The organism is Metapseudomonas otitidis (assembly GCF_900111835.1).
GTDB lineage: Bacteria > Pseudomonadota > Gammaproteobacteria > Pseudomonadales > Pseudomonadaceae > Metapseudomonas > Metapseudomonas otitidis.
Window position 1 is genome coordinate 165370 of the sequence record NZ_FOJP01000008.1, and the last position, 55826, is coordinate 221195.

The window sequence follows — 55826 nt, forward strand, 5'->3', positions numbered from 1 at the left end:
GTGCAGAAGCTGATCGACGACTCCCTGTCCCAGCCCAACCTCACGCCGCTGGGGTTGGCCAATCGCCTGAACATTTCCGTGCGCCACCTCTACCGGCTGTTCGAGGAGCAGGGCGACAGCGTCTGCCGCTACATCCAGCGTTCGCGCCTGCAGCGCAGTGCCGCCGACCTGGCCAACCCGACCCTGCGCAGCGAGTCCATCACCGCCATCGCCTACAAATGGGGCTTCACCGACTCGGCGCATTTCAGCCGCTCGTTCAAGAAGCACTTCGAGCGCTCGCCGAAGGACTACCGCGCCAGCGCCTTGATGGTGGCCGGCGGTCGCTGAGCCGCCGCCCCCTGAACGCACAGCGCCGGACGGCCACGAGGACCGCCCGGCGCTTTCGTTTGCAAGCGGTGATCAGGCCAGGCGCGTGGCCAGTGCCTCCACCTGTTGCTCAAGGAACGCGGCGAAGGCCGCGCCCGGCTGCTGCAGGCCGATGAACTCCAGCAGCGGGTCCTCCACCGCCGTCCTCACCCCCGCCAGCGTCTCGATGGCCGCCAGCCCGCAGAAGGGCACGTAGGCTTCCGCATACCCCCCTTCGTGGACCAGCACCAGGCGCCCGTCGCAGAGCTGGTCCGCCGCCTCCAGCAGCAGGGTGGTCATCTGCCGGAAGGAGTCGCTGTGCAGCTGCATGCGCGCCAGCGGGTCCACCGCGTTGGCGTCGTAGCCGCAGGCCACCACGATCAGCTGCGGGCGGAAGCGCGTCAGCGCCGGCACCACGATGCGGCGCATGGCGTGTAGGTAAGCGTCGTGCCCGCTGCCGGCCGGCAGCGGGATGTTCAGGTTGAAACCCAGCCCGTCGCCGATGCCTCGGTCCTCCACGCCGCCGTAGCCGGGTGGGAAGCAGTTCTCCTGGTGCAGGGACAGGGTCAGTACATCGTTGCGGGCCTCGTAGATGGACTGGGTGCCGTTGCCGTGGTGCACGTCCCAGTCCACCACCGCCACCCGCTCGATGCCGTGGCGCGCCCGCGCCGCCTCGATGGCGATGGGGATGTTGGCCAGCAGGCAGAAGCCCATGGCCTGGTCCGCCAGGCAGTGGTGGCCCGGTGGGCGGGAGAGGGCGTAGGCGTTGTCCGCCTCGCCCCGCAGCACCCGGTCCACCGCCTCGATGGCCAGCCCCGCCGAGCGCAGGGCGATGCCGTAGCTGCCCGGGCCCACCGGGGCTTCCGGGCCCAGCTCGCCGCCACCGGCATCGCTCAACTGGCGGAAGCGCTCCAGGTAGTGCGCCGGGTGGATGCGCAACAGGTCCGCCTCGGTGGCGGGCGCGGCGCTGCCCATCTGCAGGTGCTCGGCAAGCCCGGACACCTCCACCAGGTTCTTCAGCCGGCGTTTGGTCTCGGGGGATTCGGCGAACCCGGCGGCGGCCGGCGGCTGCACCCAGCCGCCTACCGGCAGGGTCAGCGCGCGCATGCCGGCGCTGTGCCAGAAACAGTGTTCATCGGAAAGAAAGGCGGTACGGCGACTCATGAGGTGGCTCCAGTGGGATCGAGAGGGGTGAGCGCGGCGCCGGTGGGGCGACGTGCCAGGTGCAGGGCGAGGAACGACAGCAGCAGGCAGCCGGCGCTGACCGCCAGCATGCCGCTGTAGCCCAGTGGGCTTTCCAGCAGCGGCCCGGCGACGGCGGGGCCCAGGGCCAGGCCGCCGCCGATGACCAGGTTGACGCTGTTCATCAGCCGGCCGCTGCGGTCCAGGTCGGCCAGGCAGGCCAGGATCAGCGGCAGGACGAAGGTCCAGGTGTACTTGAACAGCAGCGCCGCCACCGCGAAGCGCAGGGTGCCGGGCAACCCCAGCAGGAGCAGCACCGACGCCGCCATGGCGGCGTAGCCCAGCACCAGCGGCAGCCCCCGGGGCCAGCGCCCGCCGATCAGGGTGACGGTGGTGGAGCCGGCGATGCCCAGCAGCGAGGCCACTGCCAGCAGGGTGCGGGTGGTGTCCGGGTCGACGCCGGCCCGTTCGGCCAGGGCGCCGATGAAGGTCCACACCCCGCTCAGGCCGATGTAGAAGGCCAGCACCGCGAACAGCCCGCACCAGGCGCGCAGGCGCGAGGGACTGGCAGCGGCTTCCATGCGGGCCTCCGGCGCCTTCATCCCGGCCGGGAAGGCGCGGGTCAGCGGCAGGCACAGCAGCATCATCCCGGCCCGCCCGAGGTACAGCGCGGCCAGGCCAAAGTGCGCGAACAACACTGGCAGCACCCACAACCCCACTGCGCCCAGCACCAGCTGGCCGATCAGCCAGAAGCCATAGACCCGGTCACGCTGGTCGCTGGCCACCGCGCTGGCGATGCACAGCACCATCAGCGTGCCGCCGGCCAGGGCGCTGGTGAAGCGCAGGCCCATCAGCAGGGGCAGGTAGGCCTTGTCGGTGATGAAGGCCGAGGCCAGGTTGACGGCGATGAACAGCAGGGCCGCGACCCGTGCCACCCAGCGCCAGTCCAGGCGCGCCTGCCAGAGGTAGGCGGGCAGGGTGGCCAGGCTCATGGCCGCCAGCTCGATGGAGAACAGCTGGCCGATGGTGGCGGCCCCCAGGCCGAGCTGGTGGGCCAGCTGGGTGGCGATGGCGGGCGCAGCCATCAGCACCAGGGGCACCACGGCGGCGAACAGCACGATGGCGCAGAGACGCTCGCGGGGCAGTCCCGCCGATTCCTGTGTGGTCATGGCGGGGCCCTCAGAAGACGTGGACATAGCGCAGCAGGACGTTGCTCTGCTCGAAGGCGTTGGTGGTGGCGACGTTGCGGGTCACCCCCAGCAGCACCTGGTTCTGCCGGTCCAGCCAGTGGCCCACCTCGAAGCCCACCTGGCTGTAGCGCTGGTGGGTGTCGTCCAGGGTCCGGCCGTTGAGCTCCAGTTCGCCGCCGTCGGCGTGGATCAGGCGCAGGGCGCCGTAGGTGCTGGGGGTGAAGTCGTAGGAGGCGAAGGCCTGCAGGCGGTAGAGCGGCTTCTGCTCCAGGTCCTGGCCGAAGTAGTCGTCGTTCTTGCCGTAGAGCTGGGTCTCCAGGTTGGCTTCGAGCATCCAGCGTTCGCCGATGCCCTGGGTGTAGTTGTAGTTGAGGTGCAGGGCCCAGCGGTTGGCCCCGGGGGAGGCGTCGGGGTTGCGTCCGTGGTACTCGCCCAGGGGCACGCTGAGCATGGTCAGCAGGCCGCTGTAGGTGCGGTGCTGCGGGTCGTTGATGAAGAACAGCGTGCCGCCCACCTGGGGATCGCCCAGGCCGCGTTCCGAGCTGCGGCTGGCGCTGCCCGGCGTGCGGATGTCGATGTCGGCGTAGGAAACGATGAACTGCGGCGTGCACAGCGTGCCGCAGAGGTCGGTGAATATCAGTTGGCGCCAGGCGAAGGCGTTCACCGCCAGGTCGGCCTTGCCGCTGGAGCCGGGGCCGTGGAATTCGCTGGCACGGGTCATGGGCAGGTAGCCGACGCCGAGCACGGTGCCGACCGGGGCGGAGACGAAGTCCCGCGCGTTGAGGTCGGCGGCGTGGGCCGGGGTGGCCAGCGCCAGGGGCGCGAGGGCGAGCAGGAGCGGAGTAAGGCGGGCAAGCATGGGGCGGTCCTCGGATTGTGGTGGGCAAAGGGGCTCCGTCCCGCCGGGCGGGCCGGCAGGTGGAGCAGACAGGGGGAGGGGCGGGCGTCAGCCCGGGGCGCGGTGCAGCAGCTGGCTGATGCCGGCCTTGCCGTTCACGCCGAGCTTGTCGTAGATGCTGCGGATGTGATGGCGCACGGTGTTGGGCGCCACGCCCAGTTCACGGGCGATTTCCTTGTAGGTGCGGCCGCTGCCGAAGCGCTGGGCGATCTCCGCTTCGCGGGCACTGAGGCGGGCCATCGCCGGTGTGCGGCGGGCGCTGAGCAGGAACAGGTCGCCGACCTGCTTGGACTGCAGGCACAGGTTGCGCCCGCTGAAGCCCTCGGGCCTGACCGCGTCCGGCAGCTGCGGCCCGTTCCACTGCGGCCACTCCCCCAGCAGCAGGTCGACGAAACCGGGCTCGGCGTAGTGCAGCAGGCCGTGCCGGTCGCCCACCGCCAGCGCCGTGGCGGTGGGGCCTTCGAGGCTTTCCCGGTGGGTGACCAGGCTGCGCAGCTGGTTCAGCCCTTCGGCGGCCACCAGGTGCGGCATGCACAGGTCGAAGAGGAAGCGCTCCTGGGCGTTGAACGGCGCAGCCCCCTCGCGGCGGTAGAGCGCCAGGTGCACGCTGAGGCGGCTCTGCGGGTCCATGTGCACCCCGCAGAGCAGCTCGCGGAAGCCGTGGCGCTGGCCCAGCCAGCGCAGGCCGGGGGAGCTGGCGTCGGACTGGGTGTCGATGATCACCGAATGGCCCGGGTCGGCGTGGGTGCGCTGCACGGTCGGGTCCTGGTCGCGGATGGTTTGCCAGTCCGCCAGGTAATGGCTGGGCAGGTTGTAGAGCTGGGTGCTGTGCTCGCAGGGCAGGCCGTCGATCAGGGCGGCACGGCCCCACCAGGCCTTGTCGAAGTCGATCAGCTGGCGCAGGCGCGACAGCACGCCGGCGTGGAAGCGCTGCATGGCGCGTTCCTGGGCCAGGCGGGTGAGGTCCAGCAGCAGGGCGTTGTAGGCGCCGATCTGCCGGGGCGTGATCTGGATATCGGTGAGTGCGGACATGCAAAGCACCTCGCTGCGACTTTGTTGTTCTTGTAGTCATCAGTGGGCGGCCGGTGTCGGGACGACGGGGCAGGGCCATGGCGCCAGTATCCCCAGCGCCGGCAGGCCCCACCATCCTGCAAATGCAGGATGGTGGGGGTGTTCAGACGAACGCGCCGGGGGCTTCCGGCAGGGTGGCGCCGCCGTCCACCACCAGGGTCTGGCCGGTGATGTAGGCGGCCTGCTCGGAGGCCAGGAACAGCATGGCGCCGGCGATGTCGGCGGGCTCCCCCAGGCGCCCGAGCGGCACGCTGCGGGCGATGGCGGCGGCATGGCCGGCGTCCCCCAGGTTGGCCATCGCCGGGGTGCGGATCATCCCCGGCTCCACGCCGTTTACCCGCACCCGGTCGCCCGCCAGTTCCAGGGCCGCGTTGCGGATGAAACCGTTGACCCCGGCCTTGGACGCGGCGTAGTGGGTCAGCCCCGGGTAGGCGACGCGCGGGCCGGTGACCGAGGAAGTCACCAGCAGGCTGCCGCCTCCGGCCCGGCGCAGCAGCGGGAGGGCGCCCTGGGCGAGCCAGAACAGCGCGCCGAGGTTGACTGCCAGGGTGCGCGCCAGCCGGGCTTCGTCGAGCTGCTCCAGGGGCGTGAGGGGGAAGTAGGCGGCGTTGTGCACCACCACGTCCAGGCGCTCCAGCCCGGCCATCAGCGCCTCGATGGCGCGGCGCTCGGCCAGGTCCACCGCGTAGGCGCGGGCTACCCGGCCCTGGTCACGCAACCGGGCGGCCACTGCCTCGGCCGGTGCGGCCTGGAGGTCGACGATCAGCACCTCCGCCCCGGCTGCCGAAAAGGCCTCGACGATGGCCAGGCCGATGCCCTGTGCGCCGCCGGTGACCAGCACCGTCTTGCCGCCGAAGGCGCCGCTCATGGCGCACCGCCCAGGCGCTCGAAGGCCAGGGTAGGGACGTCCACCACCGTCGCACCGCCATCGGCCACCAGGGTCGCGCCGGTGATGATCGAGGCCTCGTCGCTGACCAGGAAGCGGCACAGCGCGGCGATCTCTTCCGGCCAGGCCGGCCGGCGCAGCGGCACGTCCGCCGTGACGCGGGCGTAGGCGCTGTCCAGGTCCTCGCCGTAATGGGCCATCAGCGGCTGCATCTCGGCATCGGCCATGGGCGTGCGCACCCAGCCCGGGCACACGCAGTTCACCCGCACGCCGTGGGGGCCGTAGTCCCGCGCGAGCGAGCGGTTCAGGCCCAGCAGGGCGTGCTTGGCGGTGGTGTAGCCGCACACCTCAGGGCCGGCGGCGAGGGAGGCGATGGAGCCGAGCAGGACGATGCTGCCGCGCCGCTCCAGCAGCAGCGGCAGGCAGGCGCGGGCGCTCTGGAAGGCACTGCCGAGGTTGCTGTGCAGGGCGCTGTTCCAGGCCTCGTCGTCGGTCTGGGTCGCGCTGCCCAGGCCGTGGCCACCGGCGCAGGCGATCAGCGCATCGAGCCCGCCGAAGCGCGCCCTCACGCGCTCGACGAAGCCTGCCCAGTCCGCACTGCTGGCGGCATCGCCCACCAGCACCAGGCCGCCGGTGGCAGCGGCGACCCGCTCCAGCGGCTCACGGCGGCGCCCCACCAGCACCAGCTGGGCGCCGTCCTCGGCCAGGCGCCGGGCACAGGCCTCGCCGATCCCGGTGCCGGCCCCGGTGATGAGGACGGTGCGCTCACGCATCGCCGTACACCGTGCGGTTGAGCACGTCGCAGTGGGAGCTCACCGGGAAGTTGGAGAGGGCGGCGAAGTCGGCATCGGCATAGCCGAAGATCTTGCCGTCGCTGCGGTGGGCCTTCAGGTCGATCATCACCAGCCCCAGGGTGGGGACGATCTTCTCCCGCCAGACGAACAGGTAGAGCTCGTCGGCGATGCGGTAGTAGTGGCAGCGGTCGGTGTCGCACAGGCCCTGCTCGACGCCGGCCAGGCATTGCCAGGTGTAGAACTGATCGTTGAGGTAGATGTGCTCGTAGACCTCGGTGGGGCTGTAGCGGTAGCGGTTGCGCAGGCCCACCAGCTCGGCGGTCGGCGCGTGGGGGCAGGCGCCCGGCTCCCAGGGGCGGTCCAGGGTGCCGTGGAGGAACTGCACGGACACGTCGGTGAGGTCGCGCCCTTCCAGCGCCCGGCGGTACAGGCCCTGCTCGGTGGCCTCGCGCTGGGGCAACTGGCCGAGCACCGTAGTGAAGGACTGGCTGAGGGTGTCCAGCACCAGGCTCACCGACCAGGCCTGGCCGTTCTCGTGCTTGATGAAGTCCACCAGGTACAGCCCCGGTCGCACCGACGTGGCGCGGTAGGGCGAGCGCCCGCTGGCGCTGCCGTCGGCCAGCGCCCAGTCCAGCTGGCCCTCGGCGAAGACGTGGGCGATGCGCCAGCCGTTCTCGAACACCAGTTCGAAGCGGCGGCCATCCAGGTCCGCCAGGTTGGGCAGGATGAACGCCCCCGGGGCAAAGCCCTCGGCCAGCGCGCCTACGGTGATCCAGTCGGTTGATGCGGTCATGGGAAGCTCCTTGTTCAATGGAGCCTCCATGGTCCGCGCTGGCGGGCGGGGCGGGTATCAACCGGATGGTTGAGGTTTTCTGTCGGAGGCTTTGATTGGGGACTGGTTAAGAAACAACATCCCCACCAGCTCCGTCCGGTTGCGCGCGCCCACCTTGCGGAACAGGTTGAGCAGGTGCGTCTTGACCGTGGGCAGGCCGAGGTCGAGGTGGCGGGCGAGGGCCTTGTTGCCGAGGCCGTCGCGCAGGAGCAGGGCGATCTCCCGTTCGCGGGGGGTGAGTTCGGGCAGGGTGGGGGGGAGGGGGGCGAGGTGTTCGGCGCCGGCCTGCATCAGGCCGTGGAGGGCGCCGAGGCTGGCCAGTTCGGTCGGCTCGAAGGCGGGGAGGCCTTCATGGCGCAGCAGGGAGAGGCCGGCGATGGGGCGGCTGCCGGCGCGGGCGATCACTTCCACCACGTCGATCACCCGGTGCTGGCGCAGGAAGCCGAGGTACTGGCGGTTGTCCGCGTCGCTGCGGTGGGCCTGGCCGGTGCGCAGTGGCACCACGGGCAGGCCGATGGCCTGGCAGGTCTGCGGCTGCAGCGGGTCGAGGTGGCGGTAGTGGTTGAGGTAGTCGGTGTGCATGCCCGGCTGCATGTGCAGCAGGTGGAAGTCGTGGGCCTGCAACTGGTCGTCGATGCGGTAGAAGGCGGCGACAGACGCGGGGACGAAGTGGGTGAAGGTGTTCAGGCAGTGCCGGGCGAAGCCGGCGGGGTCGCGGGGGGCGGTCATGGCGGGTTCCTCGCGCTGGGCGGCCGCTCGCGGGTGAGGGCCGCAGGCCTGCCCCGTGGGGCAGGCCGGGTGGTTCAGGCCACGGCGTAGTAGTGCTTGACGAAGCCGTCGCCGGGCACTTCCCAGAGCACCGGGGTGCCCTTGGCGACGAACCAGCTGTCGCCGGCCTTGAAGCGGGTGGTCTGGCCGGTGGATTCGTCGGTGAGGATCACCTCGCCGCTGACCACGGTAGCCTGCTCGTTGAAGGGGTAGGTCATGCGGAACTTGCCGGCGGTGGTGCCGAAGTAGGCGGCGCTGACCGGGTCGGTGGGGGCACCAGCGGTCATTTTGCCGAAGGCCTTGACCTCGCCTTCGAGGATTTCCGAACCCAGGTCGGCCACGGTGCCCCAGGCATCCAGTTCAGCCAGGGTGATTCCGTTCTTGATGGGGGTGAGGGACATGGCAGTTGCTCCTGCGAGTGATGAAAAAGTGTGTTTGCTTGATGGATTCCCGCTTCGCGGGAGTTACGGTGTTCTCAACGCTTCCGGCGCGAGCGAGCTGGAGCGGTACAAGGCGGGAGCGGCTGCGGAAGCGGAGTTCACATCTGTGAATGAGCATTCCAAGGCCGATCCCAACGCCGTACCGCCGACGCTCAGCCGCGTCGATCACTGTTAGCGGCGGCCGGTCCAGAAGCCGGACACCTGGTGCCAGGACTTGCCGGCGGTGAGCAGCAGCGGGCGCAGCTGGTCCTTGCCGACGATGTTGATGCGCCGCACTGAGCTGATCAGGTCGTAGCGCGCCGAGCCTTCGCTCATGCCCTCGGCCAGCACCTTGCAGATGATGTGGCTGGGGGTGACGCCGAAGCCGGAGTAGCCCTGAACGAAGAAGGCGTTGGGCCGGCCGGGCAGGGTGCCGATCTGCGGGAACAGGTTGGCGCTGCAGGCCATGGGGCCGCCCCAGGCGAGGTCGATCTTCACGTCCTTGAGGTAGGGGAAGATCTTCAGCATCAGGTTGCGGTTCCAGGCCTTCAGGTCGCGCGGGATGTGCTCGACGAAGGGGGTGGCCGCGCCGAACAGCAGGCGGTTCTCGTTGGTCACGCGGTAGTAGTCGATGACCGGGCGGATGTCGCTGTACGCCCCGCGGATCGGGCTGATGCGCTGGATGAGCTCGTCGGACAGCGGCTCGGTCATCATCTGGAAGGCGTAGGTGTTGATGGTGGTGCGATGCAGCTCGGGCTCCAGCTTGTTGAGGAAGCTGTCGCAGGCCCACAGCAGCTTGCTGGCCTTCACCGAGCCCTGGCCGGTGCGCACGGTGATGCGCTCGCCGTAGGTCACCTCCAGTGCCGGGCTGTATTCGAAGATCTTCACGCCGTGGCTGGCCAGCGCCTTGGCCTCGCCCAGCAGCAGGTTGAGCGAATGCACGTGGCCGCCGCCCATGTGCAGCAGCGCGCTGCTGTAGGCATCGGAGCCGATGATCTGCTTCACCTCCGAGCCGCCGAGGAAGCGGATCTCGTGGGGCGAACCGAGGGATTTGAACTCCTTCTCCCAGGCCCGCAGGGTCTTTTCCTGGCGGGCGTTGAAGCCCATGTAGCCGTAGCCGTGGCAGAAGTCGGCGTCGATGCCGTACTTGGCGATGCGGCCCTTGATGATGTCGGCGCCCATGTCGCTGATCTCGAAGATCTGCCGCAGGCCGTCCTCGCCCACGTCGTGGCGGATCTTCTCCAGGTCGTGGCCGATGCCGGCCATGATCTGCCCGCCGTTGCGGCCGGTTCCGCCGAAGCCCAGGTAGCGGGCCTCCAGCACCACGATGTTGGTGATGCCCTTTTCCGCCAGCTCCAGGGCGGTGTTGATGCCGGAGAAACCTCCGCCGATCACGACGACGTCCGCTTCCAGGTCCTGCTGGAGGGTGGGGAAGCTGAGGTCGTACTTCTTGGTGGCCGTGTAGTAGGTGGGTGTCTCGATGTTGATCATGACTGCAGCCTGGACAGTGGGGGGACGGCTGGCGCCGAAGCGCACCTCTAAAAACTACCTGCGTTGTCATCGCGGCGTTAAAAACAGCCTCGTGCGCGAGTCCGATCAAAGTGCTCATTTACCGCACTTAAACTGCGCTTTTTCGCCTGTTTGACGCGCTGGTGCGCGCCCTTCGGGCCAGCCTTCGGCTGTTACTCCCGTTGGTCGTTGCGCCTTGCGCTGACTGCCTCGCCTACATTTTTAGCGGCGCGCCGAGCGGCCCGTGCCTGACGACGGATATTAGGAGCCGCTGCGGGGGATGGCGTCTTGTTCCTCAGTGCCGGGGTTCTTGTCCAGGTTTGACAAGTGCCGGGCAACGCTCTGGGACGCGGCCTGGGCGCAGGCCGCGTCGATGGCCTCGGAGGCGCCGGAGACACCGATGGCGCCGATCACCCTGCTGTCATGCAAGAACGGCTCGCCACCGCCGAACAGCGCCAGGTTCGGCTGCAGGGGCAGGCCCTGGCGCACACCGGGGGAGCAGGCGGCCAGGCGCTGGTCCCAGGCGCTGGTGGCGACGCCGAAGCCGGCGGCGGTGATGGCCTTGTGCAGGGCGATGTCGCGGCTGGGCTGGGGGGCGCCGTCCATGTGGGCGGTGTGGATCGGCAGGCCGGAGGCATCCACCACGGCGATGCTGACGCGCGCCATGCTGTTCGGCGGCCTCCAGGGTGGCGTGCAGGGCCCGCATGGCGAGGGCGAGGCCGAGGTGGGTCTGCTGGTACAGCGGGGCGGGCATGGCGGCGACTCCGGGCTGGGCGGTGCCCGATCATGAATAGGTTAACGAGTGGCGGCAATGCCTGGTCGTGCAGCCGGGCAGGGCGGCAGGCAGGGACAAGCGTCCGTGGCAGGCAGCGACATGACGGGCACCCCGTGCCCCGGCCTAATGGCGCGTCCCGGTGCATCGCCGGTTGCCGCAAGGAGTCGCGCAATGAGAGTGCTGGCCGGCCTGTTGCTGGTGTGGGCCCTGGATGCCCGCGCCGACGAGGTGCTGCGGGTGCTGAACTGGAAGAACTACATCGAGCCCCAGGTGCTCGAGGCCTTCCAGCAGTCGACCGGTATCCGCGTCGACTACCGCACCATGACGGCAGCCGAAGAGCTGGATGCCGCCCTGGCCACCGGCGAGGCGTTCGACGTGGTGGTGCCGTCGCATTTCCAGCTCGCCCGGCTGCTCCGCGAGAAGCGCCTGCAGCCCCTGGATACCAGCGCCCTGAGCCATTACCGCCAGGTCGACCCGGGCCTGCTGGCGATGCTCGCGGGCATCGACGGCGCCAATCGCTACGCCGTGCCCTACCTCTGGGGCTCGGTGGGGCTGGTGATCAACCCGGGGCCGGCCGAAGCGGCCTACGGCGGCGCCCTGCCCAACAGCTGGAGCCTGCTGTTCGACGAGCACCAGGCCGCCCGCCTGGCCACCTGTGGCATCGCCCTGCTGGACGCCCCGGAAGAGACGGCCTCGCTCTGGTTCAACTACCGCGGCCGCAGCCTCGCCCTGCAAGGCCCCCGGCAGATCGAGCGAGGCCTGCAGGCGTTTCCCGGCATCGCCCGGCAGGCCCGCTACCTGGACAACGAGGCCTACATCGCCGCCCTGGCGGAAGGCCGGCTGTGCCTGGCAATGGGCTGGGTGGGGCACGCCCTCACCGCATCGGCCCGCAACCCGGCGTTGCAGTACCGCATTCCCGACGAGGGCGCGATGGTCTTCATCGACAGCCTGGCCATCCCCGCCAACGCCCAGCGGCCCGACCTGGCGCTGCGCTTCATCGACTTCCTGCTAGAGCCCCGCAACGCCCTGGCCGATGCGCGCGCCAGCCAGTTCTACTCGCCGCTGCCGGCGGATTCCGCCGAGCAGGCCGAACTGGCCCGCGAACGCCCGATGCAGGTGCTCAAGGCCGAGGAGCGGCGCCGCCTCTACCTGCTCGAACGGCTGACGGCCGAGCAGAAGGCCGCCCTCGATAAGGTCTGGGCCCAGGTCAAGGCCGCCCGCGCGCCGTGACGCCTGAAGGCTTGATCGTTAAACTGTGAACAATTTTTCCGAACCACCAGACCCATGTCCAACACCCGCACATCCCTGACCCTCAGCCTGCTCCAGGCCCGCGAAGCCGCCATGCGCTTCTTCCGTCCGCAACTCAACCTCCACGGCCTCACCGAGCAACAGTGGCGGGTGATCCGCATCCTGCGCCAGAACGGCGAGATGGAGAGCCACCGCCTCGCGCGGCTGGCCTGCATCCTCAAGCCGAGCATGAGTGGCGTGCTGCTGCGCCTGGAGCGCGACGGCATGGTGCGCCGACGCAAGCAGGAACAGGACCAGCGCCGCGTACTGGTCAGCCTGGCGCCCAAGGGCGAGCAGTGCTTCGAGTCCATGAGCGTGGAGATGGAGCGCAACTACCAGCGCATCCAGGAACGCCTGGGGCCGGAGAAGCTCGCCGAGCTGCTGGCCCTGCTGCAGGAGCTCAAGGGCATCCGCCCTTGACCCTCGGCTGACCAAAGTAGGAGCGCGACCGGTACCAAGGTAGTAATCGGCTCGCCCGGGGGTACGCCTAGCATGGGCGCATCGGAAAATCCGCTCGAGGATCGGCCATGCGTGTGCTCAAGGCCCTGCTGCTGCCCCTGCTGCTGATCATCACCCTGATCGGCCTGGACCGGTTGCACGGCCCGCAGCCACCCAGCGCCCAGCCGGAGCAGGCGCGGCCATGAGCACGGCCCTGCGCATCCAGCTCTGGGTCAGCCTCTGCTTCGCCGCCGTGGCGCTGCTCTGCAGCCTGGTGCTGGTGCACCAGGGGGCCCAGTCCCTGGCCGAGGAACTGGCCACCGAGCGGGCCGCTGCCCATTACCTGCGCCAGGCTGCCGAGCAGGACCCGAACGTGCTCGACTCGGCCCTCGCCGCCGGGCTGCGGCACCTGCAGATCGTGCGCCTGCCGATGAATGCTTCGTCGCCCTTGACCCGCAGCGCCCCGAGCTGGCCCTTCCCACCGGCCGCGACGGTGGGCGACCCGCTGCCCCTGGCTGGCGGCGAACAGGCCTGGCTGCTGCTCGACCCCCGTGACGGCATCGACGAGGTACGCAACGGCGTGCTGCAACTGCTGGTGCTGTTCGCCCTGGCTCTGGCGCTCAGCCTGGCCGCCATCCGCTGGGCCCTGGCCCGCGGGCTGCAGGCGCTGGAGGAGCTGCAGCAGGCCTTCGACGCGGTGGCGGAAGGGCGCCTGGACGTACGCCTGGCGGGGCACCCGCTGGACGAGGCCCAGCGCCTGGTGGGGCACTTCAACGGCATGGTCGGCACCCTGGAGCGGGTGCGCGACGAAAACGCCGCGCTCACCCAGGCCCTGCTGGACCTGCAGGAGCACGAGCGCAAGCACTTGGCGATGGCCCTGCACGACGACATCGGCCAGTACCTGGTGGGCATCCGCGCGCAGTTGCTGCTGCTGCGCTCGCTGTCCGGCCAGGCACCGGGCACCGTCACGGTGCTGCACGACCTGGAGGGCAACTGCCAGCGCATGCAGGCCGCCTTCCGCGCGCTGGTGCGCGACCTCTACCCGACCGCCCTGGAACGCCTGGCCCTGGACGACGCCCTGCGCCTGCTCGCCGAGCAGTGGCAGCAGGCCCAGGGCATTCCCCTGCGCCTGCACCTGGGAACGTCGCTGCCGACCCTCGCGCCGGGCGAGCGCGCGCACCTCTACCGCCTGCTGCAGGAGGCGCTGACCAACGTCGCCCGGCATGCCGGCGCCAGTGCCGTGAGCGTACGCCTGGAGCGACGCGGGCAGCGGCTGTGCCTGCTGGTGGGGGACAACGGGCGGGGCGCCGAGCGTGCCCCGCAGCCCGGCATCGGGTTGCGCTCCATGTCCGAGCGCGCCCGCTGCCTCGGCGGCCGCCTGCGCCTGCGTACCCGCGCCGGCCGGGGCTGGCTGTTGCGGGTGAGCATGCCGCTGGACGGCCTGGAGGGCCCATGAAGATTCTGTTGGTGGATGACCACTCGGTGGTGCGCCAGGGCTACGCCAGCCTGCTCCGCGCCTTGCTGCCCGAGGTGCAGGTGAGCGAGGCGGCCAGCGGCGAGCAGGCCCTGCAGGCGGTGCAGGAGAGCATTCCCCACCTGGTGGTGATGGACTTCACCCTGCCCGGCATCAGCGGGCTGGAGACCACCCGCCGCCTGCGCCAGCGCCTGCCGCAGCTGCGGGTGCTGTTCTTCAGCATGCACGACGAGTTGCCCCTGGTCCGCCAGGCGCTGGAGGCCGGTGCCTCGGGCTACCTCACCAAGAACGCCTCGCCGGAGGTGCTGATGGAGGCGGTGCGGCGCATCCTCGCCGGGCACGCCTACATCGAGCAGCCCCTGGCCACCCAGCTCGCCTGCCACCCCAGCCGGGAAGCGGGCGACCCGCGCCTTTCGGGCATGACCCAGCGCGAGCTGGAGATCTTCACCATGCTGGCGCGTGGCATGCCGGTACGGCGCATCGCCGAGCACCTGTGCATCAGCGGCAAGACGGTCTCCAACCACCTGACGATGGTGAAGAACAAGCTGCAGATCGGCTCACAGGCGGAGCTGGTGCACCTGGCGATCGATACGGGCGTGTTGAGGGTGGGGTGAGGGGCGCCACGGTTCGGAGGGGCTCGGCTGGTCGAGCGAGGCTGAGCTCGATGATCCGCCTGGTCCCGAGCCGGTGATTACCGGCCCATGAAAAACGCCGCCCGGTTCAGGGCGGCGTTTTCAACGCTGGCGGCTCGTCTTACCAGAGCGGAATGACGTAGCTGACGATCAGGCGGTTCTCGTCGATGTCGTTGCCGAAGTTGGTGGAGCGCACGGTGGCGTTGCGCCATTTCACGCCCAGGTTCTTCAGCGGGCCGTCCTGGAACACGTAGGCGATGTCGGTGTTGCGTTCCCATTCCTTGCCATCCGGCTTGCCGGCGCCCAGGTCGACGTTGTCGCCGGAGAGGTAGCGGGTCATGAAGGTCAGGCCGGGGATGCCCACGGAGGCAAAGTTGAAGTCGTAGCGGGCCTGCCAGGACTTCTCGTCCTTGTTGGCGAAGTCGCCGATCTGCACGTAGTTGACCAGGTACGGGTCGGTGCCGTTGATGTAGGCGTAGCCGGTGTCGCCGCTCATGCTCTGGTAGCCGAGGCCGAAGGCATGGCCGCCGAGGGCGTAGGTGAACATGGCGCCGAAGGCCTTGTTGTCCACGTTGCTGGTGCCTTCGTCGGTGGAGCGGGCGTAGCGGATGTCGCTCTTCAGGGACTGCTTGTCACCCAGCGGCAGCGTGTGCACCAGGGTGAAGATGTGCTGTTTGTAGAGGTCGTCGAGGTTGCCGTAGTTGTAGCCGGTGGTGAGGTTGTCGTTCCACTTGTAGGTGGCCCCGCCGAAGTTGAACGCATCGCTGGTGGTGCCGCTGCGGAAGGTGATGCCGCGCGCGCCGCCGCTGGTGATGGTCATGTCCTCGTAGTCGGAGGAGTCGCGCTGGTTCACCTGGGTCAGGCGGCCGGCGTCGAGGGTCAGGCCGTCGATCTCCAGGGAGTTGAGGTGGCCGCCCTTGAAGGTCTGCGGCAGCAGGCGCGAGTCGTTGTACTGCACGCTGGGCAGCTTGGGCATCAGGGTGCCGACCTTGAGCACGCTCTTGGAGGCGCGCAGCTTGGCGGTCACGCCGAGTTCGCCGTATTCGTCCTGGGCGCGCTTGCTCTCGCGGTCGCGCTTGAGCAGGCCGGTGCCGCTGCGATCCGGGCTGGAGTCGAGCTTGACCCCCAGCAGGCCGATGGCGTCGACGCCGACGCCGATGGTGCCTTCGGTAAACCCGGACTCGTAGCGCAGCAGGAACCCCTGGGCCCACTCCTCGGCCTTTTTCTGGGAGGCACCCGGCTGGCGGAAGTCGCGGTTGAAGTAGAAGTTGCGCAGCTCGACGCTGGCCTTGCTGTCTTTCAGGAAGTCGGCCTGGGCGAGGCCGGGCAGGGTGAGGCCGGTGCCGAGCGCCGCCAGGGTGATGGCGGACGCGAGCGAGGTCTTGCTCATTGTTCTTGTCTCCTCGTTGGGGTTGCAGGGTGGTTGGGGCCGCCCTGTTACAACGCGGAAAAATTAAGCACCCGGTAACAATTTCGTCACCTTAGACATTGGTCGTGGCGTCATTCCACCCACTGCGGGTAGTAGCCAATACGGTCCTGCACGGCGGCATCGTGGGCCGGCACCACGGTCAGCGCGGGGTCGGCCTGGATCAGCTCATGCACCCGCTGGAGCTGGGCCCGCGTGCCTTCGCGGTCGTTGTCGACCATCTGCCGGCTGACCCAGAACTTCTCGTTCGGGCCGGTGAAGCCTTCCAGGCGCCAGCTGGTGTCGCCGGTGAAGAAGAAGCGCCGTCCGTCGGCCAGTGTCAGGAACGCCCCCACCGAGCCCGGCGTATGCCCGGTCAGCGGCACCAGCACCACGCTGCCGTCGCCGAACAGGTCGAGGCTCTCGTCGAAGCCCATGTAGGGCGTCGGCTCGAACTCGAAAGGCTGCCAGCGCACGCCATGGGTGAACTGGCTGGGCAGCACGGCGGGCGGGGTGGCGATGTGGCTGAAGTCGATCTCCGCCCAGGGCGCCCACACCGGCACCTCGGGGAAGTCGGCCAGGGCCGAGGCATGGTCCCAGTGCGCATGGGTGAGCAGGATGCGGTCGACGCGGATGCCGTCCCGGTCCAGCTGGTCGCGGGCGGGCGTCACCGTCTGGTACTTGAACAGCGGCTTGTCCCACCAGGGCATGTCCTGCTCGAACTGCGCGTCCACCTGGCGACCGAGGCCGGTGTCCAGCAGCAGGGTGGCGGCGTGGTGCTGGATGAGCACGGCGGTGTGGTTGACCGGGACGGTCCGGGTCCACTGGCCGCCCTCCACGGTGAAGGCGTCGAGGGTTTCCGCGCCGGAGGTCTTCACCAGGGCGAAGCGCAGGCCTTCGGCCTGGGCTAAGGCGGTGGCGAGCAGCAGGGTCAGCAGCAGGGCGAAGCGGGGCATGGTGCGGCGTCCTTGGCAGGGGAGGGGGTGAGCGATCAGCCCGGCAGGCGGGGCGTGTCGATGAAGCCCGGCAGGGCGCGGATGCGTGCCAGCCAGTCGCCCAGGTGGCGGTGGGGCGCCAGGTCGAGCCCGCCTTCGCCGGCCATCGCCAGGTAGGGGAAGGCCGCCACGTCGGCCACGCTCGGGGTCTCGCCTTCGGCCAGCCAGCGGTGCTGGGCGAGGTGGGCATCCACCAGGGCCAGCACCTGCTCGCCACGGGCCTGGGCGGCGGCCAGGTCGCCGGGGCGCTTGAACAGCTTGAGCACCCGCGCCTGGGCCGGGCCGTGGTGGATCTCGTTGGCGGTGAAGCTCAGCCAGCTGGCGACCCGCGCCAGGGGCAGGGGGTCCAGCGGCAGCCAGGCGGGGGCGTAGCGGCTGGCCAGGTAGACGAGGATGGCCTGGGAATCGCCGATGGCCTGGCCGTCATCCTCCAGCAGCGGCACCTGGCCGCGCGGGTTGAGGGCGAGGAATGCCGGCTGTTTCTGCGCGCCGGCCGGCAGGTTGACGAAGACGGTCTCCGCCTCCTGGCCGATCAGCCCGAGGAACAGGCGCACCTTGTAGCAGTTGCCGGAGAGGGGGAAGTCGTGGAGGCGCATGGCAGGTCATCCGTGTGGTGGAGGTGGGGTGAAAAATAATAGACAGACCTGTCTGTTTATTTCAATCTTCTTTTCGCCACACCGCGAACCACGCGGTTTGAGCCGCTGCCGGGGGATGCGCATAATGCGCCGTCCAGGAGATTCCAATGGCTTCCAGCAAACGCGACCAGCTCATCGATACCGCCCTTACGCTGTTCTACCGCGACGGGTTCCATGCCACCGGCATCGACCGCATCCTGGCCGAATCCGGCGTGGCGAAGATGACTCTCTACAAGCACTTCAAGTCCAAGGACGAGCTGATCGAGGCCGCCCTGCAGAAGCGCATGGAAGCCCCCCGCGAGCGCATGGCCTGGGCGCTGGAGCACTTGCCGCCGCGCACGGCGATCCTGGCGGTGTTCGAGGGGCTGCACGGCCTGCTGCACGAGGCCGAGTACCACGGCTGTGCCTTCGTCAACGCCGCCGCCGAGTTCCATGACCGCGACCACCCCATCCACCGCGTCGCCGCCTCCCACAAGGCCAACGCCGAGGCGCACTTCCGCGCGGCGCTGGAGCGCCTGGAGGTGGCCGAGCCGGCGCGCCTGGCGCGCCAGCTGCAGTACCTGCTGGAGGGGGCCATCACCATGGCGCATATCCAGGGGCCGTGTAACCAGGCGCTGGAGGCCGGCGCCGCTGCCGAGGTGCTGCTGCGCGCCGCCGGGGTGCCCGACCCGCAGGCATGAATGCAGCCGACCGTCCATCGGTTACCCCTTTAATAATCCTCAAGGTTTTTCCGTAGTCGCCGTCAAAAAATTCTGTACATCCGCTCAGACGGGGCTGCCACCATGAACTCACTCGATTCTCTGGCTTCGGCCACCAGCCGCCCGAACTACCTGACCCGTAGCGACAGCGCCAACCGCAACGCCACCAACGCTCAGAACGTCCTGGCCAACCGTGTCGCCCAGCGACTCGGCGTCGACCCCGCGACCCTCGCCGGCAAGACCCAGGACGACTACACCCCCGACAAGGTTGCCGGGCGCATCCTCGATTTCGTCGGCGGTCGCATCCAGGCCGAAGCGGCCAATGGCGCCGACCCCGAGAAGCTGCAGAAGATGCTCGACCAGGCCCGCCAGGGCGTGGAGAAGGGCTTCGCCGAAGCCAAGAAGATCCTCCAGGGCATGGGTGTGCTGGGCGGCAAGATCGCCAGCGACATCGAAGACACCTTCCAGCGCGTGCAGGATGGCCTGGCCAGGATCGGCAGCACCTATGGCCTGGGTAACGCCCCGGCTGGCGACACCTCCAGCGTCTCCCGCACGGCGGCCAGCGCCAGCACCAGCACCCTGGTGGCCCGCTCCAGCACCTTCGACATGGAGGTGACCACCCGCGAAGGCGACAAGCTGAAGATCTCCATCGCCCAGGCCTCGGCCAACTGGTCCAGCACCTCGGCCAGCGCCAGCAGCACCCGCACCTCGGGCAATGGCGGCACCTCCACCAGCACCAGTGCCCAGGCCAGCGCCTCCAGCGGCAGCCTGCAGATCGGTGGCTGGTCGGTGCAGATCGAAGGCAACCTCAACGACGACGAGAAGGCCGCACTCACCGACTTGCTCGGCCAGGTGCAGGACATCTCCAGCAAGTTCTACTCGGGCGACCTGTCCGGCGCCTTCGACCGCGCCCTGGCCCTGAACATGAACGGCGACCAGCTCGCCTCCATGTCCCTCAACCTGTCCCAGACCACCTACGCCCAGGCCACCAGCACCTACGGCGCGGTGTCGGAGGAGGGCGGCCAGCCCGCCAGCGCGGTGAACACCTCCCTGCGCGACTACGCCCGTGGCCTGCTGGATGCGATGAAGAGCGCGGCGGCCTTCAGCGACGACGCCAAGGGCACCCTGCAGCAACTGCTGGACGGTGGCTTCTCCCTCAACCAGAACCTCAGCGAAGGCCAGTTGGAGAAGGCCAAATCCCTCAACAGCCGCCTGCTGGAAGGCTTGGCGCCGCTGCTGCAGGGCACTGCCAGCACCCCGGCCGAGAAGGGCGCGGTCGACGCCAGCGCGCCCAAGGCCAGTTGATGCTTGGCGGGGGCTGGCGCCGTGCCAGCTCCCGTCTGTCCCGCCCGTCAGAAGGGCACCTCTAAAAACTACCTGCGTTGTCATCGCGGCGTTAAAAACAGGCTCAAATTGCTCATTTACAACTCGTAAACTGCGCTTTTTCGCCTGTTTTTGCCTTGCGCTGACGGCCTCGCCTACGTTTTTAGAGGTACCCCAGAAGGGCCGGGAGGCCGTGATAAACTGCGCGCCCTTCCCCTTGCGCGAGCCTTGTGATGCTTCCTGAATGCAGCCTGTTCGGCACCCTCGGATGCCACCTGTGCGAAGTGGCCGAGAGCGTGCTCATGCCCTTCGTCGAGCACGGCCTGCTGGTGGAGGTGCTGGACATCACCGACCAGCCCCAGTGGGTGGATGCCTACGCCCTGCGCATTCCCGTCCTGCGCCGCAACGACACCGGTGCCGAGCTGAACTGGCCGTTCGACGCGGCCCAGGTCGCCGCCTTCCTCGAACCCTGACCGTCGGTCGGGCGGATGGCTGCCCGGCGTCCCGCGTTTCATCCCCGCCGCGAGGCCCTGAATCGGGGCTTCCGCTGATCAATCCGTTTGCGGCGGAACGGATTGTCGCGCAAACGCAACAGTGACTGTCTTGCCAAATGTGTCTTCAGGCGTAACATCGCCGCATCGATAGCTGCCTAGGCAGATATTAGGAAATGAAGCACTACAGCCCCTCCGATTACCCCTTCAACGGCTCCATCGGCCAGTACCTCGGTCGCTCGGCGCTGCTCAAGGACCGCCTGCTGGACCTCCACCTGGCCCCGCTGGACATCACCGCCGCGCAGTTCAAGGTGCTGGTGTTCATCTTCATGGGCCGCGCCAGCACCCCGGCCGACCTGTGCCGCCAATTGGCCGTGGACAGCGGCTCCATGACCCGCATGCTCGACCGCCTGGAGAAGAAGGGCCTGCTGCTGCGCCAGCGCTGCGAAGAGGACCGCCGCAGCGTGCGCCTGCACCTCAGCGAGCAGGGCCTGGCGCTGAGCCGGGAGACCCCGCGCATCGTCGCCGACGCCATGAACGAGCTGACCAGCCCCTTGACCGCCGAGGAGCTCGGCACCCTGCTCGGGCTGCTGGGCAAGATCCTCCAGGGGCGCGACCCCTTCCTCTCTGCCGGAGACCCGAACCATGAATGAACGCCGTCCCGCCCTGCGCCTGGGGCTGGTGCTCGGTGCCAGCCTGGCCCTGGGCGCCTGCGCCAGCTACAGCGGCCTGGAGCCCGCCGGCCAGCGCCTCGACCCGGCCGGCCTGGCCGCTGGGGACAGCCTCGCCGGCCACGCCGTGGGGCCCGCCGCCTGGCCGCGCCAGGACTGGTGGACCCGACTGGGTGACGCCCAGCTCGACGGGCTGATCGACGAAGCCCTGGCCGGCTCGCCCGACCTGGCGGCCGCTGCGGCCCGCACCCGCAAGGCCCTGGCCGATGCCCAGGTGCGCGATGCCGATCGCCAGCCCGGCGTCAACGCCAGTGCCGGCTACTCCGGCGCCAGCGCCCCGGAAAGCGTGGTGCCGGCGCCCATCGGTGGGCACTACGCCGGCATCAAGTACCTGTCCCTCAGCTTCAACTACGACCTCGACCTCTGGGGCGGCCGGCGCGCCGCCTGGGAAGCGGCCCTGGGCAAGGCCCGCGCCGCCGAGGTGGACCAGCAGGCCGCGCGCTTGACGCTGTCCGCCGACATCGCCCGGGCCTACAACCAGCTGGCCTATGCCTTCGTCGCGCGGGACCTGGCTGCCGAGGAGGTGAAGCGTGCCGAGCAGCTCTACACCCTCAGCCGCCAGCGCATGGCCGCCGGCCTGGACAGCAAGGTGCAGCTGCAACAGAGCGAATCCCAGCGCGCCACCGCCCGCCAGCAACTGCTGGCCGCCGAGCAGCAGATCGACAGTGATCGCACCACCCTGGCGGTACTGCTCGGTCAGGGGCCGGACCGCGGCCGCGCCATCCAGCGTCCGCAGGTGCTGCAGCCGGCGGCCCTGGCGCTGCCCTCGGAACTGCCGGCCGAGCTGCTGGGCCGTCGCCCCGACGTGGTCGCCGCGCGCTGGCGGGTGGAAGCCGCCAGCCGGGGCATCGACTCGGCGAAGACCGGTTTCTACCCCAACCTCAACCTCAGCGCCATGCTCGGCCTCGCCGCCCTGGGCGGGGATGGCCTGTTCAAGGGCGACAGCCGCTTCTACCAGGTGGCCCCGGCGCTGTCCCTGCCGGTGTTCGACGGCGGCCGCCTGCGCGCCGAGCTCGACGGCGTCGACGCCGACTACGACCTGGCGGTGGCCCAGTACAACAAGGCCCTGGTGGGCGCCCTGGGGGATGTCAGCGAAGACCTCAGCCAGCTCGACTCCCTGGCCCGGCAGATCGAGGCCCAGCGCGAGGCCCGCGACATCGCCCGCTCCAACTACGACCTGGCCATGCGCCGCTACGGCGAAGGCATCGGCAACTACCTCGACGCCCTCAGCGTCGAGCAGCAGCTGCTGGTCGCCGAGCGCCAGCTGGCCAGCCTGGACGCCCAGCGCATCGACGCCTCCGTGCGCCTGGTGCAGGCCCTGGGCGGCGGCTTCCAACCCGACAGCACCCCGCTGGCCCAGGCAGGCCAGCCGACTGCCACCGAATGAACGAGGCACCGACCATGAGCACCGAAACCCAAGACACCCCCGAACAGGGCAACCCCCGCCGCAAACGCCTGCTGCTGGGCCTGCTGGCCGTGATCGTCATCGGCGGCGGCGCCAGCTTCGCCTGGCAGCAGTTGGTCGGCCAGTGGAGCGAAGGCACCGACGACGCCTACATCGGCGGCAACGTGGTGCAGATCACCCCGCAGACAGTGGGCACCGTCACTCGCATCGGCGCCGACGACGGTGACCTGGTGCAGGAAGGCCAGGAGCTGGTGAGCTTCGACCCGGCCGACGCCGAAGTGGGCCTGCAGCGTGCCGAGGCCAACCTGGCCCACACCGTGCGCCAGGTGCGTGGCCTCTACAACAGCGTGGACGGCTACCGCGCCGAGGTGGCCGCCCGCGAGGTGGCGATGGAGAAGGCCCGCGCCGACTTCGCCCGCCGTCGCAACCTGGCCAAGGACGGGGCCATTTCCCAGGAGGAGCTGGCCCACGCCCGTGACGCCCTGGAGTCGGCCCGCAGCGCCCTGACCAGCGCCCAGCAGCAGCTCAAGTCCAGCAGCGCGCTGGTGGACGACACCGTGATCGCCTCCCACCCCGAGGTGAAGGCCGCCGCCGCGCAACTGCGCCAGGCCTACCTGGAGAAGGCCCGCACCACCCTGGTGGCGCCGGTCACCGGCTACGTCGCCAAGCGCACCGTGCAGCTCGGCCAGCGCGTGCAGCCGGGCACCGCGCTGATGGCGGTGATCCCCCTGGACCAGGTGTGGATCGACGCCAACTTCAAGGAAACCCAGCTGAAGAAGATGCGCATCGGCCAGCCGGTGGAGATCGAGTCCGACCTCTACGGCGGCGACGTGAAGTACAGCGGCACCGTGGACAGCCTCGGCGTCGGCACCGGCAGCGCCTTCTCCCTGCTGCCGGCGCAGAACGCCACCGGCAACTGGATCAAGATCGTCCAGCGGGTGCCGGTGCGCATCCGCATCAACGCCGACCAGCTCAAGGAGCACCCGCTGCGCATCGGTCTGTCGATGAACGTCAAGGTCGACCTGCACGACCAGAGCGGCCCGGCCCTGGCCCAGCAGCCGCCCAAGCAGGCGCTGTTCGCCACCGACGTGTACCAGCGCCAGCTGGCCGAGGCCGACCACATGATCGAGCAGCTGATCCACGCCAACGGCCCGGATGCCGCCCGCCGCACCGCCCTGCGCTGAGGCCGCGACCATGAGCGAGAACGCCGCCGCCAGCTTCACCCCGCCGAACCTGGTCCTGGCCACGGTGGGCCTGTCCCTGGCCACCTTCATGCAGGTGCTGGACACCACCATCGCCAACGTCGCCCTGCCCACCATCGCCGGCAACCTGGGGGTGAGTTCGGAGCAGGGCACCTGGGTCATCACCTCCTTTGCGGTGAGCAACGCCATCGCCCTCCCGCTCACCGGCTGGATGAGCCGGCGGGTGGGGGAGGTGCGCCTGTTCATCGCCGCCGCGCTGCTGTTCGTGCTGGCGTCGTTCCTCTGCGGGGTGGCCCAGTCGATGAACAGCCTGGTGGCCTTCCGCGCCCTGCAGGGCTTCGTCGCCGGGCCGCTGTACCCCATCACCCAGACCCTGCTGCTGTCCATCTACCCGCCGGCCAAGCGCGGCATGGCCCTGGCGCTATTGGCGATGGTCACGGTGGTGGCGCCCATCGCCGGGCCGATCCTCGGCGGCTGGATCACCGATGACTTCAGCTGGCCGTGGATCTTCTTCATCAACCTGCCCATCGGCCTGTTCGCCGCCTTCGTGGTCTACCAGCAGCTGCGCAAGCGGCCGGTGGCCCTCAAGCGCGAGCCCATGGACTGGGTCGGCCTGGCCACCCTGGTGATCGGCGTCGGCGCGTTGCAGATCGTGCTGGACAAGGGCAACGACCTGGACTGGTTCGAGTCGAGCTTCATCATCACCGGCAGCGTGATCGCCGCCATCGCCCTGGCCGTGTTCGTCATCTGGGAGTTCACCGATCGCCACCCCATCGTCAACCTGCGGCTGTTCCGCCACCGCAACTTCAGCGCCGGCACCCTGGCGCTGGTGGGCGGCTACGCGGCGTTCTTCGGCATCAACCTGCTGCTGCCGCAGTGGCTGCAGACCCAGCTGGGCTATACCGCCACCTGGGCCGGCCTGGCGGCGGCGCCCATCGGCCTGCTGCCGGTGATCATGTCGCCCTTCGTCGGGCGCTACGCGCAGAACTTCGACCTGCGGGTGCTGGCCAGCCTGGCGTTCTTCGCCATCGGCGCCAGCTGCTTCATGCGCGCGTCCTTCACCACCGAGGTGGACTACACCCACATCGCCCTGGTGCAGCTGTTCATGGGCTTCGGCGTGGCGCTGTTCTTCATGCCGATCCTCAGCATCCTGCTGTCGGACCTGCCCCAGCACGAGATCGCCGACGGCTCGGGCCTGGCCACCTTCCTGCGGACCCTGGGCGGCAGCTTCGCGGCGTCCCTCACCACCTGGATCTGGATACGCCGGGCCGACCAGCACCATGCGTACCTCACCGAGCACATCAGCACCTACGAGCCGGGCACCCGGCAGATGCTGGAGCAGATGGGCGGGGTCACCCAGCAGAACGCGGCGGCGCTGGATCGCATCGTCACCGGGCAGGCCTACATGATGTCGACCATCGACTACTTCACGATGATCGGCTGGGTCTGCATGGGCCTCATCCTGCTGATCTGGCTGGCCAAGCCGCCCTTCGGCGCCAAGGCGGGGGCGGCGGCAAACGCGCATTGATGTGCGCTGACGGCCTCGCCTGGGCGGTTCCACGGGCTGTTGCGACAGTCCGTGGGATTCCTTTTTTCGCTGTGTGGTTTTGTATATAGCGACTGGTGTAGAGTCTCCACCCGCTCACCGCTTCGCCCTTCCCGCACAAGAACAAAGGAGTGCTTCCCATGCTTCAGCTGTCCCGCGTGTTCGTCGCCCTGGCCGCCAGTGCCGCCGCCCACCTGGCCCTGGCCCAGGACGTCCAGGTGGCCGTCGCCGCCAACTTCACCGCGCCGATCCAAGCCATCGCCAAGGACTTCGAGCAGGACACCGGCCACAAGCTGGTGATCGCCACCGGTGCCACCGGCCAGTTCTACGCTCAGATCCAGAACGGCGCGCCGTTCGAGGTGTTCCTCTCCGCCGACGACAGCACCCCGGCCAAGCTGGAGCAGGAGGGCGCCACCGTGCCCGGCTCGCGCTTCACCTACGCCATCGGCACCCTGGCCCTGTGGTCGGCCAAGCCCGGCTACGTGGACGCCCAGGGCGAGGTGCTGAAGAAGAACGACTACCAGCACCTCTCCATCGCCAACCCCAAGGCCGCCCCCTACGGCCTGGCCGCCACCCAGGTGCTGGAGAAGCTGGGCCTGACCGCCGAGGTCAAGGGCAAGCTGGTGGAAGGCCAGAACATCACCCAGGCCCACCAGTTCATCGCCACCGGCAATGCCGAGCTGGGCTTCGTGGCGTTGTCGCAGATCTACAAGGATGGCAAGGTGACCGGCGGCTCCGCCTGGATCGTCCCGGCAGCCCTGCACGACCCGATCAAGCAGGACGCGGTGATCCTCGCCAAGGGCAAGGACAACCCCGCCGCCCAGGCCCTGGTGGACTACCTCAAGGGCGAGAAGGCGGCCACGGTGATCAAGTCCTTCGGCTACCAGATCGAGAAACCCTGACGCGGCGGCTGCCCGCTGCGTGCCCTGATTCAAGGAACCCTGCATGCCCCTGAGCGGTGACGACTGGGCGGCCATCCGGCTGACCCTGGAACTGGCGACCCTGACCACGGCCCTGCTGCTGGTGCTGGGCACGCCCATCGCCTGGTGGCTGTCGCGGACCGACTCCTGGCTCAAGGGCCCGGTGGGCGCGGTGGTGGCGCTGCCGCTGGTGCTGCCGCCCACGGTCATCGGCTTCTACCTGCTGGTGAGCATGGGGCCCCACGGCTTCGTCGGGCAGTTCACCCAGGCCCTGGGGCTCGGCACCTTGCCGTTCACCTTCGCCGGGCTGGTGGTGGGTTCGGTGTTCTACTCGATGCCCTTCGTGGTGCAGCCGCTGCAGAACGCCTTCGACGCCATCGGCCCGCGCCCGCTGGAGGTGGCCGCCACCCTGCGGGCCGGCCCCTGGGACACTTTCTTCCATGTGGTGCTGCCGCTGGCCCGGCCCGGCTTCATCACCGCGTCCATCCTCGGCTTCGCCCACACGGTGGGGGAGTTCGGCGTGGTGCTGATGATCGGCGGCAACATCCCGGAGAAGACCCGCGTGGTGTCGGTGCAGATCTTCGACCACGTCGAGGCCATGGAATACGCCCAGGCCCACTGGCTGGCGGGCGGCATGGTGGTGTTCTCCTTCCTCATCCTGCTGGCGCTGTATTCCAGCCGCCGGCTCAAGCCGGGCTGGAGCTGAAATGAGCACCGACGACTGCATCCGTGCCCGGCTGCGCCTGGCCTGGCCGGGCTTCGAGCTGGACACCGACCTGGACCTGCCGGGGCGCGGGGTGACCGCGCTGTTCGGCCATTCCGGCTCCGGCAAGACCAGCGTGCTGCGCTGCCTGGCCGGGCTGGAGCGGGCCGAGGGCCGCGTGGAGGTCAACGGCGAGGTCTGGCAGGACAGCGCCCGTGGCCTGTTCGTGCCCACCCATCGGCGCGCCCTGGGCTACGTGTTCCAGGAGGCGAGCCTGTTCGAGCACCTGTCGGTGCGGCGCAACCTGGCGTTCGGTGAGCGGCGCATCCCGGCGGCCCAACGCCGCGTGCCCTTCGACCAAGCGGTGGCGCTGCTGGGCATCGAGCACCTGCTGGAGCGCATGCCGGCGCGGCTGTCCGGCGGCGAGCGGCAGCGCGTGGGCATGGCCCGGGCGCTGCTCACCAGCCCCCGACTGCTGCTGATGGACGAACCCCTGGCGGCCCTGGACGGCAAGCGCAAGGCGGAGATCCTGCCGTACCTGGAACGCCTGCACGACGAGCTGGACATCCCCGTGCTCTACGTCAGCCATTCCCCGGAAGAAGTGGCGCGCCTGGCGGATCACCTGGTGCTGCTGGAGGCCGGCCGCGTGCTGGCCAGCGGGCCTCTGGGCGAGACCCTGGCGCGGCTGGACCTGCCCACGGCCCTGGACGACGACGCCGGCGTGGTGGTGGAAGGGCGGGTGGTGGCCCACGACGCCGCTTACCAGCTGCTGACCCTCGGCCTGCCGGATAGCGGCCTCAGCGTGCGGGTGGCCCATGCGCCCGCCGAGGCGGGGCGGCGGGTGCGCTTCACGGTGCGCGCGCGCGACGTCAGCCTGAGCCTGCAGCGGCAGGCGGACAGCAGCATCCTCAACCTGCTGCCGGCCACGGTGCGCGACAGCATCCCGGCGGACAACGCCGCCCACGTGCTGGTGCGTTTGGACGTGGAGGGCACGCCGCTGCTGGCGCGCATCACCCGCTACTCCCACGACCAGCTCGGGCTGCACCCGGGCCAGGCGGTCTGGGCGCAGATCAAGTCGGTGGCGCTGCTGGCCTGAGCGGCCTCAGCGCCAGGCCAGGATCGGCCAGCCGGCCTGCTCGGCGTGGGCGCGCAGCACCGGATCGGGGTTGACCACGCGGGGGTTGTCCACCATGCCCAGCAGCGGCAGGTCGTTGCGCGAGTCGGAATAGAAATAGGCGCCGTCCAGGCGCTCGCCGTGTTCGGCCAGCCAGGCGTTCAGGCGGGTCACCTTGCCGTCGCGGTAGGTCAGCACACCCCGGGTCTTGCCGCTGTAGTGGCCGTGTTCTTCGGCCAGGTCGATGGCCAGGACTTCCTCCACCCCCAGCCGCTCGCCGATGGCGCTCACCAGGAAGTGCGCCGAGGCGGAGATGATCAGCAGCCGGTCGCCGGCCTGGCGGTGCCCGGCCAGGCTGCGCATGGCGTCGCTGTGGATGATCGGCTCGATCACGTCCTCGACGAAGGGTTCCACCACCGAGGCGACTTCCTCGGCGGTGCGGCCCACCAGGGGCGAGAGGCTGAAGGTCATGTAGTCCTCCATGGCCAGCTTGCCCTCGGCGTAGAGGGTCATCAGCTCGTGGTCCCTGGCCAGGAACGAGTCGCGGTCGACCCAGCCGAGGTCGGCCATGTGCGCGCTCCACAGGCTGGCGCAGTCGCCGTCGATCAGGGTGTCGTCAAGGTCGAAGATCGCCAGGGCCATCACGCCACCTCCCGGACAGCGTCCGCATCGATGCGCAGGCCGATGCGCCGGCCCACCGGGTGCAGGTCGTCGGCGGAGCGGTTGAGCACGTCCACCAGCAGCTCCACGCCCTGGGCCTGGACCCGGTAGCGGATCACGTTGCCCAGCAGGCTGTGGCTGCGCACTTCGGCTTCGATGCCGCCTTCGCCCAGGGCGATGGCCTCCGGGCGGATCGCCACGCGGGCGCTGACCGGCCGTTGCAGCAGGCGGCTGGCGGCTTCGGCCTCCAGCAGGTTGTAGTTGCCGATGAAGCCGGCGGCGAAGGCGTCCACCGGGGCGGTGTAGAGGGTCTCGGCATCGCCGCTCTGGACGATGCGCCCGGCGTTCATCAGGAAGATGCGGTCGGACAGGGTCAGCGCCTCCTCCTGGTCGTGGGTGACGAAGATGGTGGTCAGCCCCAGGTCCTGCTGGATGCTGCGGATCTGCTCGCGCAGGTGCTTGCGGATGCGTGCGTCGAGGGCCGAGAGCGGCTCGTCCAGCAGCAGCAGGCGCGGGCGGGTCACCAGGGAGCGGGCCAGGGCCACGCGCTGGCACTGGCCGCCGGAAAGCTGGTGGGGGTAGCGCTCGGCGTGCTGGTCCAGCTCCACCATGGCCAGGGCTTCCTGCACGCGGCGGGCGCTGTCGTCCTTGCCGACCTTCTGCATGCGCAGGCCGAAGGCGACGTTCTGCGCGGCGGTCATGTTGGGGAACAGGGCGTAGCTCTGGAACACCATGCCGATGCCGCGCTTCTGCGGCGACAGCGGCACCAGGTCCTGGCCGTCCAGCAGGATCTGCCCGCCGTCCACCTCGGTGAGGCCGGCGATGCAGCGCAGCAGGGTCGACTTGCCGCAGCCCGAGGGGCCGAGGAGGGTGACGAACTCGCCCTTGCCGATCTCGCAATCGATGTCGGTGAAGATGGTGGTCTGGCCGTAGCGTTTGTGCAGGCCGCGGATCGAGAGAAAGCTCATGCCTTGTCCTTGTTCAGACGGTTGGCTGCCCAGGTGCCCAGCAGCACGAAGAGGAAGTAGGAGATCACCAGGGCGCTATTGAAGTGGCCACTGCTGTTGCGCATGTTGTTCAGGTACACCTGCAGGGTCTCGTAGCGGGTGCCCACCAGCAGGTTGGCGAAGACGAACTCGCCGAAGAGGAAGGAGAACGACAGGAACAGCGACACCATCAGGCCCTTGCGCAGGTTCGGCAGCACCACCAGGAAGGCGGCCTTCCAGGTGCTGGCGCCGAGCAGGTGGGCGGCGTCCATCAGGTCGCGCAGGTTGATCGCCTGGAGGTTGTTGGTGATGGCCCGGTACATGAAAGGCAGGGCCACGGTGAAGTAACAGCCGATGAGGATCCACGGCGTGCCGATCATCGCCAGCGGGCCGGAGCCGTAGAGCTGCAGCAGGCCCACCGAGGACACCACCGGCGGCACCGCGAAGGGCAGCAGGATGAGGATGTTCATCAGCGCGTCCAGCTTCGGGAAGTGGTAGTGCACCACGAACAGCAGCGGCAGGATCAGCACCACCGACAGCGCCAGGGCGCCGAAGCACACCAGCAGCGACTGGCCGAAGGCGGCGAGGAAGCGGGCGTCGCTCCACAGCGCCAGGTACCACTTGAAGGTCAGCCCGTCCGGCAGGATGGTCGCCGACCAGCTGGTGGACAGCGAATAGAGCAGGGTGCCGGCCAGCGGCAGCAGCAGGATCAGGAACAGCACCCAGACCACCAGGCGGTGGTACAGGCCGGCGGCCCGGGTTTCAGCGCGCGACATGGTAGCTCCTCTTCAACAGCCACTGGTGGACGACGGTGATCAGCGCCATCAGCCCCACCAGCACCATGGCCAGAGCGCTGGCCAGGGTCGGGTTGAGGGCGATGTCGCCGGCCACCATGGCGGCGATGCGGATCGGCAGCACGTTGAAGTTGCCGGTGGTCAGCGCGTACACCGTGGCGTACGCGCCCAGGGCGTTGGCCAGCAGGATGATGAAGGTGCCCAGCAGCGCCGGGGTCAGCACCGGCAGGCCGATGTAGCGCCAGAAGTGCCAGGTGCCGGCGCCCAGCAGCGCCGCCGACTCGCGCCAGTCCTGGCGCAGGGCGTCGAAGGCGGGGTAGAGCAGCAGCACCCCCAGGGGAATCTGGAAGTAGGTGTAGAGCACGATCAGGCCGGTCTTGGAGTAGAGGTTGAAGTCCTCGATCAGCCCGCTCTGCTTGAGCAGCAGGGTCAGCGCGCCGTTGAAGCCCAGCAGGATGATGAAGGCGAACGCCAGCGGCACCCCGGCGAAGTTGCTGGTCATGTTGGAGAAGGCCATGACGAAGTCGCGCAGGCGGCTGTCCACCTGGCGTAGCGAGTAGCTGCCGAGCACGGCGATGACGATGCCGAACAGGCTCGACCAGAAGGCGATCTCCAGGCTGTGCCTGATGGCCTGCAGGTAGAACTTGGAGCTGAACACCTTGGCGTAGTTGCCCAGGCCCCAGCCTTCGGGGCTGTTCAGGCTGTTGATGGCCACCCAGGCCAGCGGGGCGATCTGGAAGATCACGAAGAAGACGGCGAAGGGCAGCAGGCACAGGAGGGCCAGCCATTTGCCGCGGTTGGCTGAATTCACTTCAACAGCTCCCGGCAGAAGGGTTTGTCGTGGGGGATGCCCAGCAGCTCGCAGAGGGTGCCGCAGAGTTCGGTCTGCAGCGGGCGGGCGGTCGGGTCGAGGCTGAAGGCGTCGCCGATGACGAACAGCGGCACTTCGCGCTCCTCCGGCAGGGTGCCGTTGTGGGAGCGGTCGGCGTTCATGCCGTGGTCGGCGGTGACCATCACCTGGTAGCCGGCATCCACCCAGCGCTGCAGGTACTCGGCGAGGATGACGTCGGCCATGCGCGCGGCGTTGCGGTACTGGGCGCTGTCCAGGCCGTGCTTGTGGCCGGCGTCGTCGATGTTCATCGGGTGCACCAGCAGCACATCGGGGCTGTGGCGCAGGCGCAGGTGCTCGGCGTCGGCGAACAGGTGCGCGTCGGGGTAGTGGTCGGCCCAGTAGAAGTGCCCGTACTGGATGGGCAGCTCGGGGGCCTCGGTGTGGCGGTCGCGGGCCGGGTCGAAGGGCGAGCGGTTGTACAGCTCGCTGAACCAGTGGTAGGCCGCGGCCGCGGTGCTGAGCCCGGCGTCGTGGGCAATGTGGAACAGGCTGCGCTCGCGGGACAGGCGCGAGACGTCGTTGTGGACGATGCCGCTGTCGATGGGCGGCACGCCGGTGAGGATGCATTCGTAGAGCGGGCGCGACAGCGCCGGCAGCTCGCAATCCAGGCGGTACAGCGCGGCACGGTCGGCGGCGCACCAGGCGAGCAGGTGGCCCATGGCGTGGCTGGCCACCGGGTGGTTCAGCCCGTCGAGCAGGACGAGGACGGCTTTTCTCTTCATTCTGACTGCCTCAAGCGGGGGCTCGCCCCGGTGCGCGTGGCACACCGGGGCGGGCGACCGGGCTTATTCCATCTCGATGATGACCTGCTCCTGCCATTGCTGCGGCAGGGCCTTCGAGGTGGCTTCCCAGGCCTTGGCATCCTTGATCGGCTGGACCTTGGCGTACTGCTCGTTGGGCAGCAGCTTGGCCTGCACCTCGGCCGGCAGGGTCAGGTGCTCGGCGCGGATCGGGCGGGCGTTGCCCTTGGCCAGGTTGATCTGGCCGGCGTCGCTGAAGATGTACTCGCGGGCCAGCTTCGCGGCGTTCGGGTTCTTGGCGTACTTGTTGATGATGGTGGTGTAGCCGGAGATGACCGAGCCGTCGGAGGGGATCAGCACCTCGAAGCGGCTGGGATCGATCTGGTCACGGTAGGAGAGGCCGTTGAAGTCCCAGACGATGCCCACTTCCACCTCGCCCTTCTCCAGGGTCTGGATGGTCGGGTTGGACAGCGACAGGCGCTTCTGCTTGGCGATCTCGGCGAAGAATTCCAGGCCCGGCTGGATGTTCTTCTCGTCACCGCCGTTGGCGATGGCGGCGGCCAGCACGCCGTTCACCGCCTGGGCGGCGGCGCTGACGTCACCGATGGCGACCTTGTACTTGCCCTTCTTCAGGTCCGCCCAGGACTTGGGCACTTCCTTGACCAGCTGCTTGTTGACGATGAAGGCGATGGAGCCGGTGTAGGCGAGGGCCCAGTGGCCGTCGGCATCCTTGGCCCAGGCGGGGACCTGCTCCCAGGTGCTGGGCTTGTAGGGTTGGGTAACACCCTGCTCCTTGGCGATGGGGCCGAAGGCGGCGCCGACGTCACCGATGTCGGCGGTGGCGTTGTCCTTCTCGGCGGCGAACTTGGCGATTTCCTGCGCCGAGCTCATGTCGGTGTCCATGTGCTTGAGGCCGTACTTCTTCTCCAGGTCGACCCAGGTGTCCTTCCAGTTGGCCCAGCTGTCGGGCATGCCCACGCTGTTCACGGCGCCTTCCTTGCGGGCGGCTTCTTCGAGGGTCTTCAGGGCAGCGTCGTCAGCCATGGCCAGGTTGCTCATGGCCAGGGTCGTTCCAATCAGTGAAGCCAGCAGCAGGCGTTTCATATGAAGCTCCTTAGCGGGGTTGTGTTGTTGGTCTAGATCAGCAAGACCCAGGCCAATCTAATGGCCCTGGATGACGGTTTTATTTCACGGCACACCGCGACCTCGCCTGCGGTCGCGGCGAGAGCAAGCGTAGACCATGGCTACAAGGTGGATGGCGCGTGGGCTGGGGCTATGCTCCTGGCATGGGCCATGCAGGCGCGGGGTGGTGTCACGGAACGGTCATGCAGGCTGCCTAGGATGGCGACGACCCCGCCGGCACCGCACTTTTATGGTGCTGGTCTATTCCAGACTGGAGTCTTTCGATGCGCGATGAGGCGCCCCGTACCGTAACCGCCATCTGCCATGCACTGCAGGCGCAGATCGAGCACGGCCTGCTGCCCCTGGGTGGCAAGCTGCCGGCCGAGCGCCGGCTCAGCGAGCTGTTCGACACCACCCGCATCACCCTGCGCGAGGCGCTGGGGCAACTGGAGGCCCAGGGGCTGATCTACCGCGAGGAGCGTCGTGGCTGGTTCGTTTCGCCGCCGCGGCTGGCCTACAACCCGCTGGTGCGCAGCCACTTCCACGCGATGGTGGCCGAGCAGGGGCGGGTGCCGGGGACGGAGGTGCTGGGGGCGCGGCTGATCCCGGCCAGCGTGGAGATCTGCGAGCTGCTGGAGTTGCCGGCACTGTCCAGCGTCTACCAGATCCGCCGGGCCCGGCGGGTGGATGGGCGGCTGGTGCTGTACGTGGAGCATTACCTGAACCCGGCGTACTTCCCCGGCATCATCGAGTTCGACCTGACCCGCTCGCTCACCGAGCTGTATGCCAGCGAGTACGCCATCCGCTACGGGCGGGTGCGCTTCGACATGGTGCCCACCGCGCTGCATCCGGAGGCCGCCACCCACCTGAAGGTGACCGCCGGCAGCCCGGCGCTGAAGATCACCCGCATCAACCGCGACCAGCACGGTCGGTTGATCGACTGCGACCTGGAGTTCTGGCGCCACGACGCCATCCACGTCAGCGTCGAGGTGCCGGAGTAAGGCATCTTGTGAGCCTCCCAAAGGCTGTGTCCCGAAAGCGCGTTGCTGACTATCGAGTGCTGCTGATGTCACCTGTTTCGCCTTGCCGGGCGAGTCTCTTTTTTCAGTCGCCAAAAAAGAAACCAAAAAGGCTCGCCCCTGCATCCGGGTCCCGCTTCGCGAGACTTCCCTCGCTCCGTCATTGCTCCGGGGGCCGGCGCGATGGGCCATCCATGGCCTGGCGCGCCTCTCACGGCATCCATGCCGCTCGTCCCCCTGCGCAACGACTGCGCTCGGCCTCCTGAAGGGGCAGATTCCCTGCCTCAATCTCTGAGTCCGGCGTGGCTCCACAGCGCGCTTCGGGTTTGCTCCCTTCTCCCTTCCGGGAGAGGGCCAGGGCACCCGGTGGTTACAGGAATGGAGGGTTGCTCTGACCTCCTAGGCGAGACGATACGGGGCGCTTTTTAGAAGCGCCCTTCAGAAGCTCAGGTTGGCGCCGGCATAGATGACGCGGCCGGGGCCGGGCTCGAAGTAGCGGGCGTTGCCGTCGTTGATGCGGATGTTGTCGTAGTAGTCCCGGCCGAACAGGTTGTCGATGCCCAGGTAGGGCTCCAGGGCCTGGCCGTTCCATTCCAGGCGGGTGCCGAGGCGGGCGTTGACCAGGGTGTAGCCGCCGACCCGCACGTTGTTGGCGTTCTCGGCGTAGAGCCGGTCCTGGGTGACGCTGTTGAGGCGGGCGTAGCCGCCGTCCCATTCGTAGGCCACTTCGGCGAACAGCGACTGGCGCGGGATGCCGGGGATGGCGTTGTCGCCGTAGTCGGCGTTGCCGCTCTTGAACTCGATGAAGCGGTAGTCGTTGTAGCTGTACGCGGCGGCCAGGCGCCAGTGCGGGTCGAGGCGCCAGTCCAGGCTCAGTTCCAGGCCGTCGCGGCGGGACTTGCCGGCGTTGGCGTAGTAGGTGATGCCGCTGCCGTAGGGCACCAGTTCGTCGTCCAGGTCGATGCGGTAGAGCGCCGCTTCGTAGCGCAGGTCGTTCCATTCGCCTTTCAGGCCCACTTCGCGGTTGGTGGCCTGGGCCGGGCCGAGTGCGGGGTTGAAGCCGCCGCCGGCCGGGTTGGCCAGTTCGTTGGCGGTGGGTGTTTCGAAGGAGGTGGCGTAGCGCGCGTAGAGCACGTGGTGCGCGTCCAGCCGGTAGCTCAGGCCCAGGCTGCGGTTCCAGTCGCTGTAGGTGCGGGCACTGGAGTCGTCGCCGTTGCTGAGGAAGCGGTCGTCCACCTCCAGTTTCACGCTGTCGCGGCGCAGCCCGAGGGTGGCTTGCCAGCGCTCGCCGAGCTGGATCGCGTCTTCCAGGAACAGGCCCTGGCTGCGGGCCTGTTCCCGTTGCTCCAGGGTCAGGGCGCCGGTGCGGCCGTCGAGGTTGTTGTGGCGGTCGCGGTCGTCGCGCTGGGCTTCCAGGTCGAGGCCACCGGTGAGCCGCTGGGGCAGGCCGAACCACTCGGTGTGGTGGGTGTACTGGGCGCCAAGGCCGCTGAACAGGCGGTCATAGCGGGTCTGGCCGTTGTTCTGCAGGGGCAGGCGGTTGCCGAACTGGCGGCTGCCGACCCAGCTGCGCAGCAGGTAGCTGTCGTCGCCGGCGGCCTGGCCTTCCCAGGTCAGCGCCAGGCGCTGCTGGCGGATGCGTTCGTCGGAGTTGAAGCGCAGGCTCTGGGCCCGCGCCTGGCTGCGGTCGGCGCGGACTTCGGCGCGGGTCAGGGCGCCGGGGTCTTCGGAGCGGTTGTCCAGGGCGCTGAGGTTGAGCCCGAGGCGGCCGGCCTCGGCCTGCCAGGCGAGCTTGCCGGTGAAGCTGTTGGCTTCGGCGCGGCCGTGGTCGCGGTAGCCGTCCAGCTGGGTGCTGTTGAAGGCCAGCAGGCCGCCGAGGTTGTCGACGCTGCCGCTGGTCTCGGCGCGCACGCGGTGGTAGCCGAGGCCGCCGGCGCTGACATCCACTTGGCTGAAGGGCGTTTCCCCCGGCTCGCGGGTGCGGATGGCCAGCACGCCGCCGGCGGCGTTGCCGTAGCTGCTGGCGGCCGGGCCGCGGATCACTTCGAGGCTTTCCACCAGGGCGGTGTCGACGCCGTCCATTTCGGTCTGGCCGTCGGGCATGGTCAGTGGCACGCCGTCCACCAGCACCCGCACGCCGCGCACGCCGAAGCTGGAACGGGCGCCGAAGCCTCGGATGGCGATGCGCATGCCCTGGGCGAAGTTGTAGCGGCTCTGCACGTAGGTGCCGGGCACCTGGGCGAGCTGGGTGTCGAGGGTCAGACCCTGTTCACCGGGGCGGTTGGCGGTCTCCACGGCGCTGACGGCGACCGGGGTCGTGAGCCAGTCGGTGCGGGTGCGCGAGGCGGTGATCTCCAGCGGGTCCAGTTCGGCGACTTCCTCGGCCAGCAGCGGGCTGGAGGCGGCGAGCAGGGACAGGGTCAGGGCGGCGGGCTTCATGGCGTGTCGTTCTTATGTCGGGCTCGGGCTGTGCCGATCATAGGGGCCCGTGCCGGGGGATGCACGGCACGGGCCCTGGGCCTTTGGTAGGAGGCGGTGGGGGTCAATAGAAGTAGGCGAGGCGGAATTGCAGGGAGTTGTCGATCTTCACGCCCTCGCGCACCTGGGTGTCGTGCATCACCTGGCCCATCAACTGCAGCTGCTTGTTGACCATGGTGGCCAGGGAGACGCCCACGGTGCCGTTGTCGCGGCTGGTGGCCAGGGTCTGGCCGTCGAGGGTTTCGCGGCCGCCCCAGTTGTGCCGGTAGGTGAGGGCGGCGTAGGTGTCGGGGGTGAAGTTGTAGCGCAGGTGGTTGTGTAGCTGGATCAGCGGGTCCTTCTTGGCATCGGTGCTGTGCTGGTCGCCGTAGAACTCGGTTTCGGCGATGACGTCCCAGCTGATGCGCTCGGTGAGGCCCTTGATGTAGCCGACCTGGAAGTCCACCGCCCAGCGGTTGTTGCTGAGGGCGAAGCCGTCGTTCTTGTCGCTGCCGGTGGGGGCGGTGACGAACACCGACCAGCCCAGGTGCTCGTTGCGCGCCAGGTCGCCAATGGTCCACAGGGTGCCGCCGAAGGTGATGTCGCCGAGGCCCGAGGTGCGAGTGTCGCTGGCGCCCACCTCCTGGGTGCCGAAGGGGATGACTATCTGCGGGTCCCAGGTGTAGCCGGTGCCGAAGAAGTCGGTGAAGTGGATCAGCCTGAGCACGCCGACGGTCATGTCCAGGTCGAGGTTGTCGGCCACCTTGTGGCCGCCGGAGTAGACCTCGTCGCCCCGTGGGTTCTGCTGGTAGAGCACCACCACGTCGGTGCCCTTGGGCAGGGCGGTGTAGTCGCCGGCATCGGGCTTGACGTCGGCCTGGGCGAAGGGGGCGGCCAGCAGCAGGCCGGTGGCGAGGGTAAGGGCGTGGCGTGTGGGCATGGCGGGGCTCTCTTGTTGTTTTTCGGGCATGGCTGCGCCCGGACGGCGCCCGGGTGGGCGTCGCCTGGGAACAGCGGTGGTGTCAGTGGGGGGCGTCGGCCTGTTTCAGCTCGGCCTGGAGGTCATGGGTGCGCTTGACCAGGTACTGGCGGATCAGCTCCATGTCCTCGGGCTTGAGGATGTCGGAGAAGTTGGGCATGCCGCGCCGCATCAGCGCGCCGCTGAGGTAGGCGGGGAAGGCGGCGTGCTTGTCGGCGGTGAGGTAGCGCAGGTCCGGGACTTCGCCGCCGCTGATGGCGTTGAGGCCGTGGCAGCCGGCGCACAGGCCGTTGAACAGGTCGCGGGCCTGGGCCAGTTGCGCGGGCGTGGCGTTCAGCGGCAGGTCGGCGTTGGGGAACACCGGGGCTTCGCGCGGCGGTGGCAGTTCGCCCTTGGCACCCAGCTTGAAGGCGATGACCCGGGCTTCGGCGCGCACCTTGCCCTTGTTGGTCAGCGGGCCGGTGAGGCGCGGGATGATGCCGCCCCAGCCCACGGAGAAGGCGACGTACTGCTCGCCGTTGACGCTGTAGGTGACCGGGCCGGCCATGACGCCGGAGTTGGCGCGGTGCTCCCAGAGGGTATCGCCCTTGTCGGCGCTGTAGGCCACCACGCGGCCATCGGCGGTGCCCTGGAACACCAGGTTGCCGGCGGTGCTGAGGGTGCCGCCGTTACCCGCGCCGGCGTAGGGGTGGGACCAGGCCGGGGCCTGGCGCACCGGGTCCCAGGCGATCAGTTCGCCGGTCCAGGCGTTGCGGATCTGCTCCAGCACCTTGGGGTCTTCCGGCAGGCTGGGCACGTCGAGGCCGAAGTTCACCACCGATTTGTTGGGCAGGAACATCGGCTCCTTGGCCGCCTTCAGCTCGGCCAGGGTGTGCTGGGCGGGGATGTAGACGTAGCCGGTGACGGGGTTGAAGGACATGGGGTGCCAGTTGTGCCCGCCGAGGAAGCTGGGCTGCACCACCTTGGGTTCCTTGGCGTAGTCGGCGGCGCCGGTGAGGATGGGCCGGCCGGTGGCGAGGTCGATGCCGCTGGCCCAGTTCACCGGGACGTAGTTGCGGGCCGAGAGCAGCTTGCCGTTGGTGCGGTCGAGCACATAGAAGAAGCCGTTCTTCGGCGCCTGCATCAGCACCTTGCGCAGCTGCCCGTCGATCTTCAGGTCGGCGAGGATCATGTGCTGGGTGGCGGTGTAGTCCCAGCGGTCCTGGGGGGTGACCTGGTAGTGCCAGACGTACTCGCCGCTGTCCGGGCGCAGGGCGACGATGGAGGAGACGAACAGGTTGTCGCCCTTGCCGTTGCTGCGGAACTGGTAGTTCCACGGCGAGCCGTTGCCGGTGCCGATGTAGAGCAGGTCCAGCTCGGGGTCGTAGGCCATGGAGTCCCACACGGTGCCGCCGCCGCCCCACTTGACCCAGCCGTCGCCGTCCCAGGTCTTCAGCGCCATGGCCATGGCCTTGTTCTCGGGGGGCAGCTTGGGGTCGCCGGGGACGGTGTAGAAGCGCCAGGCCTCCTGGCCGGTCTCGGCGTCGTAGGCGGTGACGTAGCCGCGCACGCCGAACTCGGCGCCGCCGTTGCCGATCAGCACCTTGCCCTTGACGATGCGCGGGGCGCCGGTGATGGAGTAGCTCTTGCTGCGGTCGAGGATGGTGTCGACGCTCCACACCGGCTTGCCGGTGGCGGCGTCGAGGGCGATCAGCCGGCCGTCGAAGCTGCCGACGTAGACCTTGCCGTTCCACACCGCCACGCCCCGGTTGACCGGGCCGCAGCAGCCCTGGCCGAGGTTCTCCGGCGGGACCTGGGGGTCGTACTTCCACAGCACGGCGCCGCTGGTGGCGTCGAGGGCGTAGACCACGCTGAAGGCGCTGGTGGTGTACATCACGCCGTCGACCACGATGGGGGTGGCTTCGACGCCGAAATCCAGCTCCAGCTTGGTGGTCCAGGCCAGGCCGAGCTGGCCGACGTTGCCGGCGTTGACCTGGTCCAGCGGGCTGAAGCGCTGTTCGTCGTAGGTGCGGCCGTGGCTCATCCAGTTGCCCGGCTCGCGGTCGGCCTGGACCAGGCGCTGGGCGTCGACACGGGCGGGGCCGGTGGCATCGGCGGCGACGCCCGGCAGGCTGGTAAGCAGAAGGGGCAGCCCTATCAGCAGCGGAAGGGTCTTCACGGTCGTGGTACTCCGACTCAGGGTTTCTTGTTATGGGGGCCCGCTCGCGGCGGGCCGCAGGGTGGCAGCGGCATGGGTGCCTGGGGGTATTAGAGGGTTGGCCCCGGCCGGTCGCTTGACCCTGGCTGCCATTCTTTCTTGGCATTCCTTGCCAGGCCGGGGCGGAGGGTCAGGCGCAATGGGCCCGTGCGCGGTAGTCCCGGGGTGACAGCTCGAACTGGCGCTTGAAGGCGCGGCTGAAGTGGGCGGCGTCGAAGAAGCCCCATTTGAAGGCGATCTGGGTGATGGACTCGTGGCGCAGCACCTGGGCGCTGAGGTCCTGGGCGACCTTGTCCAGGCGCGCGCGCTGGATGTAGCGGCAGACGCTCTCGCCCTGGTCCTCGAACAGCCTGTACAGCCGCCGCACCGAGATGTGCAGGCGCTCGGCAAGCAGGGCTGGGGACAGTTCGGCGTCCTGCAGGGATTCGCCGATCAGTTGCAGCGCCACGCCGTAGAGATCGCCGGTGTGCTCGGGCAGCGCCTCGACACGTTCGGCCAGGGCCGGCACCAGCAGGGCCAGCAGGGCGTCCTGCAGGGCCTGGCCGTCGGCGCTGGGGTCGAGGGTGCCGGCGCTGTCGCCGATGGAGCCCACCAGCGCGCGGATCATCCGGCTCGACAGGCTGTTGCGGGCCAGGCGGCCGAAGGGCTGCTGGCCCTGGAAGTGCTCCATGACCCGTTGCCGGGCCAGGTGCACCGAGACGTTTTCGATCAGGCCCTGGGGGCGGATCTCGAAGGGCAGGGCGGAATCCACCAGGGCGAAGTCCCCGGCGTGCAGCTCCAGTTCCACCCCGCGCTGGCGGATGCACTGGCGCCCGCTGCGCTGGAAGATCAGGAAGCAGTGGCGGTCGTCCTCGCCGTCCACGCCCACCCGTTCCCGGGCGATGAGCCCGGCGTTGGTGCGGATGTGCGCCGTTTCCAGCGGGCCGATGCAATGCGCGTGGATGTCGCCGATGAACTGGTTGTGCTGGGTGGATGGGCGGGTCTCGAAATTGCCGCAGACCGCGCGCAGGGACTGGCTGAAGGTGTCGAACGCGGCAAGGGTGCGAGTCGGAAAGGCCATGGCCGTCTCCTGTTCTTGTTTTTCGTTAACATATTATCGATGCCGGCATGGAGCAAGGAAAAAGCGCGGCGAAGGGGAGGGCGGCAGGGCATGAACGAGGCGCCCCGTCACCGGGGCGCAATGGGGACGCCGTCAGAAAACCCGGTGGGTGTTGGCGATGCCCTGGGGCGGGATCAGTCCTTCCAGGGCGCCGGCGCACCCACCAGGCGGCCCATGGCGCCGAGGATGCCGAGGGCCTTGAGCGCCTCCAGTTCGCCGGCGCTTTCCACCATCTCGGCGATCAGCGGCAGGTCGATGCTGTTGGTGGCGCGGTACACGGCTTCGATGAACACCCGCTTGTCCTGCTCCACGTCCAGGTGGCGGATGTAGGCGCCGTCCACCTTCAGGTAGGCGAGGCCGAGGTGGGTGAGGTTGCCGATCAGGCTGAAGCGACCGCCGAAGTGCTGCAGGCCGATGTTGAAGCCGGCGTCGCGCACCCGCTGGCTGAAGGCTTCCAGCTCGGCGGGCGGGGGCAGGTGGCGTTCGTCCACCTCCAGGGTCATCAGGGTGCTGTGTTGCGGGTGGGCCTTGAGCACGGCCAGCAGGCGGTCCTGGGTGGCGGCATCGCGCAGGGTGGCGGCGGAAAGGCTGAGGGCCAGCGGGGCGGGGTGCAGGTCGAGGTGGTCGAGGGTGTGCTCGAGCATCGCCAGGTCGAAGCGGGTGGCCCAGCCCAGGCGCTCGATCCAGGGCAGGAAGCGGCCGGCGGCGACGGCTTCGCCCTGGGGGTCGAGCAGGCGCGCGAGCACCTTGTGGTGCAGCAGGCGGCCGGTGTCGGCGCACTCCACCACGGGTTGGAAGTAGAGCTGCAGCTTGCCTTCGTTGAGGGCCTGGTCGATCCAGCCGCGCCAGTCGTGCAGGCCCTGGCCGGCGTTGGCCTGGAAGTCGTCGAGGCGCTCCCAGTGGCGCGAGGGGTTGCTCTGGGCCTGGGCCAGGGCCTGGTCGGCACGGGCGAGGACGTCGGCCGGGTTCTCCCCGGGGCGGAAGGCGGCGATGCCCAGGTGGGCGACCGGAGTGCAGTCGCTGGCGCCGGTGGCGCGCAGGTTCTCCAGGGCGGCGCTGAGCACGGTGGCGAGACGGTCGGCGCCGTCGCCTTCAAGGCCGGGGGCCAGCAGGGTGAACTCACCACCGCGGTTGCGCGAGGCGAACCAGTCGGGCGTGCCGCTTTCGGCCAGGGCATGGCCGAGCACTTCGCCGACATCGCGGATCAGCGCGTCGGTGCGTTGGCCGCCCAGGCGCTGGTTGAGCCCGCCGAGGTCGTTGACCCGCAGCAGCACCAGGTAGCCGTCGGCATTCTGTTCGGACGGGTCGAGCTGGTTGGCCAGGCGGGCGTCGAACTGGCGGCGGTTGGCCAGGCCGGTGAGGGTGTCCTGGTAGGCCTCTTCGCGCAGCTTCTCGCTGCGGGCGGCCTCTTCGGCGAACAGGGTCTTGAGCTTGTCGACCATCTGGTTCATGGCCAGCACCACGCGCTTGAGCTCGGGGGTGCGCGGTACGCGGGGCAGGGTGAGGAATTCGCGGCGGCTGATGGCCTGGGCCTGCTGGACCATGTTGTCCAGCGGGCGCAACTGGGTGCGCAGGAGGAAGCCGCCGAGCACGGCGCTGACCAGCCCGCACACCAGCAGCCAGGCAAGCATGCCCAGGGCGCTGTCCCACAGCTTGGCCAGGGCGAACTGCGGGTGGCTGACCACCTCGACCCGGGCGGCCTGCTCCCAGCCGCGCATGATCAGCGCATCGCCGCCCTGGGGACGGAGGTCGACGATGCGGGCGAACCACTGCGGGACGGTGCCGGTGACGGTGTCGGTCTGGCGCTCCACCTGCACCTCGCCGTCGCTGATGCGCACCACGCGGATGCGGGCGAAGTAGCCGCTGTCGAAGATGGAGCTGACCATCAGCTCCAGCATGGCCGGGTCGTCCACGTGGGGCGTCATGGACAGCGCCAGGGCGGTGGCGGCGTCCTGGGCGTGGGAGCGCAGCTGGCTGCGCAGCTGCTCGCGGGAGCTTTCCACGCCGGCCAGGAAGCTCCCGGTGAAGGCCACCACCAGGAACAGGCAGATCGCCAGAAACAGCTGCTTGAGTAACGACATCGTCTATCCCTCTCCGATCGGGAAGCCTTCGGCGCGCATCTTCTGCAGGATGTCCTGCCAGCGCGAGAGCTTCTTGCTGTCACCACTGCGCTTGCCCCCGGTGTAGAGCCCCTCGGCGTTGAAGGCGTAGACCGGCAGCAGGTCCTTGCGCTGGGAGGCGGGGCGGATGTCGCTGATCAGGTTGTCCAGGACCAGCGGGTCCGCCGTGGGGGTGGCGTAGAAGGTGAGCACCATGTGCGCCTGGTTGTAGTTCAGCGCCTTGACGTAGGTGATGCGCAGCTTCTCGGCGGGAATGCCGAGGCGGCGCAGGGTGAAGTACTTGGCGATGGAGTAGTCCTCGCAGTCGCCTGCGCCCTTGACCAGGGCCTCGATGGGGGTGGCCCAGTAGTCGTTCTGGCCCCAGTTGCGCTGGTCGTCGACGAAACGCAGCTTGGCGTTGAAGAAGCGGTTGACGGCGGTGAGCTTGTCCTTCTCCGGCAGCTCGCCGCTGCGCTGGATCAGGTCGCTCCAGTCGAGGATGCGCTGGCGCGCCGGGCCGAGGTTGCCGTAGCGCTTCTCGGCGTTCTTGAGGATCACCTCGAAGTCCCAGTCGGCCAGGGCGAGCAGGCTGAGCAGGGCGCAGGCGACCAGCAGCAGCCACGCCATGCGCGGTCCGGCTGTGCGGGAGTGCTGGTGGTGCCCTAGCTGCATCGTCAGGGTCTCCGCCCCTTGGGTTCATGCAGTCTAGGCAGGCACCTGGCCTTTTGCCTTGCAGGGCGGTCGGAAAGTTCGGGAGGGCGTCGGGGCCGCGTCAGTCGCGGTGCAGGGTCTTCTGCCGAAGGATGTAGACGCTGACCAGCACCGCGCTGGTGAGCATGAAGCCCTGTGCCCAGGGGCGCGGCACCAGGTAGCAGGAGAACAGGATGCTCGCCCACATCAGCACCAGGGCGTAGACCTTGCCGCGCAGGGGGATGCCGTTGCCTTCGAGGTAGTCACGGATCCACGGGCCCAGGTGGGGGTGGTCCACCAGCCAGTGGTAGAAGCGCTCGGAGCTGCGCACGAAGCAGGCGGCCGCCAGCAACAGGAAGGGGGTGGTGGGCAGCACCGGCAGGAAGATGCCGATGACCCCCAGGGCGACGCTCAGCCAGCCGATGCACAGCAGTCCATAGCGGACCGCTGCGCTGCGGGCGCGGGGGATGTCGCCGCGGGCCATCGCGTGACTCAGTGGCGCGGCTTGAGCAGGGCGGGCTTTTCTTCGGGGGCGTGGCAGAGCAGGAACAGGGCGGTCAGCAGTTCGGGGATCTGCTCGATCATCTCGTCGACCAGGTTGCGATCGGCGGCGATGTCGGCGAATTCCGGCTGCTCGTCGAACAGGCCCGAGCCCACCATGATCGGCAGCAGCAGTTCGCTGACTTCCTCTTCGGCGTGTTCGAACCAGGCGGCTTCACGCAGGAACACGCCTTCCATGAAGCCGATGCACCAGCCGCGCAGGTCGGAGTCGTCGGGCTCTTCGCCCAGGTCCAGGTCGCAGGGCAGTTCGAGGTCTTCGTCGCTGGCCAGTTGGCGGGCGATGTGGGCCTTGAGCTGGAGGAGGGCTTCTTCGATGGCTTCGTGCTCGGCGGCGTCGCGGTAGTGCGGCGGCTCGGCGAACAGGGCGTCGATCCACTCGCGGTCCGGCACCGGCTCGGGGGAAATGTTCAGGGCCGTCAGGTAGCCGTGGGCTGCCACGTAGTCCAGGGCTTCCTCGTGCAGGTCGTCGGCATCGAGAAAGGCTTGCAGGCGGGACAGTTGCTCAGCGAAGGACATCGGGGGGACTACCTTGAGGGGATAAATGAGCGTGGATTCTAGTCCAGTGCGCCGCAGGCGGCAAAAGCCGCGGCGATGGGCGAGGGCATCGCGACGGGCGGGCTGACGTATAATGCGCGGCTTGTTTCGGAGACCCCCATGCTCGACCACGCGCTGCGCATCCTCAAAGACGTATTCGGCTACGACGCCTTCCGCGGCAACCAGGCCGCCATCATCGAGCGCGTGGCCCGTGGCGGCGATGCCCTGGTGCTGATGCCCACCGGGGGCGGCAAGTCCCTCTGCTACCAGGTGCCGGCGCTGATGCGCGAGGGCCTGGCGGTGGTGGTTTCGCCGCTGATTGCGCTGATGGACGACCAGGTGGCGACCCTGGAGGAGCTGGGCGTGGCGGCGGTGGCGCTGAACTCCACCCTCGGCGCGGACGAGCAGCGGGAGATCGCCGACCGCATCCGCCGGGGTGAGATCAAGCTGCTCTACCTGGCCCCCGAGCGGCTGGTGCAGCCACGCATGCTGGCGTTCCTGGAGCGCCTGGACATCGCCCTGTTCGCCATCGATGAAGCCCACTGCGTGTCCCAGTGGGGCCACGACTTCCGTCCCGAATACCTGCAACTGGGCCAGTTGGCCGAGCTGTTCCCCGGCGTGCCGCGCATCGCGCTGACCGCCACCGCCGACCGCCGCACCCGCGAGGAGATCGTCCAGCGCCTGCACCTGCAGGAGGCGGAGCGCTTCCTGTCGAGCTTCGACCGGCCGAACATCTTTTACCGCATCGTGCCCAAGGACAATCCGCGCAAGCAGTTGCTGGGCTTCCTCGCCGAGCGCAAGGGCGATGCCGGCATCGTCTACTGCCTGTCGCGCAAGAAGGTGGAGGAGGTGGCGGCCTTCCTGTCCGAGCAGGGCTTCCCGGCGCTGCCCTACCACGCGGGCCTGGAGAACGAGCTGCGGGCCTACCACCAGCGGCGCTTCCTCAACGAGGAGGGGCTGATCATGGTGGCGACCATTGCCTTCGGCATGGGCATCGACAAGCCCAACGTGCGCTTCGTGGCCCACATGGACCTGCCGAAATCCCTGGAGGCGTACTACCAGGAGACCGGCCGCGCCGGGCGTGACGGCCTGCCGGCGGACGCCTGGATGGCCTATGGGCTGCAGGACGTGATCTTCCTCAAGCAGATGCTCAACAACTCCGAGGGCGACGAGCGGCACAAGCGCATCGAGCAGCACAAGCTGGAGGCGATGCTGGCGCTCTGCGAGGAGACCCGCTGCCGCCGCCAGGCGCTGCTGGCCTACTTCGACGAGGAGCTGCCGCAGCCCTGCGGGCACTGCGACATCTGCGTCGACGGGGTGCAGACCTGGGACGCCACCGAACCGGCCCGCCAGGCTCTGTCGGCGGTCTATCGCAGCGGCCAGCGCTACGGCGTCGGGCACCTGGTGGACATCCTCCTCGGGCGCGACAACGAGAAGGTGCGCGCAGCGGGCCACCAGCACCTGTCGGTGTTCGGCGTGGGAAAGGCCTTTTCCGAGACGGAGTGGCGCACGCTGTTCCGCCAGCTGGTGGCGCGTGGCCTGGCCGACATCGACCTCGAAGGCTTCGGCGGGTTGCGCCTGAGCGAGGCGTGCCGGCCGCTGCTGCGCGGCGAGGTGACCCTGCAGCTGCGCCGCGACCTGTCCACCAAGGCGCCCAAGCCGGCCGCCAGTGCGGCCAGCCAGCTGGTGCGTGCCGACGAGCGCGAGCAGTGGGAGGCGCTGCGTACGCTGCGCCGCAAGCTGGCGGAGGAGCACAGCGTGCCGCCCTACGTCATCTTCCCCGACGCGACCCTGCTGGAGATGCTGCGCAGCAGGCCGTCGAGCCTGTCGGACATGGCGCGGGTCAGCGGCGTGGGTGCACGCAAGCTGGAGCGCTACGGCCAGGCCTTCCTCGAGGTGCTCAATGGCGCCGAAGCCGAGGCGCCCCGCGCCGTGGCGGACCTGCGCCACGAGCTGGTCAGCCTGGCCCGTGCCGGCATGACCCCGGCGCAGATCGCCCGCCAGCTGCAATGCACCGAGAAGAACGTCTATGCGCTGCTGGCCGAAGCCATCGCCGCGCAACAGCTCAGCCTGGAGCAGGCGCTGGACCTGCCTGAGGACACCCTCGGCGAGGTGCAGGACGCCTTCCTCGACGGCGAGGGCGAGCTGCCGCCGGTGGCCGAAGTGGCCCAGCTGCTGGGCGGCCGGGTGCCGGAAGGCGTGCTGTATTGCGTGCGTGCGGCGCTGCAGGCGGAGTTCGAGGCCTGACGCCAGGCGCTCACTTGTAGGCCATCCCGCCGGCTACTAATGTGCAACGTGGCGTGCGCGCAGCCGTCGAGGCGCGCGCAGTCTTCGTCATCCATGTGAGGTGGATGCCCGGAGCGCGCCGACGCTGCATGGCCGGGCGCAGCAGTAGGTCCCGGCCCCATAACAAGAGGTGGCCGTGACCACACCCCATGCCTGGCTGGACGATGTGCGTCCGAATCCCTATGCCGACCAGCTCGCCGTCGGCTTCCGCAAGCTGCGTTTCGTGCGTCCCCTGGAGCACGAGTACCGGCAGTTCTTCCTGGAACAGTCCTTCGACCTCAAGCGCATCGTGCTGCTGCTGTCGCTGCCCATGTGGCTGGCCTTCGCTGTGCTGGATTTCCAGCTGGTGAGCACGGCGGAGCGCTGGTGGATGCTGGCGGTGCGGGTGGTGGTGCTGGTGCTGCTGGTGATCTGTGGCGGCCTGGTGCTGCAGCGGCGCCATGTGCACCTGCTGGCGCCCCTCAGCCAGGCGTGCGTCGCCGCGCTGGGGCTGGGGGCGGCAGCGGTGGTGGCCATCGCCCATCGGGTCGATCCGTCGTTTCCCTATGAAGGCTTGCTGCTGGTGTGCATGGCCGCCTACTTCGTGGTGGGCCTGCGCCTGGGGGAGGCGCTGCTGGTGGCGGTGCTGGTGCTCTCGGTCTACGTGGCGCTGGAGCTGTGGGCGGGCCTGCCGCCGGCGCGGCTGGCGAACAACCTGCTGTTCCTGGTCTGCGGCAACCTGCTGGGGGCGGTGGGCGGCTACCTGGTGGAGTACAAGTCCCGCGAGCATTTCCTGGTGAGCCGGCTGATGCGGGTGCTGGCCGACCACGACAGCCTCACCGGCCTGCACAACCGCCGCAGCTTCAACCGGCAGCTGGAGCGGGTCTGGCGGCAGGCACAGCGGGAATCGAGGCCGCTGGCGCTGCTGCTGTGCGACGTGGACCACTTCAAGGCCTACAACGACCTCTATGGCCACCAGCGCGGTGACGTGGCGCTGCAGCGGGTGGCCGGGGTGCTGGAGGATGCGGCGCGGCGCCCCCTGGACATGGCCGTGCGGCTGGGGGGCGAGGAGTTCGCCGTGCTGCTCTACGGCACCCCGGAAGAGGAGGCGCGCCAGCATGCCGAGCGCATCCGTGCTGCGGTGCAGGCCCTGGCGGTGCCCCACGAGGGCTCCAGCACCGGTGCGGTGTTGACCCTGTCCATCGGCCTGGCCTGCCTGGCGCCCGAGGCCGACAGCCCCATCGCCCACCTCTACGCCCTCTACGAACATGCCGACCGGGCGCTGTACCAGGCCAAGGCGTTCGGCCGCAACCAGGTGGTGGCGTGAGACTGGCGTAGATGGTCGCTCCGGCTGGCGCCATGGGTGACTGTGCCGCCGGGAGGGCGGTGCTAGCATCCCTCGCCCCTGAACCGGAGAGCCCGACCCATGGACATGCTGATCGGCCCGGACGGCCAGCCCCGCTACGGCCTGTTCGACACCACCCCGACCCTCATCAACTACCGGGATTTCGACTTCCGTTCGCCCATGGGGCGTCGCCGTGGCGCGTTGGCCAAGTGGCGGCGTTTCCATCAGTTCCAGTACTTCGGGATCATCAGCAACGAGCTGATCGGCGGCTGCGCGCTGGCCAACCTGAGCCTGCTCGGGGTGGGCTTCGTCTACCTGTTCCACCCGGCCAGCGGACGCATGATCGAGCGCCAGTTCAAGCTGCCGCTGGGTTGGGGCACACGCTTTTCCCAGTCACCCGACAGCGGCACCTGCGAGCTGCGCGTGGGCCGCAACCTGCTGCGACTGGAGAACCAGGCCGAGCGCCGGGAAAAGCGCCTGCGCGTGGAACTGGACGACGGCACCCGCATCGATGCGCTGTTCGCCGAGCAGGACTTCCAGCCCATGGGGTTGTGTACCCCGGCCGGGGCGGACGGCTGGGTCTACGCGCGCAAGGTGGCCGGTGTGCCCTGCCAGGGGCGGATCGAGAGCGCACTGGGGCAGTTCGACCTCGGCACGCTGGGGGCCTACGCCCACCACGACTGGTCGGCCGGCTACATGCGCCCGGAAACGGTGTGGAACTGGGCTTGCCTGTCCGGCGAGGCGGCGGGGATTCGCCTCGGCCTGAACCTGTCCTGCGGGGTCAACGAGACCAGCTTCACCGAGAACTGCTTCTGGCTGGACGGCGAGCTGGTCAAGGTCGACACCGTGCGCTTCGCCTTCGATCGCCAGCAGCCGCTTGAGCCCTGGCACATCACCTCCCATGACGGGCAGGTGGACCTGCGCTTCCGTGGCGAGGGGCTGCACAAGGAACGCCTCAACGCCGGCTTCCTGGCCAGCAACTTCAAGCAGGTCTTCGGCCGTTTCGACGGCGTTCTCCGCCCCCACGGCCGTCCGGCGATCCCGGTGGAGGGGTTGTGGGGCTTTGTCGAAGATCAATATGTGAAGTGGTAGTTACAGTCTGCGGCTTGCTCCGGATCGCCGCCTATGGTTAGCTCGCTAATTATTAGTTTTGGCTGTCAGAGTCCGTTTCATGTCCCACACCGATCAACACCGCTTCGCCATGCAGCTTGCGCAGATGTCGCGGGCCTGGCGAGCGGAGATGGACCGTCGTCTGGTCGACCTAGGCCTTTCCCAAGCTCGTTGGCTGGTGCTGCTGCACCTGGCCCGCTTCGAAGAACTTCCCACCCAGCGCGAGCTGGCCAAGAGCGTCGGCGTCGAAGGCCCGACGCTGGCGCGCCTGCTCGATAGCCTCGAAGCCCAGGAGCTGGTCCAGCGCCTGGCCGTGGCCGAGGACCGCCGGGCGAAGAAGATCACCCTCTGCCCCAAGGCCAGGCCGCTGATCGAGAAGATCGAGTCGATCTCCAGCCAGCTGCGCCGTGAGGTCTTCACCGGCATCGACGAGGACGAGCTGCGTCGTTGCCAGCAGGTGCACGCGAAGATCCTGGCCAACCTGGAACGGCGCTGATGTCGCAGGACCTCGAGGCCCTGCACACCCGCTACGGTTCCCGCTATCCCCACTGGCTGCTGGCGCTGCTGATGGTCGGCAGCATGGCGATGATCCTCGCCTCCACCAGCATCAACGTGGCCTTGCCGACCCTGATGGCGGAGTTCGCCATCGGCCGGCCCATGGCCCAGTGGCTGGCCACGGGCTTTCTCGCAGCGATGACCGCCGGGCTCCTGCTCTCGGCCTGGGCCCAGGCCCGGCTGGGCGCGCGGCGTACCGTCCAGCTCGGCATCGGGCTGTTCATCCTCGCCTCGCTGCTCGCGTTGCTGGCCCAGGCGGCCTGGCAACTCATCGCACTGCGCATTGTCCAGGGCGCCTGTGCCGGGGTCATCCAGCCCCTGGCGATGGTGCTGATCTTCCGCGTGTTCGCTGATGGCGGGCGCGGCATGGCCCTGGGCAGCTACGGCCTGGGGGTGATGGTGGCGCCGACCCTCGGCCCCACCATCGGTGGCTACCTGATCGACCAGTTCGGCTGGCAGGCCGTGTTCTGGCTGCCGCTGCCCATGTGCGTGGCGGCGCTGGTTGGCGCGCAATGGCTGATGCCCAGCGACCGCAACCGGCAGACGCCGGGCGTGGACCTGCCGGCCTTCGGCTTCCTTTGTGTGGCGCTGTTCGCCCTGCTCGGCGCCCTGGCCGAAGCCCAGCGCTTCGGCTGGCTGGCACCGTCGTGCTGGGTACCCGGGCTGCTGGGGATCGCGGCAGTCGGCGGATTTGCCTGGCGCAGCCGGGTGTCGACCCGGCCGCTGTTGCCGATGCGCCTGTGGCGTCATGTCGCGTTCCGCAAGGCCAGCTGGGTGGCCCTGGCATTGGGCCTCGGGCTGTACGGCTCCACCTACCTGATCCCGCTCTACCTGCAGACCGTCGATGGCTACAGCGCCGGGCGTGCCGGGCTGCTCCTGTTGCCCACCGGGGTGGTGCTGGGGCTGGCGTCGTTCGCCGGTGGCTGGCTGAGTGACCGGCTGTCGGCCGCCGCGTTGCTGGTGGGCGGCCTGCTGGTGTTCGCCCTGTCCTGCTTCGGCCTGGGGGTGGTGGGGGAGGGGGCGAGCTTCCTGGTGCTGTGCTTCTGGGCCTGCGTCGGCCGTCTCGGCCTGGGCCTGCTGCTGCCGGCCCTGAGCACCGGCTCGCTGGATGTGCTGAGCGCCGAGGAACTGGCCCAGGGCGCCGGCGCCATCACCTTCGTGCGCCAGCTGGGCGGCGCATTCGGGGTCAACCTGGTGACCTTCTTCCTCGAGTGGCGGCACCTGGCAGGCGGCGGTGATCACGCGGCCAATGCCTGGGCCTTCCAGCAGACCTTTTGGCTGGTAACGCTGCTTTTCCTGCTGGCGATCTGGCCCGCCCTGGGCGTGCGCGCGACAAAAGCCTGACGAAGCCGCTATAACCGCCCAGCGGTTGTGTGAATTCCGTCACTTTCATGACGAAAATCCAGTAAGATTCGTCCGTAATGGCCCGATGCCTTTACTTAGGGCGTTTCGGGAAATTGCATCCATACTAGTTTCAGCCGGGTTACACAGGGATCGGCCCGACATCACATCGTTCAATGCCAACGCCCGCTTTGGCCATTCCATGGATCGTGGAGTCGTCGTGGCGTTCGAGCCGGCATGACCGGGGGAGGGCTCATGGCTCGAGTCAACAAGTTCCTGGTGGCGCTCGCCTCGGGACCGCTGCTTTATTCAGGCCTGGCGTCCGCGCTGGGCCTGGGCGACATCACCCTGCATTCCGCGCTCAACCAGCCGCTGGAGGCGGACATCGAGCTGCTGGACCTGGGCGACCTGGGGGAAAGCGACATCAAGGTCAGCCTGGCGCCGAACGAGGTGTTCGAGCGCTCGGGGGTCGAGCGGTTCATCTTCCTCAACGACCTGCGTTTCAGCCCGATGATCCGTGGCAGCCGGGGCCACATTCGCGTGGCGTCGAGCAAGCCGGTGCGCGAGCCCTACCTGAATTTCATCGTCGAAGTGGCGCGTCCCAACGGCCGCCTGCTGCGCGAGTACACCCTGCTGCTGGACCCGCCGGAGTCCTCGGCCTACCGACCGGTGGCTGCGCCCCTGGCGGATGCCCGTACCGCCAGCGCCCGGCCGACCCCGGCAGTGCCGGCCGCGCCCCGCGAGGCGCCCCCGGCCACCCAGGGCAAGCGCTACACCGTGGCCCGTGGCGACAGCCTCTGGGGCATCGCCCAACGCCTGAGCGCCGGCAGCGGCATGAGCACGGCGCAGATGATGAACGGCATCCACGCCCTCAACGCCGCAGCCTTCGCCAATGGTGATCCGAACCGCCTGAGCGTCGGCCAGAGCCTGCTGTTGCCGGATGCCGCGCGTGCCGAGCCGGCTGCGCCGGTGGCCCCGGTGTCCGCCCCCGACAGCCTGCGCCTGTCCGAGCCCGATGCCCCGGTCGCGCCCAATGCCCCGGCTCCCCACGAGCTGCCGCAGCAACTGGCCGAGGTGCAGCGTCGCGTCGACACCGAGCTGGCCAACAGCGAGAGCGAGCGCCTGCAGCTGCGCCAGGACATCGCCGACCTGCAGCTGAAGCTGGAATCGCTGCAGCAACTGATGGCGGAAAAGGATGCCCAGCTGGCGAGCCTGAAAGGGGCCCTCCAGCAGGGCGCCGTTGCGCAGCCTCCGGCCGAGCCCGTCGCACCCGCTGCCACCACCGATACGCCCCCCGCCGAGCAACCGGCTGCACAGCCCCAGGCCGAAGCGGCTCCGGCGCCGGCCCAGCCGAGCGCAGTGCCCGCCGTCGAGCCCGAGGACACCGGTCTGTTCACCTGGCCCAACAGCCTGCTGTTCCTCGGCGTGCCGGCCATCCTACTGGCGCTTCTGCTGCTGGTCGTGCGTCGGCGCAAGCCCGCGCCTGACGACACGCCGGCCGAGCCGGTGAACGCCCCGGCAACGGAGCAGCAGCGTCCCCGCGCCACCGTCACTCCGCTGGTGCGCCCGGCCGCGCCTGCTGCCGTCGTCACCCCGGTTGAGGCCCCCGTCGCTCCGGCGGCCCGGGTCGAAGCCCCGCTGTCGGCACCCCGTCCGTCCAGCGATTCCCTGGACGGCGCGAACATCTACATCGCCTACGGGCGCTTCCGCGATGCCGAGTCGGCGCTGCGCACCGCCATCGTCCAGGAGCCGCGTCGTACCGACCTGCGCCTGCGCCTGCTGGAGGTACTGGGTGAGCTGGGCGAGTCCGCCGCGTTCGCCAGCGAGGCGCACACCCTGGCCGAGATGGGCATGGAGCCGGCGCGCATCGATGCGATCAAGGCGCGCTACCCCGCTGTCGATGTGCCGTCCGAGGCGGCGCCGATGCTGGAGGAGACCACCTTCATCCTCAACGAGACGCCCCTGGTCGACGAAGCGCCCAGCGCCCCGCGCAACGGCCTGGACGACGAGTTCACCGACGAGTTCCAGCTCAACCTCGCCGACCTGCCCCTGGATGCCGATTGGGACAGCCTCAGCCCGTTCAAACCCGATGCGCCCAAGGGCCGTGCGGCGCGTGATGCCGAAAGCACGGTGAAGGCACCGGAGCCGGTGGTGGACCCGTCGTTCAAGAGCAACCTCCACGAGTTGCCCGAAGTGTTCGAGCTGGATCACCTGGGCGAACCGGAAGAAGCCGAGCCGCTGCCCCTGGCCGAGGCCGACGAGGACCTGGTGTTCGACCTGGGCGACGACGACCTGGATCACCTGGCCGCGCGCCAGGAGAACATCATGCGGCTCAACCTGGCCCTGGCCTACATCGACCAGGGCGATATGGAAAGCGCCTGCAACATCCTCAACGAGGTCATCGACCAGGGCGACGAGGAGCAGAAACAGGAAGCCCGCGAGCTGCTCGCGCGGATCGCCTGATCACGCCCCCACCTCCAACCGGCGCCCTAGGGCGCCGGTTTTCTTTGCGCTGTCGTCAGCCCTGGCTCAGAACGTTCGCCCCAGGTTGAGGTAGAGCGCCCGCTCGGCGGCATCGTTGAGGCCGTAGCTGAAGTCCAGTGGGCCTAGGGGCGTGTCGAAGCTGACGAACAGGCTGCCGGCGTTGATGTAGCCGCTGTCGAAGCTGTTGTCCCGGTTCCACGCGCGGCCGCGCTCCAGGCTGGCGCCCACGTAGAAGGGGAAGTCCAGCGGCAGGAACGAGCGCTGGGTCATGCGCCGGTAGTAGATCGCCCGCGCCAGGCTGATGTTCTGCCCGGCCACCGAGTTCTCGCGGAAGCCCGACAGCTGGCGCGCACCGCCCAGCTGGAAGCTGGAGAGCACCACCTCGGTGCTGTCCAGGGTGCGCCCGTAGCGGCCGCCCAGCACCAGGGTGTCGGGGCCCCGGGTGAAGGCCTTGTCCAGGCTGAGTTCCCACTGTCGGTAGCGGTCGTCGGCGCCCAGGCTGGGGTCGAACTGGCGCACGGTGAGCTTGATGTCCTCCCCGCTGTGGGGGTAGTCGACGTTATCCAGGGTGTCGAAGGAGTACTTCGCCTCGTAGTAGCCGTTGCTGAAGCTGAAGCTGGGCAGGCGCCGGTCGCCGATGCGCACGTCGGCCTCGCCCCATTCCTGGCCGATGCCGAGGCGCAGTTCGCCGTTGTTGGCGATCTGCCGGCCCAGGTTGAAGCCGTAGCCGTAGCGCTGCAGGCGGTATTCGGCGATGGGGTCGTTGTCCAGCGCGGCTTCGATGTTCTGCGCCGAGGCCGCCAGGTAGGGCGCGACGAAGTAGCGCGAGCCGTAGTCCAGCGGCTGGTAGAACTCGCTGTAGAGCACCTGCTCGCTGCCGATCTGGGCCCGGGTCAGCCACTCGGCGCCCAGGTCATTGAGGCCGTTCACCCGGTAGCTGGCGCCGAGGTTGTAGGTGCCGCCGCCGCGCATGTCGTCGGAGAGGTTCAGGCCCAGGCGCAGGTAGTCGGTGCCGTTGCGCTTGCCCCGGGCGCTGATCACCAGGGTGTTGCCGTCCTTGTGCTTGACCACGCGGTAATGCACCTGCTCGAAGTAGTCGAGGCCGTAGAGGGTGCCCATGTCGGCCTGCAGGCGCGCGAGGTCCAGAGGCTCGCCGAGCTCCTGGCGGATCTGCCGGCGGATCACCTCGTCGCCCACCTTGGAGTCGTTCTCCACCTGGATGCGGGTGATCACCGGGCGCCGCTCTCCCGGTTGGCGCGCCTGCACCAGTTCCGCGTCCTGGCCGGGGCGGGTATCCCGGCGCAGCGTCGCCAGGCGGGCCTGGAGGATGGTGGCGGCCCGGTAGCCGGCGTCGATCACTTCGCGGGCGTGGCTGAAGTCGGTGGCGCTGTAGCCGGCCAGGGGCGGCTGCACGAGGATGTCGTCGGGGCCGAGGGTGGCGAGCTGCGCCTCGGAGTTGCGCCGGGTCATCAGCGTCACCGACTGGTTGAGCACGTCCACCACGGTGGTCAGCTCCTTGCGGCTGCGCAGGGGCGTGCCGATGTCGACGGTGATCACCCGGTCCACGCCCATCTCCCGCGCCACGTCCACCGGGATGTTGTCCACCATGCCGCCGTCCACCAGCAGGCGCCCGTCCACTTCCACCGGGGCGAACACCGCCGGGATCGACATGCTGGCGCGGATGGCCTGGGGCAGGTGGCCCTTGCGGAACACCACCTTCTCGCCGGTGGAGATGTCGGTGGCCACGGCGCGGAAGGGGATCCCCAGGCGGTCGAAGTCCCGGGTGTCGCTGGTGTGCACCAGCAGGCTCTCCAGCAGGAGCGCGAGGTTCTGGCCCTGGATCACCCCGAGCGGCAGGCCCAGGCTGCCGTCGTCGCGGAAGCTGAGCTTCTGCTTCACCAGGAAGTCGCGGTCGTCCTGCTTGCGGCGGAAGGGCACGTCCTCCCGCGCGGGGGCGTCGGAGAGGGCCTGGCGCCAGTCCAGGGTCAGCGCCAGCTTCTCCAGCTCCTCCACGCTGTAGCCGGAGGCATAGAGCCCGCCGATCACCGCGCCCATGCTGGTGCCGGCGATGGCATCGATGTGGATGCCCTGCTCCTCCAGTGCCTTGAGCACGCCGATGTGGGCCAGCCCGCGGGCGGCGCCGCCGGAGAGCACCAGGCCGACGCGGGGCCGTGCGGCATCGGCCACGGCGCAGCAGGTGGTGAGCAGGAGGGTGAGGGCGAGGAGCAC

Annotated in this window: 51 protein-coding genes (2 of these 51 only partly in view); 22 read left to right on the forward strand and 29 right to left on the reverse strand. The window is 69.0% G+C overall.

The window, feature by feature from the left end:
* Window positions 1-327, forward strand: partial view of a transcriptional regulator FeaR gene (gene feaR, locus BM198_RS12090; RefSeq protein ID WP_044412177.1) — the final stretch only. 624 nt of this gene lie to the left of the window's left edge; 327 of the gene's 951 nt are visible here — the last part of the coding sequence; its start codon lies off the left edge, out of view; its stop codon occupies window positions 325-327.
* Window positions 328-399: 72 nt separating this feature from the next.
* On the opposite strand, the gene BM198_RS12095 is transcribed toward feaR (BM198_RS12090), so the two are convergent.
* The 11 genes from BM198_RS12095 to BM198_RS12145 form a co-directional block, all read right to left on the reverse strand.
* On the reverse strand, window positions 400-1509 hold the full coding sequence (locus BM198_RS12095) for a class II histone deacetylase (RefSeq protein WP_074970211.1): 1110 nt from the start codon (window positions 1507-1509) through the stop codon (window positions 400-402).
* Window positions 1506-2723, reverse strand: coding sequence for an MFS transporter (locus BM198_RS12100; RefSeq protein ID WP_074970213.1), 1218 nt, complete (start codon window positions 2721-2723; stop codon window positions 1506-1508). The genes BM198_RS12095 and BM198_RS12100 overlap by 4 nt, the downstream gene beginning before the upstream one ends.
* Complete coding sequence (locus BM198_RS12105; protein ID WP_074970215.1) at window positions 2707-3576, reverse strand: transporter; 870 nt, start codon at window positions 3574-3576, stop codon at window positions 2707-2709. Before BM198_RS12105 ends, BM198_RS12100 begins: the two co-directional genes overlap by 17 nt.
* A gap of 87 nt (window positions 3577-3663) precedes the next feature.
* Window positions 3664-4647 carry a helix-turn-helix transcriptional regulator gene (locus tag BM198_RS12110; protein ID WP_074970217.1) on the reverse strand — a complete coding sequence of 328 codons (984 nt, stop codon included), beginning with the start codon at window positions 4645-4647 and terminating at the stop codon, window positions 3664-3666.
* Between the two features lie 142 nt (window positions 4648-4789).
* Complete coding sequence (locus BM198_RS12115; RefSeq protein ID WP_074970219.1) at window positions 4790-5554, reverse strand: SDR family oxidoreductase; 765 nt, start codon at window positions 5552-5554, stop codon at window positions 4790-4792.
* Window positions 5551-6345, reverse strand: a complete 795-nt coding sequence (locus BM198_RS12120) for an SDR family NAD(P)-dependent oxidoreductase (RefSeq protein WP_074970221.1) — start codon at window positions 6343-6345, stop codon at window positions 5551-5553. Before BM198_RS12120 ends, BM198_RS12115 begins: the two co-directional genes overlap by 4 nt.
* Complete coding sequence (locus BM198_RS12125; RefSeq protein WP_074970223.1) at window positions 6338-7159, reverse strand: molybdenum cofactor biosynthesis F family protein; 822 nt, start codon at window positions 7157-7159, stop codon at window positions 6338-6340. Before BM198_RS12125 ends, BM198_RS12120 begins: the two co-directional genes overlap by 8 nt.
* 57 nt (window positions 7160-7216) lie before the next feature.
* Window positions 7217-7927, reverse strand: a complete 711-nt coding sequence (locus BM198_RS12130) for a helix-turn-helix transcriptional regulator (RefSeq protein ID WP_074970225.1) — start codon at window positions 7925-7927, stop codon at window positions 7217-7219.
* Between the two features lie 74 nt (window positions 7928-8001).
* Window positions 8002-8367 carry a cupin domain-containing protein gene (locus BM198_RS12135; RefSeq protein WP_044412141.1) on the reverse strand — a complete coding sequence of 122 codons (366 nt, stop codon included), beginning with the start codon at window positions 8365-8367 and terminating at the stop codon, window positions 8002-8004.
* 210 nt (window positions 8368-8577) lie between these two features.
* Window positions 8578-9876 (reverse strand): NAD(P)/FAD-dependent oxidoreductase, encoded by a 1299-nt coding sequence (locus BM198_RS12140; protein WP_044412138.1) that lies wholly within the window; start codon window positions 9874-9876, stop codon window positions 8578-8580.
* 279 nt (window positions 9877-10155) lie between these two features.
* A complete protein-coding gene (locus BM198_RS12145) occupies window positions 10156-10560 on the reverse strand; it encodes a GlcG/HbpS family heme-binding protein (RefSeq protein ID WP_083422376.1) in 405 nt (134 codons plus the stop codon).
* A 280-nt stretch (window positions 10561-10840) separates the two neighbouring features.
* Here BM198_RS12145 and BM198_RS12150 point away from each other — a divergent pair, with 280 nt between their 5' ends.
* From BM198_RS12150 to BM198_RS12165, 4 genes are all read left to right on the forward strand, one after another.
* Window positions 10841-11899, forward strand: a complete 1059-nt coding sequence (locus BM198_RS12150) for an extracellular solute-binding protein (RefSeq protein ID WP_074970227.1) — start codon at window positions 10841-10843, stop codon at window positions 11897-11899.
* 54 nt (window positions 11900-11953) lie between these two features.
* Window positions 11954-12376, forward strand: a complete 423-nt coding sequence (hpaR, locus tag BM198_RS12155; protein ID WP_044412130.1) for a homoprotocatechuate degradation operon regulator HpaR — start codon at window positions 11954-11956, stop codon at window positions 12374-12376.
* Between the two features lie 220 nt (window positions 12377-12596).
* Window positions 12597-13850, forward strand: coding sequence for a sensor histidine kinase (locus tag BM198_RS12160; protein WP_074970229.1), 1254 nt, complete (start codon window positions 12597-12599; stop codon window positions 13848-13850).
* Window positions 13847-14482: a response regulator transcription factor gene (locus BM198_RS12165; RefSeq protein ID WP_074970231.1), complete on the forward strand. Its 636-nt coding sequence runs from the start codon at window positions 13847-13849 to the stop codon at window positions 14480-14482. The genes BM198_RS12160 and BM198_RS12165 overlap by 4 nt, the downstream gene beginning before the upstream one ends.
* A gap of 139 nt (window positions 14483-14621) precedes the next feature.
* Here the strand turns inward: BM198_RS12165 and BM198_RS12170 are convergent, their stop codons facing one another.
* The 3 genes from BM198_RS12170 to BM198_RS12180 all read right to left on the reverse strand — a co-directional run bounded on the left by BM198_RS12170 (window position 14622) and on the right by BM198_RS12180 (window position 17496).
* Window positions 14622-15890, reverse strand: coding sequence for an OprD family porin (locus BM198_RS12170; protein WP_074970233.1), 1269 nt, complete (start codon window positions 15888-15890; stop codon window positions 14622-14624).
* A 110-nt stretch (window positions 15891-16000) separates the two neighbouring features.
* Window positions 16001-16861 (reverse strand): MBL fold metallo-hydrolase, encoded by an 861-nt coding sequence (locus BM198_RS12175; RefSeq protein WP_074970235.1) that lies wholly within the window; start codon window positions 16859-16861, stop codon window positions 16001-16003.
* Between the two features lie 35 nt (window positions 16862-16896).
* Entirely contained in the window at window positions 16897-17496 is a 600-nt protein-coding gene (locus tag BM198_RS12180) for a glutathione S-transferase family protein (protein WP_074970237.1), read from the reverse strand.
* 146 nt (window positions 17497-17642) lie between these two features.
* Between BM198_RS12180 and BM198_RS12185 the strand changes: the two genes are divergently transcribed.
* From BM198_RS12185 to modC, 10 genes are all read left to right on the forward strand, one after another.
* Window positions 17643-18215, forward strand: a complete 573-nt coding sequence (locus BM198_RS12185) for a TetR/AcrR family transcriptional regulator (protein ID WP_074970239.1) — start codon at window positions 17643-17645, stop codon at window positions 18213-18215.
* A 102-nt stretch (window positions 18216-18317) separates the two neighbouring features.
* The gene (locus tag BM198_RS12190) at window positions 18318-19538 is read left to right on the forward strand and encodes a DUF5610 domain-containing protein (RefSeq protein WP_074970241.1); all 1221 of its coding nucleotides are present in this window, start codon (window positions 18318-18320) and stop codon (window positions 19536-19538) included.
* A 251-nt stretch (window positions 19539-19789) separates the two neighbouring features.
* On the forward strand, window positions 19790-20029 hold the full coding sequence (locus BM198_RS12195; protein ID WP_074970243.1) for a glutaredoxin family protein: 240 nt from the start codon (window positions 19790-19792) through the stop codon (window positions 20027-20029).
* 194 nt (window positions 20030-20223) lie between these two features.
* On the forward strand, window positions 20224-20700 hold the full coding sequence (locus BM198_RS12200) for a MarR family winged helix-turn-helix transcriptional regulator (protein WP_044412103.1): 477 nt from the start codon (window positions 20224-20226) through the stop codon (window positions 20698-20700).
* Window positions 20693-22165, forward strand: coding sequence for an efflux transporter outer membrane subunit (locus tag BM198_RS12205; protein ID WP_074970245.1), 1473 nt, complete (start codon window positions 20693-20695; stop codon window positions 22163-22165). The genes BM198_RS12200 and BM198_RS12205 overlap by 8 nt, the downstream gene beginning before the upstream one ends.
* A 14-nt stretch (window positions 22166-22179) precedes the next feature.
* Window positions 22180-23367, forward strand: a complete 1188-nt coding sequence (locus tag BM198_RS12210) for an HlyD/EmrA/EmrK family protein (protein WP_044412098.1) — start codon at window positions 22180-22182, stop codon at window positions 23365-23367.
* A gap of 10 nt (window positions 23368-23377) precedes the next feature.
* Complete coding sequence (locus BM198_RS12215) at window positions 23378-24913, forward strand: DHA2 family efflux MFS transporter permease subunit (RefSeq protein ID WP_074970362.1); 1536 nt, start codon at window positions 23378-23380, stop codon at window positions 24911-24913.
* Window positions 24914-25071: 158 nt separating this feature from the next.
* Window positions 25072-25833, forward strand: a complete 762-nt coding sequence (gene modA, locus BM198_RS12220; RefSeq protein ID WP_074970247.1) for a molybdate ABC transporter substrate-binding protein — start codon at window positions 25072-25074, stop codon at window positions 25831-25833.
* Window positions 25834-25876: 43 nt separating this feature from the next.
* Window positions 25877-26557, forward strand: a complete 681-nt coding sequence (gene modB / locus BM198_RS12225; RefSeq protein WP_069563663.1) for a molybdate ABC transporter permease subunit — start codon at window positions 25877-25879, stop codon at window positions 26555-26557.
* Window position 26558: 1 nt separating this feature from the next.
* Window positions 26559-27650: a molybdenum ABC transporter ATP-binding protein gene (modC, locus tag BM198_RS12230; RefSeq protein ID WP_074970249.1), complete on the forward strand. Its 1092-nt coding sequence runs from the start codon at window positions 26559-26561 to the stop codon at window positions 27648-27650.
* Between the two features lie 6 nt (window positions 27651-27656).
* Here modC and BM198_RS12235 read toward each other — a convergent pair whose 3' ends face one another.
* From BM198_RS12235 to BM198_RS12260, 6 genes are all read right to left on the reverse strand, one after another.
* Complete coding sequence (locus BM198_RS12235; RefSeq protein WP_074970251.1) at window positions 27657-28310, reverse strand: HAD family hydrolase; 654 nt, start codon at window positions 28308-28310, stop codon at window positions 27657-27659.
* On the reverse strand, window positions 28310-29296 hold the full coding sequence (locus BM198_RS12240; protein WP_044408881.1) for an ABC transporter ATP-binding protein: 987 nt from the start codon (window positions 29294-29296) through the stop codon (window positions 28310-28312). Before BM198_RS12240 ends, BM198_RS12235 begins: the two co-directional genes overlap by 1 nt.
* A complete protein-coding gene (locus BM198_RS12245) occupies window positions 29293-30090 on the reverse strand; it encodes an ABC transporter permease (protein ID WP_044408879.1) in 798 nt (265 codons plus the stop codon). Before BM198_RS12245 ends, BM198_RS12240 begins: the two co-directional genes overlap by 4 nt.
* Window positions 30077-30919, reverse strand: coding sequence for an ABC transporter permease (locus tag BM198_RS12250; protein WP_074970253.1), 843 nt, complete (start codon window positions 30917-30919; stop codon window positions 30077-30079). The genes BM198_RS12245 and BM198_RS12250 overlap by 14 nt, the downstream gene beginning before the upstream one ends.
* Window positions 30916-31722, reverse strand: a complete 807-nt coding sequence (locus BM198_RS12255; protein WP_074970255.1) for an alkaline phosphatase family protein — start codon at window positions 31720-31722, stop codon at window positions 30916-30918. Before BM198_RS12255 ends, BM198_RS12250 begins: the two co-directional genes overlap by 4 nt.
* A 63-nt stretch (window positions 31723-31785) precedes the next feature.
* Entirely contained in the window at window positions 31786-32844 is a 1059-nt protein-coding gene (locus BM198_RS12260; RefSeq protein ID WP_044408870.1) for an ABC transporter substrate-binding protein, read from the reverse strand.
* A gap of 302 nt (window positions 32845-33146) precedes the next feature.
* Between BM198_RS12260 and BM198_RS12265 the strand changes: the two genes are divergently transcribed.
* Window positions 33147-33863, forward strand: a complete 717-nt coding sequence (locus tag BM198_RS12265) for a UTRA domain-containing protein (protein ID WP_044408867.1) — start codon at window positions 33147-33149, stop codon at window positions 33861-33863.
* Window positions 33864-34319: 456 nt separating this feature from the next.
* On the opposite strand, the gene BM198_RS12270 is transcribed toward BM198_RS12265, so the two are convergent.
* From BM198_RS12270 to BM198_RS12305, 8 genes are all read right to left on the reverse strand, one after another.
* Window positions 34320-36320: a TonB-dependent receptor family protein gene (locus BM198_RS12270; RefSeq protein ID WP_074970257.1), complete on the reverse strand. Its 2001-nt coding sequence runs from the start codon at window positions 36318-36320 to the stop codon at window positions 34320-34322.
* A 103-nt stretch (window positions 36321-36423) separates the two neighbouring features.
* The gene (locus tag BM198_RS12275) at window positions 36424-37278 is read right to left on the reverse strand and encodes a transporter (protein WP_074970259.1); all 855 of its coding nucleotides are present in this window, start codon (window positions 37276-37278) and stop codon (window positions 36424-36426) included.
* 82 nt (window positions 37279-37360) lie between these two features.
* On the reverse strand, window positions 37361-39475 hold the full coding sequence (locus tag BM198_RS12280; protein ID WP_074970261.1) for a PQQ-dependent dehydrogenase, methanol/ethanol family: 2115 nt from the start codon (window positions 39473-39475) through the stop codon (window positions 37361-37363).
* A 169-nt stretch (window positions 39476-39644) separates the two neighbouring features.
* Window positions 39645-40574: a transcriptional regulator FeaR gene (gene feaR / locus BM198_RS12285; protein WP_074970263.1), complete on the reverse strand. Its 930-nt coding sequence runs from the start codon at window positions 40572-40574 to the stop codon at window positions 39645-39647.
* Window positions 40575-40747: 173 nt separating this feature from the next.
* Complete coding sequence (lapD, locus tag BM198_RS12290) at window positions 40748-42694, reverse strand: cyclic di-GMP receptor LapD (RefSeq protein WP_044408853.1); 1947 nt, start codon at window positions 42692-42694, stop codon at window positions 40748-40750.
* Between the two features lie 3 nt (window positions 42695-42697).
* Window positions 42698-43339, reverse strand: a complete 642-nt coding sequence (gene lapG, locus BM198_RS12295; protein WP_044408850.1) for a cysteine protease LapG — start codon at window positions 43337-43339, stop codon at window positions 42698-42700.
* Between the two features lie 145 nt (window positions 43340-43484).
* Window positions 43485-43886 (reverse strand): YbaN family protein, encoded by a 402-nt coding sequence (locus BM198_RS12300; RefSeq protein ID WP_074970265.1) that lies wholly within the window; start codon window positions 43884-43886, stop codon window positions 43485-43487.
* An 8-nt stretch (window positions 43887-43894) separates the two neighbouring features.
* Window positions 43895-44479, reverse strand: coding sequence for a UPF0149 family protein (locus BM198_RS12305; RefSeq protein WP_074970267.1), 585 nt, complete (start codon window positions 44477-44479; stop codon window positions 43895-43897).
* Window positions 44480-44617: 138 nt separating this feature from the next.
* Here BM198_RS12305 and recQ point away from each other — a divergent pair, with 138 nt between their 5' ends.
* From recQ to BM198_RS12335, 6 genes are all read left to right on the forward strand, one after another.
* Entirely contained in the window at window positions 44618-46744 is a 2127-nt protein-coding gene (gene recQ / locus BM198_RS12310) for a DNA helicase RecQ (protein ID WP_044408841.1), read from the forward strand.
* A gap of 175 nt (window positions 46745-46919) precedes the next feature.
* A complete protein-coding gene (locus BM198_RS12315; RefSeq protein ID WP_074970269.1) occupies window positions 46920-48089 on the forward strand; it encodes a GGDEF domain-containing protein in 1170 nt (389 codons plus the stop codon).
* Between the two features lie 99 nt (window positions 48090-48188).
* Entirely contained in the window at window positions 48189-49199 is a 1011-nt protein-coding gene (locus BM198_RS12320) for a DUF2804 domain-containing protein (protein WP_074970271.1), read from the forward strand.
* 79 nt (window positions 49200-49278) lie between these two features.
* A complete protein-coding gene (locus tag BM198_RS12325; protein WP_044408832.1) occupies window positions 49279-49713 on the forward strand; it encodes a MarR family transcriptional regulator in 435 nt (144 codons plus the stop codon).
* Entirely contained in the window at window positions 49713-51116 is a 1404-nt protein-coding gene (locus BM198_RS12330) for a DHA2 family efflux MFS transporter permease subunit (RefSeq protein ID WP_074970273.1), read from the forward strand. The genes BM198_RS12325 and BM198_RS12330 overlap by 1 nt, the downstream gene beginning before the upstream one ends.
* A gap of 252 nt (window positions 51117-51368) precedes the next feature.
* Complete coding sequence (locus tag BM198_RS12335) at window positions 51369-53576, forward strand: motility hub landmark protein FimV (protein WP_208610360.1); 2208 nt, start codon at window positions 51369-51371, stop codon at window positions 53574-53576.
* Between the two features lie 66 nt (window positions 53577-53642).
* On the opposite strand, the gene BM198_RS12340 is transcribed toward BM198_RS12335, so the two are convergent.
* On the reverse strand, window positions 53643-55826 hold the 3' portion of the coding sequence (locus tag BM198_RS12340) for a patatin-like phospholipase family protein (protein ID WP_044408826.1). The gene runs 9 nt beyond the window's last position; the window shows 2184 of its 2193 coding nt (coding positions 10-2193); its start codon lies beyond the right edge, outside the window — the gene reads right to left on this strand; the stop codon is at window positions 53643-53645.

Coding starts and splice junctions, on each gene's coding strand:
- BM198_RS12095 (WP_074970211.1), bottom strand. CDS start 1,509: ATGAGTCGCCGTACCGCCTTTCTTTCCGATGAACACTGTTTCTGGCAC.
- BM198_RS12100 (WP_074970213.1), bottom strand. CDS start 2,723: ATGTCCACGTCTTCTGAGGGCCCCGCCATGACCACACAGGAATCGGCG.
- BM198_RS12105 (WP_074970215.1), bottom strand. CDS start 3,576: ATGCTTGCCCGCCTTACTCCGCTCCTGCTCGCCCTCGCGCCCCTGGCG.
- BM198_RS12110 (WP_074970217.1), bottom strand. CDS start 4,647: ATGTCCGCACTCACCGATATCCAGATCACGCCCCGGCAGATCGGCGCC.
- BM198_RS12115 (WP_074970219.1), bottom strand. CDS start 5,554: ATGAGCGGCGCCTTCGGCGGCAAGACGGTGCTGGTCACCGGCGGCGCA.
- BM198_RS12120 (WP_074970221.1), bottom strand. CDS start 6,345: ATGCGTGAGCGCACCGTCCTCATCACCGGGGCCGGCACCGGGATCGGC.
- BM198_RS12125 (WP_074970223.1), bottom strand. CDS start 7,159: ATGACCGCATCAACCGACTGGATCACCGTAGGCGCGCTGGCCGAGGGC.
- BM198_RS12130 (WP_074970225.1), bottom strand. CDS start 7,927: ATGACCGCCCCCCGCGACCCCGCCGGCTTCGCCCGGCACTGCCTGAAC.
- BM198_RS12135 (WP_044412141.1), bottom strand. CDS start 8,367: ATGTCCCTCACCCCCATCAAGAACGGAATCACCCTGGCTGAACTGGAT.
- BM198_RS12140 (WP_044412138.1), bottom strand. CDS start 9,876: ATGATCAACATCGAGACACCCACCTACTACACGGCCACCAAGAAGTAC.
- BM198_RS12145 (WP_083422376.1), bottom strand. CDS start 10,560: ATGGCGCGCGTCAGCATCGCCGTGGTGGATGCCTCCGGCCTGCCGATC.
- BM198_RS12150 (WP_074970227.1), top strand. CDS start 10,841: ATGAGAGTGCTGGCCGGCCTGTTGCTGGTGTGGGCCCTGGATGCCCGC.
- hpaR (WP_044412130.1), top strand. CDS start 11,954: ATGTCCAACACCCGCACATCCCTGACCCTCAGCCTGCTCCAGGCCCGC.
- BM198_RS12160 (WP_074970229.1), top strand. CDS start 12,597: ATGAGCACGGCCCTGCGCATCCAGCTCTGGGTCAGCCTCTGCTTCGCC.
- BM198_RS12165 (WP_074970231.1), top strand. CDS start 13,847: ATGAAGATTCTGTTGGTGGATGACCACTCGGTGGTGCGCCAGGGCTAC.
- BM198_RS12170 (WP_074970233.1), bottom strand. CDS start 15,890: ATGAGCAAGACCTCGCTCGCGTCCGCCATCACCCTGGCGGCGCTCGGC.
- BM198_RS12175 (WP_074970235.1), bottom strand. CDS start 16,861: ATGCCCCGCTTCGCCCTGCTGCTGACCCTGCTGCTCGCCACCGCCTTA.
- BM198_RS12180 (WP_074970237.1), bottom strand. CDS start 17,496: ATGCGCCTCCACGACTTCCCCCTCTCCGGCAACTGCTACAAGGTGCGC.
- BM198_RS12185 (WP_074970239.1), top strand. CDS start 17,643: ATGGCTTCCAGCAAACGCGACCAGCTCATCGATACCGCCCTTACGCTG.
- BM198_RS12190 (WP_074970241.1), top strand. CDS start 18,318: ATGAACTCACTCGATTCTCTGGCTTCGGCCACCAGCCGCCCGAACTAC.
- BM198_RS12195 (WP_074970243.1), top strand. CDS start 19,790: ATGCTTCCTGAATGCAGCCTGTTCGGCACCCTCGGATGCCACCTGTGC.
- BM198_RS12200 (WP_044412103.1), top strand. CDS start 20,224: ATGAAGCACTACAGCCCCTCCGATTACCCCTTCAACGGCTCCATCGGC.
- BM198_RS12205 (WP_074970245.1), top strand. CDS start 20,693: ATGAATGAACGCCGTCCCGCCCTGCGCCTGGGGCTGGTGCTCGGTGCC.
- BM198_RS12210 (WP_044412098.1), top strand. CDS start 22,180: ATGAGCACCGAAACCCAAGACACCCCCGAACAGGGCAACCCCCGCCGC.
- BM198_RS12215 (WP_074970362.1), top strand. CDS start 23,378: ATGAGCGAGAACGCCGCCGCCAGCTTCACCCCGCCGAACCTGGTCCTG.
- modA (WP_074970247.1), top strand. CDS start 25,072: ATGCTTCAGCTGTCCCGCGTGTTCGTCGCCCTGGCCGCCAGTGCCGCC.
- modB (WP_069563663.1), top strand. CDS start 25,877: ATGCCCCTGAGCGGTGACGACTGGGCGGCCATCCGGCTGACCCTGGAA.
- modC (WP_074970249.1), top strand. CDS start 26,559: ATGAGCACCGACGACTGCATCCGTGCCCGGCTGCGCCTGGCCTGGCCG.
- BM198_RS12235 (WP_074970251.1), bottom strand. CDS start 28,310: ATGGCCCTGGCGATCTTCGACCTTGACGACACCCTGATCGACGGCGAC.
- BM198_RS12240 (WP_044408881.1), bottom strand. CDS start 29,296: ATGAGCTTTCTCTCGATCCGCGGCCTGCACAAACGCTACGGCCAGACC.
- BM198_RS12245 (WP_044408879.1), bottom strand. CDS start 30,090: ATGTCGCGCGCTGAAACCCGGGCCGCCGGCCTGTACCACCGCCTGGTG.
- BM198_RS12255 (WP_074970255.1), bottom strand. CDS start 31,722: ATGAAGAGAAAAGCCGTCCTCGTCCTGCTCGACGGGCTGAACCACCCG.
- BM198_RS12260 (WP_044408870.1), bottom strand. CDS start 32,844: ATGAAACGCCTGCTGCTGGCTTCACTGATTGGAACGACCCTGGCCATG.
- BM198_RS12265 (WP_044408867.1), top strand. CDS start 33,147: ATGCGCGATGAGGCGCCCCGTACCGTAACCGCCATCTGCCATGCACTG.
- BM198_RS12270 (WP_074970257.1), bottom strand. CDS start 36,320: ATGAAGCCCGCCGCCCTGACCCTGTCCCTGCTCGCCGCCTCCAGCCCG.
- BM198_RS12275 (WP_074970259.1), bottom strand. CDS start 37,278: ATGCCCACACGCCACGCCCTTACCCTCGCCACCGGCCTGCTGCTGGCC.
- feaR (WP_074970263.1), bottom strand. CDS start 40,574: ATGGCCTTTCCGACTCGCACCCTTGCCGCGTTCGACACCTTCAGCCAG.
- lapD (WP_044408853.1), bottom strand. CDS start 42,694: ATGTCGTTACTCAAGCAGCTGTTTCTGGCGATCTGCCTGTTCCTGGTG.
- lapG (WP_044408850.1), bottom strand. CDS start 43,339: ATGGCGTGGCTGCTGCTGGTCGCCTGCGCCCTGCTCAGCCTGCTCGCC.
- BM198_RS12300 (WP_074970265.1), bottom strand. CDS start 43,886: ATGGCCCGCGGCGACATCCCCCGCGCCCGCAGCGCAGCGGTCCGCTAT.
- BM198_RS12305 (WP_074970267.1), bottom strand. CDS start 44,479: ATGTCCTTCGCTGAGCAACTGTCCCGCCTGCAAGCCTTTCTCGATGCC.
- recQ (WP_044408841.1), top strand. CDS start 44,618: ATGCTCGACCACGCGCTGCGCATCCTCAAAGACGTATTCGGCTACGAC.
- BM198_RS12320 (WP_074970271.1), top strand. CDS start 48,189: ATGGACATGCTGATCGGCCCGGACGGCCAGCCCCGCTACGGCCTGTTC.
- BM198_RS12325 (WP_044408832.1), top strand. CDS start 49,279: ATGTCCCACACCGATCAACACCGCTTCGCCATGCAGCTTGCGCAGATG.
- BM198_RS12330 (WP_074970273.1), top strand. CDS start 49,713: ATGTCGCAGGACCTCGAGGCCCTGCACACCCGCTACGGTTCCCGCTAT.
- BM198_RS12335 (WP_208610360.1), top strand. CDS start 51,369: ATGGCTCGAGTCAACAAGTTCCTGGTGGCGCTCGCCTCGGGACCGCTG.